Annotated in this window: 53 protein-coding genes (1 of these 53 cut by a window edge); 27 read left to right on the top strand and 26 right to left on the bottom strand. The window is 71.9% G+C overall.

The window, feature by feature from the left end:
• A protein-coding gene (locus ABD785_RS27470; RefSeq protein ID WP_344833837.1) for an ABC transporter permease subunit crosses the window boundary here: on the bottom strand, positions 1-1,949 show its 5' portion. The gene continues 772 nt to the left of window position 1, outside the view; only the first 1,949 of its 2,721 coding nucleotides appear in the window; its start codon is at positions 1,947-1,949; its stop codon lies beyond the left edge, outside the window.
• 1 nt (position 1,950) lies between these two features.
• Positions 1,951-3,147 carry an ABC transporter substrate-binding protein gene (locus ABD785_RS27465; RefSeq protein ID WP_344833834.1) on the bottom strand — a complete coding sequence of 399 codons (1,197 nt, stop codon included), beginning with the start codon at positions 3,145-3,147 and terminating at the stop codon, positions 1,951-1,953.
• Positions 3,148-3,495: 348 nt separating this feature from the next.
• Here ABD785_RS27465 and ABD785_RS27460 point away from each other — a divergent pair, with 348 nt between their 5' ends.
• The 5 genes from ABD785_RS27460 (at position 3,496) to ABD785_RS27440 (ending at position 8,123) form a co-directional block, all read left to right on the top strand.
• Positions 3,496-4,716, top strand: coding sequence for a CaiB/BaiF CoA transferase family protein (locus ABD785_RS27460; RefSeq protein ID WP_344833831.1), 1,221 nt, complete (start codon positions 3,496-3,498; stop codon positions 4,714-4,716).
• Between the two features lie 49 nt (positions 4,717-4,765).
• Positions 4,766-5,578, top strand: a complete 813-nt coding sequence (locus tag ABD785_RS27455; RefSeq protein WP_344833828.1) for an SDR family NAD(P)-dependent oxidoreductase — start codon at positions 4,766-4,768, stop codon at positions 5,576-5,578.
• 127 nt (positions 5,579-5,705) lie between these two features.
• Positions 5,706-6,977: an amidohydrolase family protein gene (locus ABD785_RS27450; protein ID WP_344833825.1), complete on the top strand. Its 1,272-nt coding sequence runs from the start codon at positions 5,706-5,708 to the stop codon at positions 6,975-6,977.
• Entirely contained in the window at positions 6,974-7,774 is an 801-nt protein-coding gene (locus tag ABD785_RS27445) for an SDR family oxidoreductase (protein ID WP_344833822.1), read from the top strand. The genes ABD785_RS27450 and ABD785_RS27445 overlap by 4 nt, the downstream gene beginning before the upstream one ends.
• A 25-nt stretch (positions 7,775-7,799) precedes the next feature.
• On the top strand, positions 7,800-8,123 hold the full coding sequence (locus tag ABD785_RS27440) for a Rieske (2Fe-2S) protein (protein ID WP_344833819.1): 324 nt from the start codon (positions 7,800-7,802) through the stop codon (positions 8,121-8,123).
• A 21-nt stretch (positions 8,124-8,144) separates the two neighbouring features.
• Here ABD785_RS27440 and ABD785_RS27435 read toward each other — a convergent pair whose 3' ends face one another.
• Both ABD785_RS27435 and ABD785_RS27430 read right to left on the bottom strand, forming a co-directional pair.
• Complete coding sequence (locus ABD785_RS27435) at positions 8,145-8,822, bottom strand: TetR/AcrR family transcriptional regulator (RefSeq protein ID WP_344833817.1); 678 nt, start codon at positions 8,820-8,822, stop codon at positions 8,145-8,147.
• Between the two features lie 118 nt (positions 8,823-8,940).
• Positions 8,941-9,132, bottom strand: coding sequence for a ferredoxin (locus tag ABD785_RS27430; RefSeq protein ID WP_344833814.1), 192 nt, complete (start codon positions 9,130-9,132; stop codon positions 8,941-8,943).
• A gap of 378 nt (positions 9,133-9,510) precedes the next feature.
• Here ABD785_RS27430 and ABD785_RS27425 point away from each other — a divergent pair, with 378 nt between their 5' ends.
• Positions 9,511-10,086 carry a TetR/AcrR family transcriptional regulator gene (locus ABD785_RS27425; RefSeq protein WP_344833811.1) on the top strand — a complete coding sequence of 192 codons (576 nt, stop codon included), beginning with the start codon at positions 9,511-9,513 and terminating at the stop codon, positions 10,084-10,086.
• Positions 10,087-10,170: 84 nt separating this feature from the next.
• Here ABD785_RS27425 and ABD785_RS27420 read toward each other — a convergent pair whose 3' ends face one another.
• From ABD785_RS27420 to ABD785_RS27355, 14 genes are all read right to left on the bottom strand, one after another.
• Complete coding sequence (locus tag ABD785_RS27420) at positions 10,171-11,088, bottom strand: potassium-transporting ATPase subunit C (RefSeq protein ID WP_344833808.1); 918 nt, start codon at positions 11,086-11,088, stop codon at positions 10,171-10,173.
• On the bottom strand, positions 11,085-13,232 hold the full coding sequence (gene kdpB / locus ABD785_RS27415; RefSeq protein ID WP_344833806.1) for a potassium-transporting ATPase subunit KdpB: 2,148 nt from the start codon (positions 13,230-13,232) through the stop codon (positions 11,085-11,087). The genes ABD785_RS27420 and kdpB overlap by 4 nt, the downstream gene beginning before the upstream one ends.
• Complete coding sequence (kdpA, locus tag ABD785_RS27410) at positions 13,232-14,893, bottom strand: potassium-transporting ATPase subunit KdpA (RefSeq protein ID WP_344833803.1); 1,662 nt, start codon at positions 14,891-14,893, stop codon at positions 13,232-13,234. The genes kdpB and kdpA overlap by 1 nt, the downstream gene beginning before the upstream one ends.
• Positions 14,893-14,982 (bottom strand): K(+)-transporting ATPase subunit F, encoded by a 90-nt coding sequence (gene kdpF, locus ABD785_RS27405; RefSeq protein ID WP_344833800.1) that lies wholly within the window; start codon positions 14,980-14,982, stop codon positions 14,893-14,895. The genes kdpA and kdpF overlap by 1 nt, the downstream gene beginning before the upstream one ends.
• Positions 14,979-15,110: a hypothetical protein gene (locus ABD785_RS27400; protein ID WP_344833798.1), complete on the bottom strand. Its 132-nt coding sequence runs from the start codon at positions 15,108-15,110 to the stop codon at positions 14,979-14,981. The genes kdpF and ABD785_RS27400 overlap by 4 nt, the downstream gene beginning before the upstream one ends.
• Before the next feature lie 189 nt (positions 15,111-15,299).
• Positions 15,300-15,677 (bottom strand): DUF742 domain-containing protein, encoded by a 378-nt coding sequence (locus ABD785_RS27395; protein ID WP_344833796.1) that lies wholly within the window; start codon positions 15,675-15,677, stop codon positions 15,300-15,302.
• A 19-nt stretch (positions 15,678-15,696) separates the two neighbouring features.
• Complete coding sequence (locus tag ABD785_RS27390) at positions 15,697-16,101, bottom strand: roadblock/LC7 domain-containing protein (RefSeq protein ID WP_344833794.1); 405 nt, start codon at positions 16,099-16,101, stop codon at positions 15,697-15,699.
• Positions 16,076-18,349 carry a sensor histidine kinase gene (locus ABD785_RS27385; protein WP_344833792.1) on the bottom strand — a complete coding sequence of 758 codons (2,274 nt, stop codon included), beginning with the start codon at positions 18,347-18,349 and terminating at the stop codon, positions 16,076-16,078. Before ABD785_RS27385 ends, ABD785_RS27390 begins: the two co-directional genes overlap by 26 nt.
• 150 nt (positions 18,350-18,499) lie before the next feature.
• Positions 18,500-18,706: a PEP-utilizing enzyme gene (locus ABD785_RS27380; RefSeq protein WP_344833789.1), complete on the bottom strand. Its 207-nt coding sequence runs from the start codon at positions 18,704-18,706 to the stop codon at positions 18,500-18,502.
• Complete coding sequence (gene rph / locus ABD785_RS27375) at positions 18,664-21,183, bottom strand: rifamycin-inactivating phosphotransferase (RefSeq protein WP_344833786.1); 2,520 nt, start codon at positions 21,181-21,183, stop codon at positions 18,664-18,666. The genes ABD785_RS27380 and rph overlap by 43 nt, the downstream gene beginning before the upstream one ends.
• A gap of 152 nt (positions 21,184-21,335) precedes the next feature.
• On the bottom strand, positions 21,336-21,707 hold the full coding sequence (locus ABD785_RS27370) for a PepSY domain-containing protein (protein ID WP_344833783.1): 372 nt from the start codon (positions 21,705-21,707) through the stop codon (positions 21,336-21,338).
• Between the two features lie 56 nt (positions 21,708-21,763).
• Complete coding sequence (locus ABD785_RS27365) at positions 21,764-23,755, bottom strand: WD40 repeat domain-containing serine/threonine protein kinase (RefSeq protein ID WP_344833780.1); 1,992 nt, start codon at positions 23,753-23,755, stop codon at positions 21,764-21,766.
• Positions 23,756-23,809: 54 nt separating this feature from the next.
• Positions 23,810-23,989 carry a hypothetical protein gene (locus ABD785_RS27360; protein WP_344833778.1) on the bottom strand — a complete coding sequence of 60 codons (180 nt, stop codon included), beginning with the start codon at positions 23,987-23,989 and terminating at the stop codon, positions 23,810-23,812.
• Between the two features lie 75 nt (positions 23,990-24,064).
• Entirely contained in the window at positions 24,065-24,880 is an 816-nt protein-coding gene (locus ABD785_RS27355; RefSeq protein ID WP_344833776.1) for an SAM-dependent methyltransferase, read from the bottom strand.
• 102 nt (positions 24,881-24,982) lie between these two features.
• On the opposite strand from ABD785_RS27355, the gene ABD785_RS27350 reads away from it, so the two are divergent.
• Both ABD785_RS27350 and ABD785_RS27345 read left to right on the top strand, forming a co-directional pair.
• Complete coding sequence (locus ABD785_RS27350; RefSeq protein WP_344833774.1) at positions 24,983-26,032, top strand: NAD(P)H-dependent amine dehydrogenase family protein; 1,050 nt, start codon at positions 24,983-24,985, stop codon at positions 26,030-26,032.
• 72 nt (positions 26,033-26,104) lie between these two features.
• Positions 26,105-28,312 carry a molybdopterin-dependent oxidoreductase gene (locus ABD785_RS27345; protein WP_344833771.1) on the top strand — a complete coding sequence of 736 codons (2,208 nt, stop codon included), beginning with the start codon at positions 26,105-26,107 and terminating at the stop codon, positions 28,310-28,312.
• Positions 28,313-28,332: 20 nt separating this feature from the next.
• Here the strand turns inward: ABD785_RS27345 and ABD785_RS27340 are convergent, their stop codons facing one another.
• Positions 28,333-28,989: a TetR/AcrR family transcriptional regulator gene (locus tag ABD785_RS27340; RefSeq protein WP_344833769.1), complete on the bottom strand. Its 657-nt coding sequence runs from the start codon at positions 28,987-28,989 to the stop codon at positions 28,333-28,335.
• 44 nt (positions 28,990-29,033) lie between these two features.
• Complete coding sequence (locus ABD785_RS27335; RefSeq protein ID WP_344833767.1) at positions 29,034-29,369, bottom strand: STAS domain-containing protein; 336 nt, start codon at positions 29,367-29,369, stop codon at positions 29,034-29,036.
• A gap of 233 nt (positions 29,370-29,602) precedes the next feature.
• On the opposite strand from ABD785_RS27335, the gene ABD785_RS27330 reads away from it, so the two are divergent.
• Positions 29,603-30,775, top strand: coding sequence for a PucR family transcriptional regulator (locus ABD785_RS27330; protein WP_344833766.1), 1,173 nt, complete (start codon positions 29,603-29,605; stop codon positions 30,773-30,775).
• On the opposite strand, the gene ABD785_RS27325 is transcribed toward ABD785_RS27330, so the two are convergent.
• Positions 30,745-31,455 carry a GntR family transcriptional regulator gene (locus ABD785_RS27325; protein ID WP_344833764.1) on the bottom strand — a complete coding sequence of 237 codons (711 nt, stop codon included), beginning with the start codon at positions 31,453-31,455 and terminating at the stop codon, positions 30,745-30,747. The genes ABD785_RS27330 and ABD785_RS27325 overlap by 31 nt on opposite strands.
• Positions 31,456-31,561: 106 nt before the next feature.
• Between ABD785_RS27325 and ABD785_RS27320 the strand changes: the two genes are divergently transcribed.
• The 6 genes from ABD785_RS27320 to ABD785_RS27295 are packed head-to-tail and all read left to right on the top strand — an operon-like array spanning position 31,562 to position 37,246.
• Positions 31,562-33,868, top strand: coding sequence for a transketolase-like TK C-terminal-containing protein (locus ABD785_RS27320; RefSeq protein WP_344833762.1), 2,307 nt, complete (start codon positions 31,562-31,564; stop codon positions 33,866-33,868).
• A 34-nt stretch (positions 33,869-33,902) separates the two neighbouring features.
• Positions 33,903-34,358, top strand: coding sequence for a hypothetical protein (locus ABD785_RS27315; protein WP_344833760.1), 456 nt, complete (start codon positions 33,903-33,905; stop codon positions 34,356-34,358).
• Between the two features lie 36 nt (positions 34,359-34,394).
• Positions 34,395-34,964, top strand: a complete 570-nt coding sequence (locus ABD785_RS27310) for a VOC family protein (RefSeq protein WP_344833758.1) — start codon at positions 34,395-34,397, stop codon at positions 34,962-34,964.
• Positions 34,965-35,000: 36 nt separating this feature from the next.
• Positions 35,001-35,846: a fumarylacetoacetate hydrolase family protein gene (locus tag ABD785_RS27305; protein ID WP_344833756.1), complete on the top strand. Its 846-nt coding sequence runs from the start codon at positions 35,001-35,003 to the stop codon at positions 35,844-35,846.
• A 24-nt stretch (positions 35,847-35,870) separates the two neighbouring features.
• Positions 35,871-36,620 carry a CoA transferase subunit A gene (locus ABD785_RS27300; RefSeq protein ID WP_344833754.1) on the top strand — a complete coding sequence of 250 codons (750 nt, stop codon included), beginning with the start codon at positions 35,871-35,873 and terminating at the stop codon, positions 36,618-36,620.
• A complete protein-coding gene (locus tag ABD785_RS27295; RefSeq protein ID WP_344833753.1) occupies positions 36,620-37,246 on the top strand; it encodes a CoA transferase subunit B in 627 nt (208 codons plus the stop codon). Before ABD785_RS27300 ends, ABD785_RS27295 begins: the two co-directional genes overlap by 1 nt.
• A gap of 91 nt (positions 37,247-37,337) precedes the next feature.
• Here the strand turns inward: ABD785_RS27295 and ABD785_RS27290 are convergent, their stop codons facing one another.
• Positions 37,338-38,222: an alpha/beta hydrolase gene (locus ABD785_RS27290; protein ID WP_344833750.1), complete on the bottom strand. Its 885-nt coding sequence runs from the start codon at positions 38,220-38,222 to the stop codon at positions 37,338-37,340.
• A gap of 103 nt (positions 38,223-38,325) precedes the next feature.
• Between ABD785_RS27290 and ABD785_RS27285 the strand changes: the two genes are divergently transcribed.
• The 3 genes from ABD785_RS27285 (at position 38,326) to ABD785_RS27275 (ending at position 42,875) form a co-directional block, all read left to right on the top strand.
• Positions 38,326-39,933, top strand: a complete 1,608-nt coding sequence (locus ABD785_RS27285) for an FAD-dependent monooxygenase (protein ID WP_344833748.1) — start codon at positions 38,326-38,328, stop codon at positions 39,931-39,933.
• A gap of 265 nt (positions 39,934-40,198) precedes the next feature.
• Positions 40,199-41,398: an amidohydrolase family protein gene (locus ABD785_RS27280; protein WP_344833746.1), complete on the top strand. Its 1,200-nt coding sequence runs from the start codon at positions 40,199-40,201 to the stop codon at positions 41,396-41,398.
• A 28-nt stretch (positions 41,399-41,426) separates the two neighbouring features.
• Positions 41,427-42,875, top strand: a complete 1,449-nt coding sequence (locus tag ABD785_RS27275) for an aldehyde dehydrogenase family protein (protein ID WP_344833744.1) — start codon at positions 41,427-41,429, stop codon at positions 42,873-42,875.
• A 21-nt stretch (positions 42,876-42,896) separates the two neighbouring features.
• Here the strand turns inward: ABD785_RS27275 and ABD785_RS27270 are convergent, their stop codons facing one another.
• The gene (locus ABD785_RS27270; protein WP_344833742.1) at positions 42,897-43,682 is read right to left on the bottom strand and encodes an IclR family transcriptional regulator; all 786 of its coding nucleotides are present in this window, start codon (positions 43,680-43,682) and stop codon (positions 42,897-42,899) included.
• Positions 43,683-43,770: 88 nt separating this feature from the next.
• On the opposite strand from ABD785_RS27270, the gene ABD785_RS27265 reads away from it, so the two are divergent.
• The 8 genes from ABD785_RS27265 to ABD785_RS27230 are packed head-to-tail and all read left to right on the top strand — an operon-like array spanning position 43,771 to position 50,853.
• On the top strand, positions 43,771-44,661 hold the full coding sequence (locus ABD785_RS27265) for a VOC family protein (RefSeq protein ID WP_344833739.1): 891 nt from the start codon (positions 43,771-43,773) through the stop codon (positions 44,659-44,661).
• A complete protein-coding gene (locus ABD785_RS27260) occupies positions 44,658-45,719 on the top strand; it encodes an ABC transporter substrate-binding protein (protein WP_344833737.1) in 1,062 nt (353 codons plus the stop codon). Before ABD785_RS27265 ends, ABD785_RS27260 begins: the two co-directional genes overlap by 4 nt.
• Before the next feature lies 1 nt (position 45,720).
• A complete protein-coding gene (locus ABD785_RS27255; RefSeq protein ID WP_344833734.1) occupies positions 45,721-46,551 on the top strand; it encodes an ABC transporter ATP-binding protein in 831 nt (276 codons plus the stop codon).
• Positions 46,548-47,312, top strand: a complete 765-nt coding sequence (locus ABD785_RS27250) for an ABC transporter permease (protein WP_344833732.1) — start codon at positions 46,548-46,550, stop codon at positions 47,310-47,312. The genes ABD785_RS27255 and ABD785_RS27250 overlap by 4 nt, the downstream gene beginning before the upstream one ends.
• Complete coding sequence (locus ABD785_RS27245) at positions 47,309-48,121, top strand: ABC transporter permease (protein ID WP_344833729.1); 813 nt, start codon at positions 47,309-47,311, stop codon at positions 48,119-48,121. The genes ABD785_RS27250 and ABD785_RS27245 overlap by 4 nt, the downstream gene beginning before the upstream one ends.
• Positions 48,118-49,104, top strand: coding sequence for an amidohydrolase family protein (locus ABD785_RS27240; protein WP_344833727.1), 987 nt, complete (start codon positions 48,118-48,120; stop codon positions 49,102-49,104). The genes ABD785_RS27245 and ABD785_RS27240 overlap by 4 nt, the downstream gene beginning before the upstream one ends.
• Before the next feature lie 25 nt (positions 49,105-49,129).
• Entirely contained in the window at positions 49,130-49,657 is a 528-nt protein-coding gene (locus tag ABD785_RS27235; RefSeq protein WP_344833724.1) for a flavin reductase family protein, read from the top strand.
• Between the two features lie 11 nt (positions 49,658-49,668).
• The gene (locus ABD785_RS27230; RefSeq protein ID WP_344833721.1) at positions 49,669-50,853 is read left to right on the top strand and encodes an acyl-CoA dehydrogenase family protein; all 1,185 of its coding nucleotides are present in this window, start codon (positions 49,669-49,671) and stop codon (positions 50,851-50,853) included.
• 24 nt (positions 50,854-50,877) lie between these two features.
• On the opposite strand, the gene ABD785_RS27225 is transcribed toward ABD785_RS27230, so the two are convergent.
• From ABD785_RS27225 to ABD785_RS27215, 3 genes are all read right to left on the bottom strand, one after another.
• Positions 50,878-52,044: an ROK family transcriptional regulator gene (locus ABD785_RS27225; protein WP_344833718.1), complete on the bottom strand. Its 1,167-nt coding sequence runs from the start codon at positions 52,042-52,044 to the stop codon at positions 50,878-50,880.
• Positions 52,045-52,090: 46 nt separating this feature from the next.
• Positions 52,091-53,584 carry a glycoside hydrolase family 36 protein gene (locus ABD785_RS27220; protein ID WP_344833715.1) on the bottom strand — a complete coding sequence of 498 codons (1,494 nt, stop codon included), beginning with the start codon at positions 53,582-53,584 and terminating at the stop codon, positions 52,091-52,093.
• Between the two features lie 79 nt (positions 53,585-53,663).
• Positions 53,664-55,022, bottom strand: a complete 1,359-nt coding sequence (locus ABD785_RS27215) for an ABC transporter substrate-binding protein (protein WP_344833713.1) — start codon at positions 55,020-55,022, stop codon at positions 53,664-53,666.
• 154 nt (positions 55,023-55,176) lie between these two features.
• On the opposite strand from ABD785_RS27215, the gene ABD785_RS27210 reads away from it, so the two are divergent.
• Positions 55,177-56,568 (top strand): hypothetical protein, encoded by a 1,392-nt coding sequence (locus ABD785_RS27210; protein ID WP_344833710.1) that lies wholly within the window; start codon positions 55,177-55,179, stop codon positions 56,566-56,568.
• The last annotated feature ends 139 nt before the right edge of the window (positions 56,569-56,707 follow it).

Genomic DNA, 56,707 nt, shown 5'->3' with positions numbered 1-56,707 from the left:
AGGACCAGCGGCGTCACCCGGTGGGCCTGGGCGGGGGCGACCTGGGAGGCCGCCCGCCCGGCCTCCGCCTCCTCGGCCGCGTCCGGCCGGGACGGGCGGGAGCGCAGGAACGCCGGCGGCCGCAGGGTCGTGATCCGGGCGGCCAGCCCGTTGGGGAACCCGATCAGCGTCGGGACGAGCAGCAGCGCCAGCACCAGGGTCACGTACTGGTTGACCGACCCGCTCGTGACGACCTTGCCGATGATCGCGGTGGCGAGGCCTCCGACGGAGCTGAGACCGGCGAGCGCCGCCCCGACCAGGAATCCGACACCGTTGATGACGGTGTTGATGACGACGGCGATCGAGTTGAAGACGCTGAACTTGCTGAAGTCGACGAACGTCGACTGGAAGACCAGCAGGACTCCGCCGAGCCCGGCGATCGCCGCCGACAGGGCGAAGGCGTACAGCTTGGCGCCGTAGACGCTGATGCCCAGCGAGGCGGCCGCCCGCTCGTTCCCGCGGACGGCGACCATGCGCCGTCCCGAGCGGCCGCGCCTGATGTTGGCGGCGGCCAGCGCGGCCAGGACGAGCGCGGCCAGGCAGACCAGGGCGTAGCGCTTGGGATGCAGCGCGGTGTCGATGTTCCACCCGAACAGCGAGGGCGAGTCGACGACCGTCCCCTCGGTCCCGCCGGTCAGGGGGACGCTCTGGAACAGCACGCTCTGGAAGGAGAAGGCCAGCCCGAACGTCGCGATCGCCAGATGGATGCCGCGCGTCCGCAGGGCCGCCAGGCCGATGACGATGCCGACGGGGACCGCGGCGGCGACGCCGATGAGCAGGACCAGGGGGAAGGGCAGCCCGTAGACGGCGGCCAGCCGCGCCGCCACGTACCCGCCCCAGCCCGCGAAGGCGTACTGGGCCAGGGACAGCTGCCCGGCGTATCCGGTGACGACCACCAGCGACACGCACAGGATCCCCGCGAGGATCGACACGGTGAACGGGTCGGTCCAGGAATCGGAGGTCCCGAGGACGAGCAGGACGACGGCGCCCGCGGCGAGGGCGATCGGGACCGGCCTCAGCACGCCGGTCCCGATCTCGGGCAGCCGCTCGTTGACATGGCTGCGCAGCGGCAGCGGCCTGCCCCGGACCACGAGCACGATGATGACGATCAGGAAGGGGACGGCGTTGTCCCAGCCCGAGGCGTCGACGTAGTAGGTGATCTCGGACTGGACGACGCCGATCGCCACGGCCGCCGCGAACGAGATCGTGAAGGAGTCGAAGCCCGCCACGGCCGCCGCGGCCAGCGCGGGCAGGACGAGCAGGACGAGCCCGTCGGTGTTCAGCCCGATGATCGGGATGATGAGGATGCCGGCGGCGCCCGCGAGCGTGCATCCGAGGATCCAGTTCACGGCCGCGATGACGTCCGGTGAGCGCCCGACCAGCTGCGCGGCCCGCTCGTTCTCGGCCACCGCCGAGGTGAGGGCGCCGAACCTGCTGAAGCGGTACACCAGCCAGAGGACGGCCGACACCACGGCGGCGATGGCCAGGAGGATGAGCCGGTCGGCGCTGACGACCGTCCCGGCGACGTGCACTCCGCCCGTGGGCAGGAAGGACGGCACCGTCCTGACCGAGGTCCCGAAGAGGATCGTCCCGGCCTGCTGGAGCGCCGACATCAGGCCCAGGGTGGCGATCACCCTGGTCAGCGGCGGCGCGTCCCGCAGGGGCCGCATCACGAGCAGGTGCATGAGCCCCCCGGCCGCCCCTGAGGCGGCCAGGGCCAGCACGATGACGACCGGGACGGGCAGTCCGGTGTGGACCCGCAGGTCGTAGTAGGCCAGCGCGCCCACGGCGGCGAAGGCCCCTTGCGCGAAGTTGAGGACCCCGGACCCGCGGTAGACGATCACCATGCCCTGGACGATCAGGGCGTAGATCGCTCCGGTGCCCAGGCCCAGCAGGGCGAAGCGGATCACGTCATTTCCTGCCGAAGACGGGGACGTAGCCGTCCGAGGTCTGGACGATCTTTCCGTCCTTGACGACGCCCTCGATCGTCGACTGGTTGAACAGCCGGGAGAAGCCGGGGACGCTGGAGCCCTTGGTGGTCGTGAAGCCGGGGGGCAGCAGGCCGAAGACGTTGAAGTCGGTCAGGTTGCCGAAGGCCGCCATCACCGTCTCCCGTGTGATGTCGCCCTTCATGGTCCGGGCGACCTGGGCGAAGGCCCACGTGCTCAGCCAGGCGTTCAGGCTGATCGAGTCGACGGACTTGCCCGGCGCGTACCTGGCCATCTCGTCGCGGAAGCGGACGACGCCCTCGGAGTCGCCGGTGACGAACGGGAGCCCGCTCGCGACGAGCAGGCCGTCGGCCTTGCTGCCGAGCGCCTCCAGCTCCTTGGGCAGGAGGGACGTGGAGCTCGCCACCAGCTTCTGCGGGAAGTCGCCCCCCTTGGAGACCGTGAGCCACGAGGACAGCTGCGCCGGGATCATGGCCAGGACCACGCCGTCCCCGCTGGAGGCCTTGGTCACCGCGGGGGTGAGGTCGGAGGTGCTGATCTGGACGGGGATGCCGCTGAGGACCGAGGCGTCGGGCCTGGACATCGCGAGCACGGACTTGGTGAAGGGCAGCACGGCCGCCGCCTGCGGGGAGTCGACGTAGGCGACGTGGATCTTCTTCGCGCCGGCGTCCGCCAGCGTGATGCCGAGGGCCGCGCCCTCGGACCCGGCGAGGGGGAAGGAGTTCGGCGAGCTGAGGACCGACTGGCCGGTCGGCGGCGGACCGATGTTGGGGACCTTCGCCGCCGCGAGAATGGTGTTGACCTGGTCCTGGGCGATCTCGAAGTCACCGACCTCGGCCACGATGCTCTTGTCGGCGACGAGCTTCCTCGCGCAGGTGACGGCCTGCGTCACGCTCGCTCCGTTGCCCGCGTCGCAGACGGTCACCTTGAGCGGATGGCCGTTGACGCCGCCGGAGGCGTTCACCGCGGCCGCGGCCGCCTGCGCCCCGTCGAACGCCTCGGAACTGGGGTTCGCGCTGGTCAGGTGGGCGATCACCTGCAGGTTGATGGGGCTGGCGCTGAGCCCGCCGTCATCGGTCTTGTCGTTGCCGCACGCCGACAGCGCGGTGGCGGCGATGACCGCGGCCACGCACAGGGGCAGCGTCGAGTTCTTCTTCACTGGGGTGGGGTCCTTCCGAGAGATCCTGGCCCGACGGTTTCGGGGGGAGCGGCCCGCGCCGGCACGGTGGGGACCGCGTGCGGAAACGGGCCGCGAGTCGATCGGCCTAGTCTCGAATCGGCCTCAGACGAGGACGACGGTGTGAGGGATCGCTGCAGCTCACAACGCCGGTTTCCGCCCTGGTGGGGCTCCGCCGGCAGACCTCACTTATTTAGACTGAGTACTACTTCCATGTGTAACAGGTCACGTCGGGGCGCACAAGACGAGCGCCGCCGATCGGTCTTGTTTTTTGTACTGAGCCTAACTATCGTCGGCGGAGCCAGACGACGAGCAGAAGGGCGCCCACTCATGCACCAGCCGCTGACCGGCATCAAGATGGTCGAGGTCGCCCAGTTCACCTTCACTCCCGCGGCGGGCGGCGTCCTCACCGAGTGGGGCGCCGAGGTGATCAAGGTCGAGCACGCGGTGCGCGGCGACGCGCAGCGCGGGATGGTCAACCATCCGAGGAAGGGCACCTTCCACCCGATCATGGAGCACCCCAACCGCGGCAAGCGCAGCATCGGCCTCGACCTGGAGACCGCCGAGGGCCGCGCGATCCTGGACGACCTGCTGCGGGACGCCGACGTCTTCCTCACCAACTTCCTGCCGTCGGCGCGCCGCCGGCTGCACCTGGAGGTCGAGGACATCCGCAAGGCCAACGCCGACATCATCTACGTGCGCGGCAGCGCCCACGGCCAGCGCGGCGAGTGGGCGGAGAAGGGCGGCTTCGACGGCTCGTCCTTCTGGTGCCGGATGGGGGCGGCGTGGGGCGTGACCCCGGCCGACAGCCCCCGCGTCCTCACCATGCCGGGCGGCGCCTACGGCGACTCCATGGGCGGGATGACCATCGCGGGCGGCATCGCCGCCGCGCTCTACGGCCGCGCCACGACCGGGGAGCCCTCGGTCGTGGACGTCTCGCTGATGAGCGTCGGCGCCTGGGCCTTCGCCCTCGACCTGAGCAACGCCGACCTCACCCGCGGCGAGCGCGAGCCCGTCTCCATCAACCAGATGATGGCCAGCGCCCCGACCAACCCGACGGTCGGCCACTTCAAGACCTCCGACGGCCGCTGGATCAACCTCACCATGATCCAGGGCTTCCGCTTCTTCGCCGATCTCTGCCGCCACCTGGGCCTCGACGAGCTCATCACCGACGAGCGCTTCGACACCGCGGAGGCCCTCATGGCGAACGCCCAGGCGGCGGGCGCGCTCATCTCCGAAGCCATCGCCGGACGTCCCTTCGCCTACTGGCGCGAGCACCTGGAAACCCTCGAAGGTCCGTGGGCCCCGGTCCAGGGCCCGCTGGAGATCCTCGACGATCCCCAGATGGCCGCCAACGGCTACATCCGCGCGTTCGAGGACAGCGAGGGCGTCCAGCGCAGGCTGATCGCCAACCCCGTCCAGTTCGACGAGGAGCCGGCGCCGACGCGGCGGGGCCCCCAGTTCGCCGAGCACACCGACGACCTGCTGCGCGAGGCCGGGCGCTCGGAGGAGCAGATCCTCCAGCTGAAGATCGACGGCGTCGTCACCTGAGCGCGCCGCTCCCCCGGCCGCAAGTCCCCTCACGAAAGGCGGAACACCCTTGAGTTTCGAGATCGAGCTGGACGAACGCACCGCGCTCGTCACGGGGGCGGGCCAGGGCGTCGGCAAGGCCGTCTGCATGTACCTGGCCGCCGCCGGAGCGAAGGTGCTGGTCAACGACGTCTCGGCCGACCGGGCCGAAGCGGTGGCGAACAAGATCCGGTCGGCCGGGGGGAAGGCCGAGGCGCTCCCGTTCGACGTCTCCGACTTCGCGGCCGCCTCGGCGGCGATCGGCGCCGAGCCCGCCCTCCACATCCTGGTCAACAACGCCGGGAACGCGGGCCCGCCCCAGGACCTCACCGACCCGGCGTCCCGCGGGCCGGCGATCAGCGTCGGCGAGTTCATGGCCACCGACCCCGCCGACTGGGACCGCTACTTCGCGGTCAACCTGTTCGGGGTCATGAACTGCACCCACGCAGCGCTCCCCAAGATGCGGGAGGCGGGCGAGGGCCGCATCATCACGATCATCTCGGACGCCGGGCGGATCGGCGAGCCGAACATGGCGCCCTACGCGGCGGCGAAGGCCGGAGCCGCCGGGTTCAGCCGGGCGCTGGCCAGGGAGGTCGGCGGCAGCGGGATCACGGTCAACAACGTCGCCCTCGCCACCGTGGACACGGTCGGGCTCGACGAGATGGCCCGTTCGTCGCCGCAGCTCGCCGAGCGCTTCCAGCGCCAGCTCAAGCGCTACATCGTCCCCCGGTTCGGCCGGCCGGCCGACGTCGCCGGGCTCGTCCTGTTCCTCGCCAGCTCACACGCCTCGTGGATCAGCGGCCAGACCTACCCCGTGAACGGCGGCTACTCGGTCAGCACGTGAAGCCCCGCCGACCTGCGGCACCAGGGCATTCATCGCGGCCCGGTCTGGATTTACCCGACGGGCGATAGTTATACTCAGTCTAAATACCGACCCTCTTCGATCAACGGGAGCGTGGTCCGCAATGCAGATGGACGACATGATTCTGGTGAGCATCGACGATCACTCGATCGAGCCGCCGACCATGTACGAAGGGCACGTCCCGGCCAAGTACCGGGACAAGGCGCCGAAGGTCGTCCGCACCCCCGAGGGCATCGACCAGTGGGTGTTCCAGGGCACGGCGACCTCGACGCCGTTCGGCATGGCCGCCACGGTCGGCTGGCCCGCCGAGGAGTGGGGCCGCGACGCCGGCACCTACAGCGAGCTGCGTCCCGGCTGCTTCGACCTCAAGGCCCGGCTCAGCGACATGGACGCCAACGGCGTCCTCGCCTCGATGTGCTTCCCCAGCATGGCCGGCTACAACGCCAGGACCTTCGCCGAGGCCCCCGACAAGAACCTCTCCCTGATGATGCTCCAGGCCTACAACGACTGGCACATCGACGAGTGGTGCGCCGGATCGGACGGCCGCCTCATCCCCCTCGGCATGCTCCCCATGTGGGACGCCGATCTCGCGGCCGCCGAGGTGCGGCGGCTGGCGAAGAAGGGCTGCCGCGCGGTCAGCTTCCTCGAGGCCCCGCACGCCCAGGGCTACCCGAGCCTGCTGTCGGGCTACTGGGACCCGATGCTCCAGGCCGTCGTCGACGAGGGCACCGTCCTGTGCCTGCACATCGGCGGCGGGATGAGCCTGATCAAGCTGGCGCCCGAGGCCCCCGCCGACCACTCCGTCATCGTCCCGACCCAGGTGATGACTCTCGTCGCGCAGGATCTGCTGTTCGGCCCCGCCTTCGTCAAATTCCCCACCCTGAAGGTCGCCTTCTCCGAGGCGGGGATCGGATGGCTGCCCTTCTACCTGGAGCGGGTCGACCGGCACGTCCAGAACCAGAAGTGGCTCCCCAACCACTTCGGCGGCAAGCTGCCGTCCGAGGTGTTCCGCGAGCACGTGCTGGCCTGCTTCATCACCGATCCGATCGGCCTCAAGAACCGGCACGAGATCGGCATCGACATCATCGCCTGGGAGTGCGACTACCCGCACACCGACACGACCTGGCCCGAGTCCCCCGAGGTGGTCTGGGGCGAACTGACCGAGGCGCAGGCCGGCGAGGAGGACATCCACAAGATCACCTGGCAGAACGCGTGCCGGTTCTTCGGCTTCGACCCCTTCACCCGGATCGCCAAGCCGGACGCCACGGTCGGCGCGCTGCGCCGCCGGGCCGCCGCGGCGGGCATCGACACCACGCGCATGTCCAAGCACGAGTGGCGCCGGCAGAACGAGGCGGCCGGGATCGGCGTGGTCGCGAGATGAACCTGACCGGTACCCAGGAGAGCCTGGCGGAGGGGAAGCTCCTCGCGGGGAAGGTCGCCGCGATCACGGGCGCGACCAGCGGATCCGGCCTGGCCATCGCCAAGGCCTTCGTCCGTCAGGGCGCCTCGGTGGTGCTGCTGGCCCGCGGCGAGGAGCGCCTCGCCGCGCTCTGCGAGACACTCGGCTCCGCCGCGACGGGCATCGCCACCGACGTCGGCGACCCCGCCGGCGTCCGTGAGGCCTTCGCCCGGATCGGCGAGCGGTTCGGAAAGCTCGACATCCTGATCAACAACGCCGGGGTGCAGCGCCCGTGCTCGTTCGAGGCCCTCGCCGACCAGGAGGTGGCGATCCAGGTCAACACCAACCTGCTGGGCCCGATCTACACCTGCCGGGAGGCGATCCCGCTGCTCCGGGCGGCCGGCGGCGGCGACATCGTCAACACCTCCTCCGAGGTGACCATCGACGTCTTCCCCTTCCAGGCGATCTACGCCGTCACCAAGTCCGGCCTGGAGGCGCTGGGCGAGGCGCTGAACCGCGAGTACGAGAAGGAGGAGATCCGCACGACCACCCTCATCCAGGGCGTGGCCCTCGGGGAGGGCACCGGGTCGACCGGCTGGGACCACAACCCCGAGTACAGCGGCGTCATGTGGCCGCGGCTCCAGGCCGAGGGCACCGTCCAGCGGGTGATGGGCAAGCACGGCGGGCAGAGCGTCGAGAGCGTCGCGGAGGTCCACCTGTTCATCGTGACGCGGCCGCGCGGGCAGAAGCTCGACGTCGTCCGCGCCCGAAGCTACTAACGATCTCCGCGACCAGGGAGCGCCAGTGCCCGAGTTCTATGACGCGATCCCCGTCGACTGGATCGGCCCGGGGAAGACGGCGATCGTCGAGGTGGACGGATTCCCCGTCGCGGTCGCCAACGTCGACGGCGACTTCTACGCCTTCCAGAGCCTCTGCCCCCACCAGGGCAGCCAGCTGGGCGGACGGCCGCTGGAGGAAGGCGTCTACATCACCTGCCCCTCGCACGCCAGCAGGTACGACGTGCGGTCGGGGACGTGCGTGCGGCCGTCCTCCTCGGACGGGTTCGACCAGGACCTGATGGTCTTCCCCGTGCGCGTGCAGGACGAGGTGGTCCAGATCCAGATCTGACGGAGCCTGAAAGCGGAGTCCCTAGAAGGCGGCGCCGGGCCGCAGGCCGGCGAGGACGACGGCCGTGCGCCGCTGGAGGGACGGCTTGAGGTGCTTCAGCCTTCCCTTCGACCACTCCATGATCGAGTCGACGTAGAGGGCCTCGATGATCTGCGCCATCTCGCCCGGCTCGACCGCGTCCGTCACCTCGCCCACCTCGACGGCGCGCGCGAAGAGGATCTCCAGTGCCTGGCCGAAGGACGGGAAGCTGGCCGGGGGCTCGTCGCCGGGCTTGCGGGGCCGCAGGAACTCCGACATCGCCCGTCCCACGGCCGCGGGCGGCGCCGCCTGCACGCTCGCGACGAGGGAACCGACCAGGCGCCGCAGCGACTCCTCGAGGGTGCGCTGGGCGTTGACGCAGCGCGTCGCCTCCTCGTAGAGGACGGTGGCGGTCTGGTAGCCGAGCTCCAGAAGGATCTCTTCCTTGTGGGCGAAGTGGAAGTAGAAGGTGCCCTTGGTGACGCCGGCCTTCTCCACGATCTCGTCGATCGTGGTCTCTTCGATGCCGGTCTCGAACCCGCGTTCGGTCCACAGCCGCATCGCGGTCTGCACCAGCCTGCGCCGGGTGTCCCTCGACCGAGCCTGGGACAGGCCGGCCCGCCGTCGCGGACGGGTCGACGCGGCCGGCGCTTCGGTGTCGTCCGAGAGCTGCTTTGCCACTGAGCGATCCTCACATTGTCGGCGACGGCGTCGCGGTGTGCGAGCGGCGCGGGCCTTACACGGCAAGGGTAGCGGAATGGGGGAAGAGGCCCGTTCCCGATGTTCATTCCAGCAAGGTTCAGTCCAGCAAGCTGATCGCCCTCTTGGGGCAGGCGCGGACGGCGTCGCCCACTTCGGCGCGCAGTTCCTCTCCCGGCGTCTCCTGAAGGACCAGAAGCGTGTCGTCATCCTGGACCTCGAAGACCTCCGGCGCCGCGGCCATGCAGAGGGCGTTGCTCTCACACACGTTCCAGTCGACGACAACCCGCATGTCAGACCACCTTTCTTCCTTCACCGGCGAGGTGGCACGGAGACCATATTTAGGCTTAGTATAACTTTGCGGGCGTCGGAAGCCAACCCGTGCGGCGGCGCCGTGCCGTACGGACCGGATCCGGCGCCCGCATCCCCGGAACCGTTCGGAGCGCCTTCCGGACCCTTTCCTGTCCCTTTCGGACCCGTAAGTCCGAAAGGGTCCGATCAGCACCTGCATGAACGTGACGGTCGTCACTTCTCACCAAATCAACCGAGTTCCCGACCGCCGCGAACAGCGATTTCAAACGGACCATTGGGTCCGTTCCAATCGCCATTCCGCGGAAAACCGCCGCCCTCCGCAGGCCGGAGCGGGCGGCCGACCCTGCACACTGGAGCCATGTCGTCACAGCACCCGCCCGAGACGGCCGCCGGCTCGTCCGGTCGCCGCGCGGAGGCGCGCCTCAACCACGAGCGCGTGATCGCCGCCGCCATCGCGGTCTTCGCCGAGAAGGGCCTCAGCGCCACGGTGCCCGAGATCGCCGCCAGGGCGGGCGTCGGCAAGGCGACCGTCTACCGCCGCTACCCCACCAAGGCCGACCTCATCGACGCCGTCGCCCGCCACCGCTACGCGTGGCTGACCGAACGCATCACCGCGGCCGCCGAGAACCAGGAGCCCGACGCCTTCTCCGCCCTCCGCGACCTCCTCATCGACATCTCCGAGCAGATCCCCGCCGACCGGATCCTCGCCGACCTCCTGCCCGCCAGCGGCCTCTACGAGGACACCGTCTTCTCCCGCTTCTCCACCCTGCTCGAAGCCGCCAAGGCCCAGAACGCCGTCCGCGCCGACATCACCGTCGACGACATCCGCGTCCTGCTCGGCGGCTACTCCCAGGTCCTCCTCACCCGCGAGGTCCGCGACCCCTCCCCCTGGCGCCGCTACGCCATCCTCACCCTCAACGCCCTCCGCCCCTGACCGGCGCGTGCCGGTCGGGGGCGGGAACGATCGCGCCGCCGCGGCCGGTCCCCGGGGAGCGGTCAGGCCACTCCACCTGGCGGGTCAGCCGGTCCTGTAGGGGGCCGTCCGGTCGAGGGCGATGTTGAGGCGGAGGACGTTGACCGCGGGCTCGCCCATGAAGCCGAGGGCTCGGCCCGTGGTGCTGGCGGCGACCAGTTCGAGGACCTGGGGCCTGGTCAGGCCGCGGGTCTTCGCGACGCGGCCGGCCTGGAGGTTCGCCCAGGCCACCGAGATGTGCGGGTCGAGGCCGGAGCCCGAACCCGTCACGGCGTCCGCGGGGACGGCCGGGGTGGCGGGGGCGTCGCCCCTGATCGGGACGATCCGGGCGGTGGAGAGGTCCGTGCCGTAGGGGTTGCACTCGACCTTGACGCCCTTGTACTCCGTCAGGAACGGGGTGGCGGGGCACTGCTCGTTGGCCGAGACGACCCTGGTGGGGTGCTGGACGACGCCCCGGGCGTCGCGCGGGCCGAGGACCGACAGGACCGCGCCCCGTCCCTCCTTCGTGCAGAACGGGCGGGAGCCGTCCGCGCCCTCCAGCCTCCCGGCCTCGGCGCTCGCCGTGCAGACGCGGGTCAGGAGGCTGTCGGAGGCGTTCTCGTCCTCCTTTCCCGCGGCGGTGAGCGCCGGGTCCGGGAGGGTGTCGACGATGTCCTCGGGGCCGAGGTTCGAGGCCGAGGTGGCGGTCGGGTCGTAGCCGTCTCCCGCGTTGGAGATGCGCGACTGGAAGTACTGCTTCAGCGGGTTCCCGTCCTCGTCGAGGAAGGACTGGCCGATCAGGGAGCTGCCGACCACCTTTCCGTCGAGCGTGATGAGGGAGCCGTCCGCCCTGTCCCTCAGACCGGGAAGCTGGGCGACGGCCGCCACGGCGAGGGGGTAGGCCAGGCCGAGGACCAGGGTGAGGACGAGCAGCGCGCGGACGGCTGCGAGGTGCTGGCGGACCCAGCGGGGCAGAGTGCTCATGAGGAGATCCCCGGGACGGACTGGAGGAGGAGGTCGATGGCCTTGATGCCGAGGAAGGGCGCGATCACGCCGCCGATGCCGTAGACGCAGAGGTTGCGGCTCAGCAGCTCGGAGGCGCCGCCGGGCCGGTACCGGACGCCGCGCAGGGCGAGCGGGATCAGCGCGACGATGACGAGCGCGTTGAAGATGACCGCGGACAGGATCGCGGTCTGCGGCGAGTGCAGCCGCATGATGTTGAGAGCGTCCAGGCCGGGGAACAGGGCCACGAACATCGCGGGGATGATCGCGAAGTACTTGGCGATGTCGTTGGCGATCGAGAACGTGGTGAGGGCGCCCCTTGTGATGAGGAGCTGCTTGCCGATCTCGACGATCTCGATGAGCTTGGTCGGGTCGCTGTCGAGGTCGACCATGTTCCCGGCCTCCTTCGCGGCCGAGGTGCCGGTGTTCATCGCGACGCCGACGTCGGCCTGGGCGAGGGCGGGGGCGTCGTTGGTGCCGTCGCCCGTCATCGCCACCAGGCGGCCGCCGTCCTGTTCGGCCTTGATGAAGGCCATCTTGTCCTCGGGCCTGGCCTCGGCGATGAAGTCGTCGACACCGGCCTCCTCGGCGATGGCCTTGGCCGTCAGCGGGTTGTCGCCCGTGACCATGACGGTCCTGATCCCCATGGCGCGCATCTGGGCGAAGCGCTCGCGCATGCCCGGCTTGACGACGTCCTTGAGATGGACGACGCCCAGCACCCGGGCCTGTCCGCCGATGACCTCGCCGACGACCAGCGGGGTGCCGCCGCTCGCGGCGATGCCGTCGACGACGTCGCCGAGCGCGGGCGGGACGACTCCGCCGTTGCCGCGGATCCAATCGGCCACCGCCGAGGCCGCGCCCTTGCGGAGGCTCCGGCCGCCGAGGTCGACGCCGGACATGCGGGTCTGGGCGGTGAACGGGATCCACTCGGCGCCCGCGAGCGTGCCTGGCCGGCGTTCGCTCAGGCCGTGGACCTTCGCCGCGTGGACGACGATCGAGCGTCCCTCGGGGGTCTCGTCGGCGAGCGAGGCGAGGCGGGCCGCTTCGGCCAGCCGGTCGGCGGTGGTACCGCCGACCGGGACGAAGTCCGAGGCCTGACGGTCGCCCAGGGTGATGGTGCCGGTCTTGTCCAGCAGCAGCGTGCCGACGTCGCCCGCGGCCTCGACCGCGCGTCCCGACATCGCGAGGACGTTGCGCTGGACGAGGCGGTCCATTCCGGCGATGCCGATCGCGGACAGGAGCGCCCCGATGGTCGTCGGGATCAGGCAGACCAGCAGCGAGACCAGGACGATGCCCGTCACGCCGTCGCCGTCCAGGGCCGAGGTGTCAGGGACGCCCGGGTTGTTCGCCTTGGCGAAGACGGCCGGCGGCTGCATGGTCGCGACGGCCACCAGGAAGATGATCGTCATCGCGGCGAGCAGGATGTTGAGCGCGATCTCGTTCGGGGTCTTCTGCCGTGCGGCGCCCTCGACCAGGGCGATCATCCGGTCGATGAACGACTCCCCCGGCCTCTGGGTGATCCGCACGATGATCCGGTCGGACAGCACCCTGGTGCCGCCGGTGACCGCGGAGCGATCGCCGCCCGACTCGCGGATGACGGGCGCCGACTCGCCGGTGATCGCCGACTCGTCGACCGAGGCGATGCCCTCGACGACGTCGCCGTCGCCCGGGACGATCTGACCGGCCTCGACGACCACGACGTCGCCCTGCCGGAGCCGGGCCGCGGGAACGGCCTCCTCCAGCGAGGAGGCCGAGCCGGGCGTCCAGGATCCGAGGCGGCGGGCCGTGGTGTCCTGCCTGGCCCTGCGCAGCGTGTCGGCCTGCGCCTTGCCGCGCCCCTCGGCGACGGCTTCGGCCAGGTTGGCGAACAGCACGGTCAACCAGAGCCAGACGGCGATCAGTATCGAGAACGCCGACAGGTCGCGGACGGCCAGCACGGTCGTCCACAGGGCGCCGATCTCGACGATCAGCATGACGGGGTTGCGCCACATCAGGCGCGGGTCGAGCTTGCGCGCCGCCGTCGGCAGCGAGGTCAGCAGCGTCTTCGGTTCGAGCGTTCCGCTCCGGACCCGGGCCGGTGCCCCGGGACGCGGCGGCCGCGGGGGCGTCTTGAGGATGGTGGACATCAGTGGATCCCCTCCGCCAGCGGGCCGAGGGCCATCGCCGGGAAGAACGTGAGTGCGACGAGGACGAGGGTGACGCCGGCGAGCATGCCGACGAACTGCGGACGATGGGTCGGGAGCGTGCCTTCGGACTCCGGCACCGCTCCCTGCCTCGCCAGCGAGCCCGCCAGCGCCAGAACGAAGATCATCGGCAGGAAGCGTCCGAGGACCATCGCGAGGCCGAGGGCGACGTCGTAGAACCAGGTGTTGACGGTGATGCCCGCGAACGCCGAGCCGTTGTTGTTCGCCGCGCTGGTGAAGGCGTACAGGACCTCGGAGAAGCCGTGCGGGCCGGTGTTCAGCATCGACGACCTGGGCGTGCCGAAGGCCATCGCGACGCCGGTGCCGATGAGGACGATCATCGGGGTGATGAGGAAGTACATCGACGCGAACTTGATCTCACGGGCGGAGATCTTCTTGCCGAGGTACTCGGGGATCCTGCCGACCATGAGGCCCGCGACGAACACCGTGATGATCGCGAGGATCAGCATCCCGTACAGGCCCGAACCTGTGCCGCCGGGAGCGACCTCGCCGAGCATCATGTTCAGCAGCAGGGTCGCGCCGCCGAGGCTGGTGTAGGAGTCGTGGAAGGAGTTCACCGCACCCGTCGAGGTCAGGGTCGTGGTGGTGGCGAAGACGGCCGAGCCGACGATGCCGAACCGCTGCTCGGTGCCCTCGGACGCGGCTCCGACGGCCGTCGGTACCGTGCCGTGGTGGGCCACCTGGGCGCCGATGTTCGCGCCGACGCTGATGATCGCGAGCAGCGCCATGACGGCGACGATCGCGTAGCCCTGCCTCTTCTGGCCGACCATCCGGCCGAAGGTGCGCGGCAGCGAGAACGAGATCACGGTGAGCATGAAGATCTCGATCCAGTTCGTCCAGGACGCCGGGTTCTCGAACGGGTGCGCCGAGTTGGCGTTGTAGAAGCCGCCGCCGTTGGTGCCCAGCAGCTTGATGGCCTCCTGCGAGGCCACCGGGCCGCCGGTGATCTTCTGCGAGCCGCCCGTCAGGGTGCCGACCGTGTGCGGATCGGCGAAGTTCTGGATCACGCCCCCGGCCACCAGGACGACCGCTCCTGCGAAGGCCATCGGCAGCAGGATCCTGAAGACGGCGCGGGTCAGGTCGACCCAGAAGTTGCCCAGCTCGTCGGTCCTGCGGCGGACGAAGCCGCGCACGAACGCGATCGCCACGGCGATGCCGACGGCCGCGGACACGAAGTTCTGCACCGCGAGCCCGGCCATCTGGACCAGGTGGCCCATCATCGACTCACCGGAGTAGCCCTGCCAGTTCGTGTTGGTCACGAAGCTGATCGCGGTGTTCCACGCCTGGTGGTCGGGGACCGCCTTCATGCCGATCGCCAGCCACAGCCGGTCCTGCACCCGCTGGAGGGCGTACAGGAAGAGGATCGACACGACCGAGAAGGCGAGCACGCTCCTCACGTAGGCCGACCAGGTCTGCTCGGTGCCGGGATCGACGCCGATGATCCGGTAGAGGCGCTTCTCGACCCGGCTGTGCTTCGCGGAGCCGAGCACCCGGTACATGTGGTCGCCGAGCGGCACGTGGGCCACGGCCAGCGCGACGACCAGGGAGACGAGGAAGAGGATCCCCGCCGTCGTGGAGCTCATCAGAACCTCTCCGGAAGCAGGAGCGCCACCACCAGGAACACGACCAGGCCCACCGCCAGGAGCAGCCCGATCACGTTGTCGGGACTCACAGCCGTCCCACCGCCTTGACCACCAGGCCGAACACCGTGAAGATCACGGCGGTCAGCACGACCAGGACCAGGTCTGCCATTTCCCCTCCAGAACAAGCCCGCCCCGCGAACGGGACGAGGATGAACACCCATCGAGGAGAAGAAAACACCCGATAAAGCCCGTATCGACGCCCCTTGACGCCTTCCCTACGCCCCCGCCCCATTCCTTGACGAAACCCATACGCCCGAGGACAGATCAGGCCGGGCCCGGGTAGCGGGCCGGCGGCCGTGGCGGGGTCCGAAGGGGCGGGGGCGGGGGCGGTGCCGATGCCGGGAGGTCAGAGGTCCTGGAGGCCTTCCAGGACGCGGGTCAGGAGGGCGGCGTCGGGGCGGGCGGGGCGACCGCGGGCGGGGGTGGCCTCCTGGAGGAGGCCCTTCTCGCAGAGGTCGGCCAGGAGGATGTGGACGACCTTGAGGGGCAGGTCCATGTCGGACGTCAGGTCGGCGACGGTCGCCGGGGTGCGGCACAGCTCGAACAGGCGGCGGTGCTCGTTCGACAGCCAGGTCGGCGAGGTCCGCCGGTCACCCGCCGCGACGAGGATCGTCACCAGGTCGAAGCGGATGCCGTTCAGCCGGGTGCGGCCGCGCGTCAGCGTGTAGGGGCGGACGAGCGCGCCCGCGTCCTGGCCGATCCAGCGTTCCTTCGGTCCTTCCACGCTCTGCTCTCCCGCCCCCTCAGCCTCTCTCGGACCTGACCGCCACCCCGAAGTGCTGCCGGACGCGCTTGATGAGCAGCGCCATCTCGAACGCGACGACACTGGTCTTCGGGCCGTTGGCGGCCAGCACCGACAGGCAGGTCCCATCCCCCGCGGGGAGGATGAAGAACAGTTTGTCACCCAGCTCGACCAGCGTCTGCTTGACCGGCCGGGTCCGGTAGTGGTCGCGGGCGGCGTTGGCGAGGCTGCTGATGCCCGACGACAGCGCGGCCAGGAACTCCGCCTCGGCCCGGTCGAGATCCTGCGACGTCGCGATGACCAGGCCGTCCTGTGAGAGCAGAACCGCCTGCTGGATCTGCTCGACCCGGCGGACCAGGTCGGCGAGCAGCCAGCTCAGCTCACTCGAGGCGGTCGGGTTTCCCATGCTTTCCCTCCGATTCGCCGGCGGGATCGGCCGTGTTCTGGCCGAGCTCCCAGCCGGACTGCAGTGCGGACATCAGATCGCGGCTCGCCTCGGGGTCCGGATCGGCGAACGGCTCGGGCTCCGGCCCCCTGGCGACGCCCTCGCGCAGCTGGGCGGCCATGTTCTGGCGCGGCACCCGGCGCGGCAGGCCGTCATCCGGACCCGGTGCCGGGCCCGGTCCCGGAGCCGGGGCCGAGGTGGGGAGCCGGGGCGGCGGAGCCGAGGGCGCGGTGACGCGTCCCGCGGCGTTCCTCGCCCTGGTCCTGGGCTCCACCGGAGTGACCACGAAGGCGGGCGGCACGAGCACGACCGCGCTCGTCCCGCCGTAGGGGGACTGCTGGAGGACGACGCGGATCCCGTGCCGCGCGGCCAGCCGGGCGACGACGAACACACCGAGCCGGTCGGTGTCGGCGAGATCGAACTCCGGGGCCTCGGCGAGGCTGTGGTTGAGGATGGCGAGCTGGTCGGGGTGCACGCCGATGCCGCGGTCGATCACCTCGATGACCAGCCCGTTGGCGGCGATCCCGCCCTTCACCGTGACCTCGGTGCCGGGCGGCGAGAACGCGGTGGCGTTCTCGATCAGCTCGGCCAGCAGATGGATGATGTCCGCGACGGTCTCCCCCGTGAAAGCCACCGCCGGCATCGCGGAGATCTCGACGCGCTGGTAGTCCTCCACCTCGCCGATCGCCGCCCGGACGACGTCCTCCGCCGAGACCGGGAGGTCCCAGGCGCGGACCGTGGGCGCGCCCGAGAGGATCACCAGGCCCTCGGCGTGGCGCCGCATCCGGGTCGTCAGATGGTCCAGGCGGAACAGCCGGTCGAGCTCGTCGGAGCCGGTGGCCTCCCGCTCCATCGTCTCCAGCAGGTGGAGCTGGCGCTGGAGGAGGGTCTGGCTGCGCCACGACAGGTTGACGAAGATCTTGCCGATGTTGCGGCGCATGTACGCCTCGCCGACCGCGAGGTCGATGGCGGTGTGCTGGACTCGCCCGAAGGCGTCCGCGAGCGAGCTGATCTCCTTGGTGCGCCCTCCGGCCAGCGGCGGGGCCTCCGCCGCGACGTCGACCTCCTCGCCCCGGCGCAACCTGCCGACGACGCCGGGGAGCTTCCGCTTGGCCAGGTCCTGCGCCGAGCGGTGCAGCGCCGAGAGCTCACCGGACAGCCGCCGGGCGAAGCGGACCGACAGCGCGATGGAGGCGAGCACGGCCAGCAGCCCGACCCCGGCGGTGAGGATCAGCCGGTGCCGCGTCTCGTCGCCGATCCGCTGGACGTCCGCGTCGACCAGGGCGCCCGTGCGGAGGTTCTCCTGGAGCCAGAGCGGGCCGATCTCGGTGCTGGCCGCCCGCCACTGCTGGAGGGTGGGAGCCTGCCGGAGGTTCACCCCGCGGCCGACCACGTCGCGCTCGGCGTCCAGGTAGGTCTGGAACGACGGCTGGGCGACCAGGGCGAGCAGGACGGCCCTGGGCTCGCCCGACAGGCTTCCGACCGCCCGGTCGAGGTAGCGGTCCCGGTTCTCCGCCCAGCGGGAGAAAGCGATCCGGTCGCCGACGGTCATCCGGCCGTCGCCGGGCAGGGTCGTCAGGAGGTCCCGCTCGCGCAGCATGTAGTCCTGCGCCCAGTGCGTGTCGATGACGCCCTCGGTCTGCCGGAAGGTCGGGACGTCGTCGGCGGTGGCGATCGTCATCGACCGCACGAGCTCAAGGGAGTCGTCGCACAGGCCGCCGTAGGTGTCGATCGCGGTGACCGGATCGATCTCCCTGGCGTTGATCTGGCCCCGCAGCGCGGCGAGGCCCTCGAACGCCCGGTAGAGGTTCTCCAGCCGCTCGACCGAGGGCGCGTCCATGGCGTCGCGCATCTTCTCGGTCGAGGTCGACGCCCGGAAGGCCGCCACGGTGGCGTCGGTCGCCTTCGCCTTCTCGGTGAACGCGGCGATGGTGCCGGGCTGCGCGCTGAGCACGCCGACCGCGGCCGCCCGCTCATCCTTGATGGCCTGGATCGCGACCGCGACGGGCAGCGCGAGCCGGTCGTAGCTCGTGGTGAACCGCGACTTGCTGACCACCGCGTTCACCGCGTTCGTCGCGGTGTACCCGAAGAGCACGACCAGGGTCAGCAGGGGCAGCACCAGCAGGAGCGTGATCTGCCGGAGGATCGGCGTCCCGCGCCCCGACGCCGCTCGCGCCCTCCCCGGCCGCCGTTCCGCGCCCACCGCCATGCCACTCTCCCACCAGCCCGATCACGCCGACGCCGGGCCGGTCGCCGGAGCCTGTGTCATGAGTCACACCATCATCGGGGCGATGATCTGCCCTTTCAATGTCCCTTCCATCCGAAAACAACACGATTGAGCCGCTGTCCGCAAGTCAACTCACGTGTCAATCCCGTCCGCTCTTTCCGGCGTCGGGAGGAGCTCGATGTGGCCGTCGGTGCCGTGGACGCGGATGTGGTGGCCGTCGGGGATGAGGCGGGTGGCCCCGGGGACGCCGACGACCGCCGGGAGACCGTACTCGCGAGCGATCACCGCGCCGTGGGTCATGAGCCCGCCGACCTCGGTGACCAGACCCGCGATGCCCACGAAGAGCGGGGACCAGCTCGGATCGGTGAAGGTCGTGACCAGGATGTCGCCCGCCTCCAGGTCGGCCTCGGCGAGGTCGAGGACGACCCGGGCGCGTCCCTCGACGATCCCGGGTCGGCCTCGGCGAGGTCGAGGACGACCCGGGCGCGTCCCTCGACGATCCCGGCGGAGACCGGGAGGCCGACGAGGGCTCCCGCCGGCGCGTCGTCGCGGCGGTAGGCGCCGGTGAGGGCCTCGCCGTCGGAGGTGAGGACCCGGGGCGGGGTGAGGGAGGCGTAGGTGCGGAACGCCTCCTCGCGCTCACGGAGGAGGCCGGCGTCGAGGCGGCGGGTGCGCGCCAGCTCGTGGAACTCCTGGAACGTGAGGTGGAAGACGTCCTCCGGGTCGGTGAGGACGCCCACCGCGGCCAGGCGTCCGGCCTCGGCCAGCAGGGCCTTCTTGTAGACGGCGTAGCGGGAGATGATGCCGTACTTCGGGTACTCGCGGTAGCCGATGAAGGTCCGCACGCGCTCGATCATCCGCCGGGTCTCGGCGGCCTTCTCCTCGCCGCCGGGCAGGGCCCGCAGGCGCGACAGGACGTCCCGCTCCTTCCGCTCCGCCTTCTCCCGGCCCTCCGCGAAGCGCCGGGCGGCGGCGCCCGCGGTGAAATTCCTGACGTTGTCCAGGATCGCGGGGACGAGCGTCGCGGGGCGCTCGCTCCAGCGCGGCCTCGTGATGTCGATCTCGCCGGCGCAGCGCATGCCGTACCGGCCGAGGTAGCCCTCGATGGCGTCGCGCGCCTCGGCGCCGCCCGGGACCTTGAGAAGGGCGTCCAGGAAGGCCTCGTCGTCTCCGGCGCTCCGCAGGAACTCCACCACCTCCGGGTGCGGGCGGATCACGTCGGCGACGTCGAGGAGGTCGAGCCCCATCTCCGAGGTGATGTTGCCGGGGGCCGACAGGGTGAGGGTGTCGGCCGCGTTCTTCTCCCCCAGCCACTCCAGCAGCCGGTCGTTGAGCCACCAGGTGGCCTCCATCCCGGCCATGATCACCTGCATGCTCAGGGGATCGCTGACCGCCCGCTTGTGCTCTTGGAAGGCCTCCAGCAGGAAGTCGAACAGCTCCGGGCCGGTCTTCTCCCGGATGTCGCGCTCCAGTGCGGCGACGGACGCCTCGCTGCGCGCGACCAGCCCGGTGACGACGGCCGGATCGGTCTCGATGGTGACGGGCGGCCCGCCGGGCGGCGGGCCGGCGGGGGCGGCGCCGGGGACCAGCGGGATGAAGTCGTCGCGGTCCAGGACGGTCTCCAGGGCGTCCCTGGTCAGCGGGTCGCCCTTGCCGATGAGGTCCAGGAGGGCCGCCCGGCCGGCGGGCGAGGCGACGCGGGGCGCGACGTCGACGAACAGCCGTCCGGCCGCCTCGTACATCGGCGGCAGGGCCGTCAGCTTCCACACCGACAGGCCCAGCGGCTTCATCGGGTCGGTCATCATCTGCTGGTGGCCGACGGAGACGTAGAGGTGGTTCTCGCCGTCGGACCGCTCGGGAACGGGGAACAGCGTCGTGATCGGGCGGCTCTGCACGATGTGGAACGTCTCGCCGGACAGGCACCACTCGATGTCCTGCGGACGGCCGAAGTGCGCCTCGATCCGGCGTCCGAGCTCCACCAGCCTCAGGACCTGGGCGTCGGTCAGCGCCGGGAGCTCCTGCCGGTCCGCCCCGATCGTCACCTCCCGGGTGCCGCCACCCGGCAGGGCCCTGACGGCGCGCTGCTTCGCGGCGATGGTCCCGGCCACGATCTCGCCGTCGCGCACCTTGAAGACGTCGGGGTTCACCAGGCCGGAGACCAGCGCCTCGCCGAGGCCGAAGCCCGCGTCCACGGTGGCGGTCCGCCGGTCACCGGTGACGGGATCGGCGGTGAACAGGATGCCGGACGCCTCGGGGAGGACCATCTCCTGCACGACGACGGCCATCGCGACCGTGCGGTCGTCGATGCCGTTGCGGCGGCGGTAGGTGACGGCCCGCTCGGTGAACAGCGAGGCCCAGCACCGGCCGACGTGCCGGAGGATCTCCTCGGGGCCCACGATGTTCAGGTAGGTGTCCTGCTGGCCGGCGAAGGAGGCCGTCGGCAGGTCCTCGGCCGTCGCGCTGGAGCGGACGGCGCAGGCGGTGCGCTCGCCGAGCCCGGCGAGCGCACCGGTGATCGCCTCAGCGAGGTCACCGGGGAGGGCGATCCCTTCGACGGCCCCGCGGAGCCGTGCGCTGAGCCCCGCGATCCCCGCCCGGTCGTCAGCGCCGGTGCGCGAAAGCTCGTCGAGCAGGGCGGTGACGGACGGCGCCGCCGCGACGACCCGCCGGAAGGCATCGGTCGTCACGCAGAATCCGCGCGGCACCCGGACGCCCTCGATCCTCGACAGCGCGCCCAGATGCCCGCCCTTGCCGCCGACGACGGCGATCCCCTTCTCGTCGACCTCTTCAAGACCCAGTACGAACCGCGCGGTCATCACGCCGTGCCCCCGTTTCCGCAGGTTGTGACATCGGCCGCGATTCTCCACCGTCCCCCGGGCCTTGCGGCAAGCCCCCCGGCCCGCTATACGTTGAGAGTGGCAGGGAGAGGTCTCTCCTTGCCTTTCCCTTTCCGCCCCCGTTCCGCTGCTCAGTCGCGACCGTGGTCGTCCCCCGCGTCGTGGCCTGTGACGAGCCTCGCGCCCCGGGCGGCGATGTGGACGCCGCGGACGGCCCCCGAGGCCCTGCGGATGACGACCTTCCAGACGGGACGGTCGGCGGCGCCATCGTCGAGCTCGATCGAGCGGACGGTTCCCGGGACCTTCTTCAGCGCCCTGGCCGCGGCCGTGGCGGCGACGGGCCTGGCCGAGCGGAGGATCCGGGCGTCGTCGGAGTCCCCGTGGTCGGCCCGGTCGCGCAGGAGGCGCCCGGTCGTGGCGTCGAGGCGGAGGTCGCGCCAGCGGTTCCCGGTGGTGAGGAGGTCGATGTCCCGGACGAGCCTGCCGTGCTCGCCGTCGCCCACCCGGGCCCTCCGGCGCCCTCTTCGTCCTCACCCTTCCCACCGCCCGACGGCCGGAGTCAGGGGAGCTTCCACAGGAGGATGGTCTTGTCCTGGTCGCCGGTGGCCAGGCGGGTGCCGTCGGGGGTGACGGCCATGGTGGTGACGCGGCCGGAGTGGCCGACCAGGGTGGCGCGGACGCGCTGGGAGGCGATGTCCCAGAGGTGGACGGCCCGCCCGTGGCCTATCGTGAGCAGGGACCTTCCGTCGGGGGTGTGCAGGACCGAGGCGACCAGGTCCTCCTCCAGGCGGGGGAAGGCCGCGGTCTCCTTGCCCGAGGCCACGTCGAACAGGCGGAGGCCGCGGGTTCCGTCGGAGTCGGGGATCGCCAGGGTCCGGCTGTCGGGGCTGAAGGAGATGCCGTCGCCGGTGACGTCGCCGATGGTGTGGACGGTCTTCCACGTGGCGACGTCGTAGATCTTCACGTCGGAGCCGCCGCCGCCCGAGGCCAGGTGGCGGCCGTCGGGGCTGAAGACGACGTTGCGGAAGCCCTGGTTGCCGGGGAGGCCGATGCGGACCTTGCGGGTGGCGGCCGTCCAGATCGTGAAGACGCCGGTGTGGGTGACGCCCGCGATGAACCTGCCGTCGGGGCTGTAGGCCAGCGACTTCATGATGGAGCGGCTCTCGTCCAGGGCGCCGAGCAGCTTGCGGTCGCTCAGCCGCCACACACGGGTGCTGTCGCCGAGGTAGCTGCCGCCGCTGACGAGATGGACGCCGTCGGGGCTGAAGGCCACCGCGTCGGCGGAGGCGCCGCCGACCCCCGGCGGACCGGCCAGCGTCACCACCGCCGCGCCCGTGGCGGCGTTCCACAGCCGGGTCTTGGCGCCGCCGTCGCTCAGGTCGTTGTCACAGCTGGCGAGGAGCCTGCCGTCGGGGCTGAAGGCCACGGACACGATCGGATGCTCGTGCCCGGTGATCCGCCGCTCCTCGGTGATCTCCGTGGGGGTCGCGGGCCCGGACTCCTGGGCCGGCAGGTCCTCAACGGCCGGCGGCACCGAACCGGACGTCCCGCCCCCCGGCTTCCTCCGGGGCGTGCCGTCCGAGCCGAAGAGCTGGACGGCGACCGGGACCCCGATCGCCACCGCGGCCAGCCCGGCGCCGCCGAGCAGCAGGGCGCGCCGCCCGACCCTGCCGGTGGCGGGCACCGTCGGATGCGGCCCGGGCTCCCGGACCGGCACCGGGGTGGGCCATCGCGGCGCGGAGGCCGGGGCCGAGAGCAGCTCCGACGCCTGCGCGGCCGTGGGACGCCGCGCCGGGTCCTTGCTCAGCAGCACCTCCAGCAGCGGGGCCAGCGGCCCGGCGTGCAGCGGCGGCGGGGGCTCGCGGGTCAGCAGAGCCGAGAGCACCGCGACGAGGTCCTCGCCGTCGAACGGGGGACGGCCCTCGACGGCCGCGTAGAGCGTGGCGCCGAGCGACCACAGGTCGGAGGCGGGCGTCGCGCGCTCCCTGTGGGCCTGCTCGGGCGACATGAACGCGGGCGTCCCGATGATGACGCCCGACCTCGTGATCTGGGCGTCGCCGGTCAGGCTGGCGATCCCGAAGTCGGTGATGACCACGCGGTCCCCCGCGAGCAGGACGTTCGCGGGCTTCAGGTCGCGGTGCACGATCCCCGCCTCGTGCGCGACCCGCAGCGCCCCGAGCATCGCCGCGGCGATCCCGGTGACCCGCTCGGCCGGCAGCCGTCCCTCGGCACGGATCGCGTCGGCCAGCGATCCGCCGGGAACGTACTCCATGACGATCGCCGGGGCGCCCCGGTACTCGACGACGGCGTGGACGGTGACGATGCCCGGATGGTTCAGCCGTCCCGCCGAACGCGCCTCGCGCATCGCCCGCTGGGCCAGGTTCGCCCGCTGCTCCGGCCCGAGATCGGGGGGAAGCAGCACCTCCTTGACGGCCACCTCGCGCCCGATGAGCTCGTCGTGCCCCCGCCAGACCCGTCCCATGCCACCGGAGCCGATCACCGCGACGAGCCGGTACCGCCCGGAGATCAGCGTGCCTTCGGAATCAGCCACCAGCCGGACTATAGAGACGCCCGCCGCCGGACTCTTATCACCCGATGATGATTTTCAGCCGGAGAGGCCGTCGCCGTACCAGTGGTCGAGCGCGCGGTCGAGGGCGGCGAGATCCGGATGGGCCATGAGATCGCGCCAGACCACCTCGCGCTCCTCGAGCTGGCGCATCCGCGCCCGCACCACGCTCACCACGTCCCCGGTCGCCCGGTGCCACCGGCCGACCAGGTTCTTCATGCGTGCCTCGTCGTTTTCGCCCACACCGGACATCTACCCCGTATCGCGGGCACCATGTCGCCCCGGCAGACCCGATCAGCGCTTGCGGGCGATGGCCCCGACGGCCCAGAAGGTGCCGGGATCGACGTCGGGGCCGTTGCTCGGCGGGTGCCAGGCGGGCAGCGGGACGAGGCCCGGCTCGACGAGATCGAGACCGTCCAGGAAGCGGGAGACCTCGGCGAGGGTCCGGACGTTCTTCCGTGTGTTCTCCAGGACCTTCTCGTCAGTGAACAGGCGGACCAGCCGCTCGGTGACCTCGGGCGCGGGATCGCAGATGGCGTGGGAGAACAGCAGGAAGCTCCCCGGAGCCAGCGCCTCGACGACCCGGTCGACGACCGCGGCGGCCTCCTGGTCCACGGAGATGACCGTGACGATCGCGTGCAGGATGATCGCCGTGGGCCGGGAGAGGTCGATCACCGCGGTCAGGTCCGGATGGGTCAGGATCGTCCCGGGGTCGCGGGCGTCGGCCTGGATGCACGTGATGGTCTTGTGCTCGCTGACGATCGCCCGGCTGTGCGCGATCACGACCGGATCGTGGTCGACGTAGACGACGATCGAGCCGGGGGCGATCGGCTCCAGCACCTCGTGGACGCTGCCGCGGGTCGGCAGGCCGCAGCCGATGTCGACGAACTGCCGGACGCCCTGCTCCGCGAGATACCGGACGGCGCGGCCGAGGAACGCCCGCCCCTCGCGGATCATCATCGGGAGTTCGGGCGCGACGGTCCGGACGGCGTCGGCGGCCTCGCGGTCCGCCGCGAAGTTGTCCTTGCCGCCCATCAGGTAGTCGAGCATCCGTGCCTCGTTGGGCATCGAAGGGTCGAACTCCTGCCGCTTCTCACCGCCGTCGCTCATCGCGCCACCACCTTAAGGCAAAGGACCATGCTACCCCCGGACGCCTTGACGCCCGCGGCAGGACCCGCCAGGGTCGAGATTCGCCGAGGACGGGAGTGCGCAGTGCCGATCCGAGTGATCCAGTGGGCGACGGGCGGCGTCGGCCGGGCCGCCGTCGAGGGCGTCCTGAACCATCCCGATCTGGAGCTCGTCGGCTGCCGCGTGTACAGCCCGGACAAGGACGGCGTGGACGTCGGCGTGCTCCTGGGACGCGAGCCGATCGGCGTCCCGGCCACCAGCGACCCGCAGCGGATCCTCGACCTGGACGCCGACTGCGTCGTCTACGCGCCGCTCGTGCCGGACGAGTCCGAGGTCGCCGCGCTGCTGCGGTCGGGCAAGGACGTCGTCACTCCGGTCGGCTGGGTCTACCCCGCCGAGGCGGGGAAGCTGGCGGAGGCGTGCGCGGCGGGCGGTTCCACCCTGCACGGCACCGGCATCCACCCGGGCGGCATCACCGAGCGGTTCCCGCTCATGGCGTCCGCGCTCAGCTCGGCGGTGACCCATGTGCGGGCCGAGGAGTTCTCCGACATCCGCACCTACAACGCCCCCGACGTCATCCGGCACATCATGGGGTTCGGCGGGACGCCCGAGCAGGCCCTCGAGAGCCCGATGCTGCAATTGCTGACCGGCGGGTTCGAGCAGAGCGTCCGGATGGTCGTCGACACGCTCGGCTTCCGGATCGATCCCGAGATCCGGACCGTCCAGCGGGTGGGCCTGGCCACCGCGCCCGTCGACTCCCCGATCGGCGCGATCGAGCCCGGGCTGGTGGCCGCGCGGCACTTCAGCTGGGAGGCGAACGTGGACGGCGTGCCCGTCGTCACGGCCGCGGTGAACTGGCTCATGGGCGAGGAGGACCTCGAGGAGGGGTGGGGGTTCGGGCCCGAGGGCGAGCGCTTCGAGGTCGACGTCACCGGGGACCCGCCGGTCAGGCTCACCTTCAAGGGCCTGCACCCGGAGAGCGTCGCGGCGGGCCTGGCCCGCAATCCGGGCATCGTCGCCACCGCCAACCACTGCGTCAACGCGATCCCGCACGTCCACCGTGCCGGTCCCGGCATCAAGACCTACCTCGACCTGCCCCTGATCGCAGGACGCGCGGCGCCCGGTCTCTCCTGACCCCGGATCCGCCCGTATCGACGGCACGGCGGGCTATTCCATCACGTGATGGAATTGGGTTATCGTCCGTCCATGACGACGGTTCACCGGCGGACGTGCCCGCTGTGCGAGGCGATGTGCGGCCTGCTCGTCCACGTGCGGGACGAGCAGGTGGTCAGGATCGAGGCCGACCGCGACGATGTCTGGTCGCGGGGGCACATCTGTCCCAAGGGCACCGCCCTGGGGCATCTGCACCACGACCCCGACCGGATCCGGACGCCCATGATCCGCCAGGCCGACGGGACCTTCACCGAGGCGACCTGGGACGAGGCCTTCGCCCGGATCGACGAGCTGCTCGCGCCGGTCGTGGCCGGGCACGGCATCTCCGCCGTGACGTCCTACGTCGGCAATCCGCTGGCCCACGCCATGGACCTCAGCCGCTACGTCGGGGTCCTCATCGGCCTGTCCGGGATGCCGATGATCTACTCCCCCGGCGTGGTCGACCAGTGGCCGAAGAACGTCTCCTCCCATCTGATGTACGGCGGCATGTGGTCGATCCCCGTCCCCGACGTGCGGCGGACCGAGCTGTTCGTCCTCATGGGCGCCAACCCGCAGGCGTCCCAGGGCTCCCTGCTGGCCTGCCCCGACCTGATGGGCGAGATCGCCGCGGTCCGCGAGCGCGGCGGCAGGGTCGTCGTCATCGATCCGCGCCGCACCGGAACGGCCGCCAAGGCCGACGAGTGGATCCCCATCACGCCCGGCACCGACGCGGCCCTGCTCATGGCCGTGGCCCACACCCTGTTCGCCGAGGACCTCGTCGATCTCGGTGCGCTCGACGGCCTGGTGAACGGCGTCGAGGAGGTGCGCGAGGCGGCGCGGGACTGGCCGCCCGAACGGGTCTCCGCCGTCACCGGGATCCCCGCCGCGCGCATCCGCGACCTGGCCCGCGAGCTCGCCCACGCTCCCGCCGCCGCGCTCTACGGGCGGATCGGCACCTGCAACCAGGAGTTCGGGACGCTCAGCAGCTGGCTGATCGACGTCATCGCGGTCCTGACCGGCAACCTCGACCGCGAGGGCGGATCGATGTTCGCCCGCGGCTCCGCCTGGTCGGTCAACACCCTTCCGATGGAGGGGCTCGAGGGCGGCGCCGCCAACTTCGGCCGGTGGCGGAGCCGGGTCCGCGGCATCCCCGAGGTGCTCGGCCACGTCCCGGTGTCGTGCCTGCACGAGGAGATCAGCACGCCGGGCGAGGGCAGGATCCGCGCGCTGATCACCGTCGCGGGCAATCCGGTGCTGTCCACCCCCGAGGGTGACCGCCTCGACGCCGCTCTGCCGGGGCTCGACTGCATGGTCAGCGTGGACAACTGGATCAACGAGACGACCCGGCACGCCCATGTCGTCCTGCCGGGGCTCTCGGCGCTCGAGCAGTCCCACCACGACGACCTGATCTGGATGTTCGCGGTCGGCAGCGCCGCCAAGTACTCCGAGCCGGTCTTCCCCGTCGACCCGGACCGTCCCCGGGAGTGGGAGATCATGATCCGGCTGGCCGGCGCCTGCCTGGGCATGCCCATGGCCGAGGTCGACGTCGCCGGCATCGACGACGGCTTCTTCGACGTCCTCGCGATGACGCGCGGCCTGGACGGCCCCTCGCTGCGCGAACGCTACGACGGGGGCGGCCCCGACCGGCTCCTCGACCTCCAGCTGCGCACCGGCCCGTTCGGCGACCGGTACGGCGAGCGGGAGGGCATCTCGCTGGACGCCGTCCGCGCCGCTCCCGACGGCATCGACCTCGGGCCCAACGTGCCGCGGCTGGCCGAGGTCCTCACCACCGCGAGCGGAAAGGTCGAGCTTGCTCCGCCCTACGTCCTCGCCGACCTGCCCCGCCTGGCCGAGCGGCTCGAACGGCCGCCCGGCGGGCTCGTCCTCACCAGCCGCCGGCATCTGCGGAGCAACAACTCCTGGATGCACAACGTGCCCTCGCTGGTGAAGGGACGCGACCTCTGCACCCTGCTCGTCCACCCCGACGACGCCCGGCGCTGCGGCCTGTCCCCCGGCGGCCTCGCCCGGGTGACCTCCACGGCCGGGACGGTCGAGGTGCCCGTCGAGATCACCGCCGACATCGCCCCCGGCGTGGTGTCGCTCCCGCACGGCTGGGGCCACGGCCGTCCCGGCACCCGGATCGAGGTGGCCAACGCCCATCCGGGGATCAGCTTCAACGCCCTGGCCCCGGGCGACCTGTACGACGTGCCGTCCGGCAACGCCGCGGTCAACGGCATCCCCGTGACCGTCGCGCCCGCCTAGGACTCCCGGGACGGGCCCGCCTAGGACTCCCGGGACGGGCCCGCCAGGACGGCCTCGACGGCGTCGAGGAGGTCGTCGACCACGGCGCGGGCGGGGACGGGGCCCGAGCGGTGGGCGACGTTCGCGCGGACGAACTCCAGGTCGCCGAGGACCCTGATCGACAGCGAGGTCGCCTCGGCGAGCCGGAACCGCACCGTGGACGGGCCCAGGGCGGGCCGGATCCGCCGCAGCAGGAGGCCCAGCCGGACGGCCTGCGGCTCGAAGGTCTCGCTGAGGATGCGCCAGCCGGGTTCGCGGCGGGTGGTGACGATCGTGTTCAGCAGCCGGACCCAGGTGTCGTCGCCGCTCAGGGCCAGCGCCGCGACCGGTTCGACCAGGGTGGCGGCCAGCCCCCGCGCCGTGGGCTCCGGGCTCGCCTCCAGCGCGGTGAGCAGGTCCTCGCGGGCCCTGCCCACCTCCTCGCTGCGGGTCCGGATCAGCGCGGCGAGCAGATCGTCCTTGGAGCCGAAGTGGTACCGGACCGCGGCGACGTTCGTTCCCGCCTCGGCCATCACCGCGCGCAGGGACGTCGCGTCGACGCCCTGCTCGGCGAACAGGCGCTCGGCGGCCGCGAGGAGCGCGTCGCGCTGGGTGCGCCGGCCCGGCGCCGCGGTTCCCCTGACCGGAACGTTTCCCATGGAGGGGACGCTAGTGCCCGGCGGGACCTCCTCGCGCCCGCCGGTCATCGCTCCGGGACCAGGGTCACGTGCGGGAGCTGCCCGCAGATGTCCATGACCCGGTGGACGATGCCGCCCCTGGCGACCAGGACGCGCAGCTCGGTACCGCCGGCCCGGGCGTGCTTGCGGACGCGGACGAGGGCGCCGACACCGGCGGCGGTGCACAGGCGGGTCCCCGTCATGTCGAGCGTCAGGCGGTCCGGACGGTCGTCGAGGAACGCGCACAGCGCTTCACAGAGGTCGTCGGCGTTGTCGATGTCCAGCTCAGCGGGCATCCTCAGGCTGAGGCAGCCGCGAGGCGCGCCGGGCTCCAGGCCGTCGAACCAGGGCGGGAAGGGCATGACCGGCACCCCTTCCGTCGAAGGTCTTCCCGTGCGGCCTCGCTGCTGGACCGCCTGCCCTCCAGCCTAGGGAGCGGCGGCGCTCGCCGTAGCGAAACGAACACATACAGATGTCACATTCCGGCCACTCTCGGTACCCATCGCCTGTTCGGACGATTTTTCGGTGGCATGTTGCATGTGACCAGGGTTACATCTAGTTTCTGAGGATGCGGTACCGGTTGATTGAGCATGGAATGTCCGACGCTGAGGTAGCAGAGGTCATCACCGTCATGCGAGATCTGGTGCCCGACGTGTCGGCCGAGGCCGTCGCGGCGATCGAGGAACGGCTCCCGGAGATGGTCCGGCCGCACGATCCGCGGTACGCGCACATGCTCGGCAAGTCGGTGCGGTGGATGATCGCGCAGTTCGTCGACCTCATCGAGGACGACGAGGTATCGCTGGAGCCCATCACCGAGTTCTTCCACGAGTTCGGGGTCTGGACCGCCGAGGAGGGGCTCAGCCCGGAGGCGTGGCACGCGGCCTTCCGGCTCGGCTCCGGCATCACGATCGGCCGGCTCGCCGAGGCGGTGCAGGACCAGCCGGGCGTGACCCCCGCGATGATCGGGCAGGTCGCGCAGAAGGTCTCGGTCTACCTGGACCGGATGGCCGCCGCGATGGCCGCCGGGCACGAGGACGCGGACGCCAGGACCGCGGGCGACCAGCTCATGCGGCGGCAGAAGCTGATCGAGGTGCTGGTCAGCTCGTCACCGAACGCCGACGAGATCTGGGATCTGGCCCTGCAGGCCCGATGGAAGCTGCCGCAGACCGCGGCGGCCGTCGCGCTGCGGCGGCGCGATCCCGGTGGCGAGCGCAGGGCCGAGATCCCGGCGAACGCCCTGGCGGCGCTGCACCTGTCCGAGCCCTGCCTGATCGTCCCCGACCCGGACGGCCCCGGACAGCGGGAGGCCCTCGCCGCCGGGCTCGGCGACTGGATCGCCGCGATCGGGCCCACGACCGGCACCAACGACCTGGCCCGCTCGCTGTCCTGGGCGCGCCGCGCCCTCGCCCTGGCCGAGGAGGGGTTCGTCCCCTGCGAGGTCCCGGTCATCGCGGCGGATCACATCCCGCTCATGCAGGCCGTCCGTGACCGGGACATGACCGAGCACCTGGTCGCGCTCCGGCTCGCCCCGCTGATGACCGTCCGGGCGCAGCACCGGCGGCGCCTCGCCGAGACGCTGCTGATCTGCCTGGAGTGCGGGTTCAACGCCTCCGACGTCGCCAAGCGCCTCTATCTGCACGCCCAGACGGTCCGCTACCGGCTCCGCCAGCTCGAGGAGCTCTTCGGCGAGCCCCTTCAGGACCCCGCCCACCACCTCGAGCTCAACATCGCGCTGCGCTACTGGCTGGCGGTCGATCCGGCGCCCTGAGCCGGACCGGCGAGGGCGCCGAGGGCGATCCGCTCGTTGCGGGCCAGGTGCTCCTCGATCGCGGCCGCGACCCGCTCGGGGTCGCGGGTGCGGAAGGCCGCCACGAGGTCGAGGTGGGCCTGTCCGCGCCGCTGGTGCTCGGCCGGGTCGGGGTCGAGACGGCCGAAGCCGATGCGGATGTAGCGTTCACCGGCCCGCCACAGCGTGGTGAGGACGCGGATGTCCCAGGCGCTCGCGGCGGGGGCCAGCAGCGACAGGTGGAAGCCGTGGTGGTCCTCGTAGATGTCGGCCATGCCGTGGGCCTCGTCGCCGAAGGCGGCGGCGTCGGCCTCCGCGGCGTCGAGCGCCTCGTCGGAGATCACCGCGCAGGAGCGCCGGGCGATCTCGGGCTCGATGGCGCGGCGCAGCCGGTAGATGCCCTGGAGGTCGTCCAGGTCGAGGGGCGTGACCATCGCGCTGCGACCCGGCCTGTTGTGCACCAGGCCCTCGCTCTCGAGGCTCCGCAGCGCCTCGCGCACCGGAATGAAGCTGACCTCCAGCATCCCGGCCAGCTCGCGCAGGGAGTACTCCTGGCCCGGTTCCAGGGCCCCGGAGAGGATCGAGCGCCGCAGTTCCTCGGTGACCTGCTCCACCACCGACCGCGCGGCGATCGGACGGACAGCCGCTCGGGATGACGCCACGTTGTTGCCCTCGCTCTTCCGCTGCCCGGTGGAGATATCAACTATAGCGGCTGTCCTTGCCCGACTCCTTCTGATATATGTGATAACACTCAGAAGGGAGGCTCGGATGACCGAGATGATGACCTCGCCGGTGGACGCCGCCGGCCCGCCCGACGTGCTCCACGAGGTGGAACAGCGGATCCTGTGGCTGTCCGCGGCGATCGTCGACCACGCCAACCGGGTGCGCCCCAACCCCACCGGACTCAAGGTCGGCGGGCATCAGGCGTCGTCGGCCTCCATGGTCACGATCATGACGGCCCTGTGGTTCGAGCACCTCACGGCCGCCGACCGGGTGTCGGTCAAGCCGCACGCCTCACCGGTGCTGCACGCGATCAACTACCTGCTCGGCGAGCTCGACGAGGACTACCTCACGACCCTGCGGTCGCTCGGCGGGCTGCAGAGCTATCCGAGCCGGTCCAAGGACCCCGACCCGGTGGACTACTCGACCGGCTCGGTCGGCATCGGCGCGACGGCCCCCATCTGGGGGGCGCTGTCCCGCCGCTACGTCGACGCCATGACCGGCACCGCGGGCACGGGCCGGCAGTACTCCCTGGTGGGCGACGCCGAGCTCGACGAGGGCGCGTGCTGGGAGGCGATCCTCGACCCGATGGTCGCCGAGCTCGGCGAGGTCTGCTGGATCGTGGACCTCAACCGCCAGTCGCTCGACCGGATCGTGCCCGAGATCGGGGCCAACCGGCTGCGGGCGATGTTCGAGGCCGCGGGCTGGCAGGTCCTCACCGCCAAGTACGGCCGGCTGCTGCACGGGCTGTTCGGGCGTTCGGGCGGCGAGGCCCTGCGCGACCGCCTGGACACCATGCCGAACCCGGAGTTCCAGCGGCTGCTGCGCTGCGCCCCCGGGGAACTGCGCGACCGGCTCCCCGGCTCCGGCCCGCACGCGGCGGCGCTGCGGGAGCTGCTCTCCTCCCTGGACGACGCCACGCTGCACGCCGCGATCCGCGATCTCGGCGGCCACGACCTCGGCACGCTGCGGGCGACCCTGCACGAGATCGACGACACCCGTCCCACGGTGATCTTCGCCTACACGGTGAAGGGCTACGGGCTGGCCAGCGAGGGGCATCCGCAGAACCACTCCTCCCTGCTGACCGCCGGCCAGCTCGGCGAGCTGGCGGAGCGGGTCGGCGTCTCGGCGGAACGCCCCTGGGCCAGGTTCGAGCCCGGCTCACCCGCCGGGCTGCTGTGCGCCCGCACCGCCGCCCGCCTGCGCCGCACCCCGCCCGGCACGGCGGGCACCGGGCCGATCCCGCAGGACATCGGCCGCACCCCCACCGGCAGGTCGACCACCCAGGCGGCCCTCGGCCGCACCCTGCTCGACCTGAGCCGTGCCGCGCCCGAGGCGGCCCGCCGGGTCGTCACGCTCGCCCCCGACGTGAGCTCCTCCACCAACCTCGGCGGCTGGGTGAACAAGGTCGGCGTCTGGTCGCCGGTCGAGCGCCACGACTGGTTCTCCGACGACCCCGAGACGATCCTGCACTGGCGGGAGAAGCCGACCGGCCAGCACGTGGAGCTCGGGATCGCGGAGACGAACCTGGTCGGGCTGCTCGGTGAGCTCGGCGCCACCTGGAGCCGGTGGGGAGAGCCCCTGCTGCCCATCGGGGTGGTGTACGACCCGTTCGTCGAGCGGGCGCTGGAGCCGTGGTCGTTCGGGATCTACGCCGGAGGCCAGTCGATCCTCGTCGGCACCCCCTCCGGGGTGACGCTGGCCCCCGAGGGCGGCGCCCACCAGTCGATCTCCACCCCCTCCGTCGGCCTGGAGCAGCCCGGCTGCGTCACCTACGAGCCCGCCTTCGCCATCGACGTCGAGTGGACCCTGCTCGCCTCGCTCGCCCGGCTGGGACGCCCCGACGGCACCTCGGCCTACCTGCGGCTGAGCACCCGTCCGGTCGACCAGTCCCTGGCCGGGGTCCCCGAGGATCCGGCCGCGCGGGAGCACCGCAGGCGCCAGGTCGTCGCGGGCGCCTACCCGCTGCGCCGCTGCGCGGGCGCCCCCGCCGTGACGATCGCGGCCATGGGCGCCGTCATGACCGAGGCCCTGGAGGCGGCCGACCGGCTGACCGCCCTGGGCATGCCCGCCGACGTCGTGTGCGTCACCAGCCCGGGGCTGCTGTTCGAGGCCGTCCAGGAGCGGACGGGCGGCGTCCTGGAGACGGCCTTCCCCGCCCACCGGGCGGCGCCGATGGTGACCGTCCTGGACGGTCATCCGCACACCCTGGCCTTCCTGGCCGGGATCCACCGGGTGCGCGCCCGCCATCTGGGCGTCACCCGCTTCGGCCAGTCCGGCGACCTCGACGAGGTCTACCGCTACCACGGCCTCGACACCGGCAGCATCGTCGCCGCCGCGCTCGACCTGCGCTGAACCGAGAGAAGGACCCCATGAACAGAGACCCCCGATGACCGCCTCCTGCCTCATGTGCTCGCTGGAGGAGGCGCCCGACGACACCCGCGTGTTCCAGGACCCCCTGTGGGCAGCGGAGATCGTCCCCGGCTACGACGTGCCCGGCTGGTACGTCCTGCGGGCCCGGCGGCACGCCGAGCGCATCACCGGGCTCGACGACGCCGAGCTCGCCACCTTCGCGGGACGGGCGAAGAACCTGGTCGCGGCCGTCACCGAGGTGACCGGCGCACCCGCCGCCTATCTCATGGTGTTCGGCGAGAACCACTCCCACTTCCACGCGCTGATCACGGCCAGGGGCGAGGACGTCCCGGCCGAGATGCGCGGCGGCGACATCCTCAGGCTCCGTGGCTCCCACAGCGACCCGGTGGCCGCCGCCGCGCTGCTCCCCGACGTGCGGCGCGCCTACGAGCGGCTTGCTGTTATCAAATATAGCTACTACCGTGTGCATTAGGTCACACCACAGATCGGCCCACCCAGGAGGATTCCGATGGCCACCCCGAAGTTCGCCCACGTCGTACTCCAGACCAGCCAGCCCACCGCGATGCGCGACTGGTACTGCACCGTCCTCGACGGCCACGTCGTCTACGAGGACGCGGCGCTGACCTTCATCACCTTCGACGAGGAGCACCACCGCATCGCGCTGCTCAACCCGCCCGTCCCGCTCGAGCGCAAGTCCCCGACCACGGCCTGCATGCACCACGTCGCCTACACCTTCGACGGCATCGACGACCTCCTGGACCGGTACGTCCTGCTCCGCGGGAAGGGCATCGAGCCCGCGGTCTGCATCGCCCACGGCGTCACGACGTCCATGTACTACCGGGACCCGGACGGCAACTTCGTGGAGATGCAGATCGACAACTTCGCCGAGCCCGACGACGCCACCGGCTACATGCACGGCGGCGAGTACGCCGCCGACTCGGTCGGCCCCGCCTTCGATCCCGAGCTGATGCTCCAGGCCCGCAAGGACGGCGCCACGGCCGAGGAGCTCACCGCGCGTTCCTGGTCCCTGCGGTCCGACCTGCCCGACCCCATGGGCGTCCTGCTCGGCTCCGGCTGAGCACCCTTACCACCACCCCTCCAAGGAGTCATTTCCATGCGCATTGCCAACGTGTCCGGGCGCCTCGCCCTGATCGACGCCCAGGGCCACGCCGTCGACGTCGAGCGGGCGAGCGGCGGCCTCTTCGCCTCCGCGCCGCAGGAGGTCTACGCCGAGTGGGCGCGCTTCCTGGCCTGGGCCGAGACCGCCGAGCTGCCCGCCGGTGAGCCGTTCGCCCGGGACGACCTCGGCTCCCCCGCACCCGCGCCGCGTCAGGTGCTGGCGGCCGGGCTCAACTACCGCGACCACGTGGGCGAGTCGGGTTTCGGCACGCCGGAGGGCCTGCCGCCGGTCTTCACCAAGTTCCCCAGCAGCATCACGGGCCCGGTGACCAGGGTGGCGCTCCCCGAGGGCGGCCACACCGACTGGGAGGTCGAGCTGGTCGTGATCATCGGCGAGAAGGCGCACAACGTCACCGAGGACGAGGCGTGGTCGCACGTCGCCGGGCTGACGGCCGGCCAGGACCTGTCCGAGCGGGTCACGCAGCTCGCCGGTCCCGCGCCGCAGTTCGGTCTCGGCAAGTCCTTCCCCGGCTTCGCGCCGCTCGGCCCCTGGCTGGTCACCCCGGACGAGTTCGCCGACCGTGACGACCTCGAGCTGTCCTGCTCGATCAACGGCGAGGAGGTGCAGAAGAGCCGCACCGCCAACCTGATCTTCTCGGTCCCCTCCCTCATCGCGAAGCTGTCGGCGATCCTGCCGCTGCTGCCGGGCGACGTCCTGTTCACCGGGACCCCCGGGGGCGTCGGCCTCGGCCGCGACCCCCAGCGCTGGCTGACCGACGGCGACGAGCTCGTCAGCACGATCGAGGGCATCGGCGAGCTCCGTCAGACCTTCGTGGCCTGACCTGTGGCGCGGAGGACGGATTCGATGAACAAGCTGAGCGACGGCGCCGCCGAGGCGGTGGCCGACATCGGCGACGGAGCGTCGCTGGCGGTCGGCGGCTTCGGGCTGTGCGGCGTCCCGGAGACCCTGATCAGGGCGGTGCTCGACCAGGGCGCCACCGGGCTGCGCCTGACGTCCAACAACTGCGGCGTCGACGGCCGCGGCCTGGGCCTGCTGCTCGAGGCGGGCCGGGCGGCCCGGGTCACGGCGTCCTACGTCGGTGAGAACAAGGAGTTCGCCCGCCAGTACCTGGCGGGCGAGCTGGAGGTCGAGCTGATCCCGCAGGGGACGCTCGCCGAGCGGCTGCGGGCGGGCGGCACGGGCATCCCGGCCTTCTACACCCCGGCCGGGGTCGGCACCCAGATCGGCGACGGCGGCCTGCCGTGGCGCTACGACGGCTCCGGCGGCGTCGCCGTGCAGTCGCCGCCGCGGCGGACCGATGTCTTCGACGGCAGGACCTACGTGCTGGAGCACGCCATCACCTGCGACTTCGCCCTGGTCCACGCGGCCCGCGGCGACCGGCACGGCAACCTCGTCTTCCGCCGGTCGGCCGCCAACTTCAACCCCGTCGCCGCCATGGCCGGGCGGGTGACGATCGCCGAGGTCGAGGAGCTCGTCGACGACCTCGACCCGGACGCCGTCCATCTGCCCGGCGTCTTCGTGCAGCGGATGGTCGTGCTCACCCCCGAGCAGGCCGCCGACAAGCCGATCGAGAAGCGGACGGTGCGCGCCTGATGTCCTGGACCCGCACCGAGATGGCGGCGCGCGCCGCCGCCGAACTCACCGACGGCAGTTACGTGAACCTCGGCATCGGCCTGCCGACCCTCATCCCCAACCACGTCCCGGCCGGTGTCCACGTCGTCCTGCACTCCGAGAACGGCATCCTGGGCACCGGCCCCTATCCGGCGGAGGACGCCGTCGACCCCGATCTGATCAACGCGGGCAAGGAGACGGTGACCACGCTGGCCGGGGCGGCGTTCTTCGACTCCGCGCTGTCGTTCGGCATGATCCGCGGCGGCCACATCGACACCGCCGTCCTGGGCGCCATGCAGGTCTCCGCAGGCGGCGACCTGGCGAACTGGACCGTGCCCGGAAAGATGATCAAGGGCATGGGCGGGGCGATGGACCTGGTCCACGGCGCCCGCCGCGTCCTGGCCCTCACCGAGCACACCGCCCGCGACGGCAGCCCGAAGATCGTCGAGGAGTGCACGCTGCCCCTCACCGGCCGCGCCTGCGTCCACCGGATCATCACGGACCTGTGCGTCCTGGACGTGACCCCGGACGGGCTGCGGCTGGTCGAGACCGCCCCCGGCGTCAGCCGTGACGACGTCCGGGCCGCCACCGCGGCTCCGGTCGCCTAAACGATCCTCTCGGAGAAGGACCCTCCGGTGGGAACACGGAACGGCCGTGACGGGGAATCCCCCGCCACGGCCGTTCTCGTGCGGGCCCGGCTCAGTGGGCCTTGATCCCCCGGGACGTCCGGCAGGTGTGGGCGAAGGCCAGCTGGCGGAGGTGGAGGGCCGCCCCCAGCAGGTGGTGGTCGAGCGAGTGCCCGACCGAGGGGGCGATCGCCGCGGTGGCGCCGGGACCGTCGGCGAAGTACTCGACGAAGTCGGCCAGCGCGGCCGGCGAGGTGTCCCACAGCGCGTCGTGCTCGGCCAGCTCGTTGTGGACCGGCACCTCCACCTGCGAGGCGACCTTCGACAGCCGCTCGCGCGCCCACAGCGGGGCCCGCTTCAGCTCGATCATCGGGGTCGGCGCGTACGAGCCGTGGGCGGCCTCCCGGGCGGCCTCGGTGAAGGTGCCCTCGGGACCGAACATGACGGCGTCGCGCTCGGGGACCGGAAGGTCGATGATCCCGCTGACGGGGATGGCCGCGAGCTGCTCCGAGGCTCCCCCCGCGGGGATCCGGGCGCCCATGCCGGTCACGCTCACGCCGTCCAGCGGCCACAGCGGGCGCCGGGCGGCGACCTCCAGGGCGATCATCCCGCCGATGGAGTGGCCGACCAGGATCACGCTCTCGGCCCCGAGCTCGGCGACCCGGCGCCCGATGACGGCGTCGAGGATCTCGGCCTGGCGGTGGAAGTGGTTGTCCTCCTCGGCCAGTTCCCCGCTGCCCCCGTATCCGGGACGGTCGACGGCGAGGAACGCGAACCCGTTCCTGGCCGCGATGTCGGCGAACGAGCCGAGCGGACCGCCCGGAACGTCGAAATACGCGCTGGTATAGGTGCCGCCGTGCAGACCCACGAGAAGCGGTGTCCCCTCGGCCTCGAAAGCGGGCTGACGATAATGCGTCGCGACGGGAACGCCGTCTGCGGTGACGATTCGCTCTTCCATGGAGATCTCCTGACTTCGCGGACCGGGGTGGGTATTGGTGACCCGCGTCTCCCTGCTATAAGCTAACAGATATATGTGATAACAGCTAGAGATTGAGGTGCTCATGCCGCTAGTCGCCGATCTTCCGGAGCGCCTTCCGGTCGTGATCGCGGGCGGCGGGCCCGTCGGGCTCGCCCTCGCCATGGAACTGGAACACCACGGTGTCTCCAGTGTCGTCATCGAGCCCCGTGAGGAGGTGTCGTGGCTGCGCCCGCGGGCCAAGACCACCTCCACCAGGTCGATGGAGCACTTCCGCCGCTGGGGCCTGGCCGGGACGCTGCGCGAACGCGCTCCCCTGCCCGTCTCCTGGTCGGACGAGGCCGTCTTCTGCACGGGACTCTCCGGCCGGGAGATCACCCGGTTCTCCGGCTGTCTCGGACTCGATCTCACCGGCTCCGACCTGGCCGCCGAACCGGGGCAGCAGGTACCCCAGCCCCTGGTGGAGGAGGTGCTCAGGGAGGCCGTCGGGCCGCGGCTCGTCCTCGGCGGGCGGGTCGTGGCCGTCGAACCGGCGGACGAGGGCGTCGTGGTCGAGATCGCCGACCAGGCCGGGGCGCTGAAGCGCGTCCACGCGGCCTACGTGGTGGGCTGCGAAGGCGGCCGGAGCGTGGTCCGCAACGCCATGGGCGGCCGCTACGTGGGAGTGGACACCAGCCGTCCCAATCTCAGCATCGTCTTCCGCTCGCCCGAGCTGGCCGGGCTGGTGCCCTTCGGGCCCGCCGTCCACTACTGGGTGCTCAACCCCGACCAGCCGGGGCTCGTGGGCCGGCTCGACCTCGACGACACCTGGTGGTGCATCGCCCAGGGCGTCGACGCCGCGGTCACCCCGCTCAGCCCGACGCAGCTCGTGCACAACATCATCGGCACGGAGGTCCCGGTGGAGATCCTCTCCACCGACGCGTGGCGGGCGCGGATGCTGCTGGCCGACCGCTACGGCCGGGGCCGGATGTTCATCGCCGGGGACTCGGCGCACCAGAACCCGCCATGGGGCGGCCACGGCTTCAACACCGGCATCGGTGACGCGGTCAACCTCGGCTGGAAGCTCGCCGCCGTGATCAACGGCTGGGCGCCGGAGTCCCTGCTGGACAGCTACGAGGCCGAACGCAGGCCGGTGGCCGCGCAGACCATCGAGGAGGCCGCACGCAACATGAGCACGCTGGCCCCCGAGCTGTCGGATCCGCGGCTGACCGGCACGGACGAGCAGTTCGAGCTGGCGCTGCCCGGTGTCGCGGCGGCCGTCCAGGCGAGCAAGCACCGCGAGTTCCACAGCCTGCCGCTGACCCTCGGCTACCACTACGCGGATTCCCCCATCGTCGTGACCGACGACGGCGAGAAGGCCGCCGACGGCCCGCAGGACGATCTCTACCGGCCGAGTGCGGCGCCCGGGCACCGGCTGCCGCACCGCTGGCTCGCCCCCGGCGAGTCGCTGTACGACCGTCTCGGCCGGGAGTTCACCCTGGCCGGAGATCTGTCCGCGCCCGCGGCCGCGGCGATCGTGCGGGCCGCCGAGGCGGAGGGCGTGCCGCTGACGACGCTGGACCTGCGCGGCGACGACTGGACGGAGCTGCTGGGCGGGGCCCTGGTGCTCGTCCGGCCCGACCAGCACGTGGCCTGGCGCGGAGACCGCGCCGACGACCCGGTGGCGGTCGTCCGCAGGGCCGTCGGCTTCTGAGACCGCCGCCCACCGGAAGGACGGACGGATCGACCATTGCTGTTATCAAATATAGCTGATAACGTCGATCGCGTCGTCTTGGACACCCGGCCCCGCTCGACGGGGCGTGACACGACCCATTTCCCGGCCCCGCACGAGAGGCCACGGAACGGCCGCCACGGCGGCCGCCCTTCCCCGCGAAACCCTTTTCCCCTCCGTTCCGGAGTCCCCACCGGAACGGCGATCGTCACCTGCCCCACCACCCCCCGAGAAAGGCGCAATGGCGATGTGCATCAACGAATCGACCCGACGTGAGTTCTTCAAGAACGCCGCGGTGATAGGAGCCGCGGCAGCCGGAGTCCAGGCCGTCGCGGCGTCCGGCGCCGCCCACGCCGCCCCCCGTTCCGCGGCGGCCGCGGGCTCCGGCGAGAAGGTGGCCCTGACGAACGTCCGGGTGTTCGACGGCCGGGTGCTGAGCGCGCCGCGCACCGTGGTCATCGACAACGGCCTCATCGGGATCAGCGCCTTCGGCGCCCGGACGGTCGACTGCGGCGGCGCGGCCCTGCTGCCCGGTCTGATCGACTCCCACATCCACGTCCAGAACGAGGGCACCCTGGAGCAGCTCGCGTCCTTCGGCGTCACGACCGGCCTCGACATGGCCTGCTTCCCGCCCTCGGTCTTCCAGGGGCTGCGCGGCCTGCCCGGGCTGACCGACATCCGCAGCGCGGGCACCCCGGCCGTCGCGCCCGGCAGCCCGCAGAGCAGGATCCCCACGTTCCCGCCCTCGGGCGTCGTGACCGGTCCCGAGCAGGCCCACCAGTTCGTGACCGACCGGATCGCCGAGGGCTCGGACTACATCAAGCTGATCGTGGACTCCCCCGGGCTCGACCAGGCCACCCTCACCGCGATCACCCGGAAGGCGCACGCCTTCGGCCGGCTCGTCATGGCCCACGCCGTCACGAACGCCACCATCGGAACGGCGCTGACCGCGAACGTCGACATGATCCACCACGTGCCGCTCGACGCGGCCGTCACCGCCGCCATCGCGGGGCGCTACGCCGGCAGCGGCACGATCGCGGTGCCGACGCTGACCATGATGGAGGGTTTCGCCGGGCTCGGGATCCCGGGCTACAGCTACGCCAACGCCAGGGACGGCGTCGCCACGCTGCGGCAGGCCGGTGTCCGCATCCTGGCCGGGACCGACTCCAACCACACGCCGGGCATCCCCGTGCAGCCCGCGTTCGGCTCCAGCCTGCACCACGAACTGGAGCTCCTCGTCGGGGCCGGGCTCAGCACCGCCGAGGCCCTGCGGTCGGCGACCTGCCTGCCCGCCCGGTCGTTCGGGCTGCGCGACCGCGGCGCGATCCGTCCCGGCTACCGGGCCGACCTCGTCCTCGTGGACGGCGACCCGCTCGCCGACATCCGCGCCACCCGCGCGATCCAGCGCGTGTGGGTCGGCGGAGCCGAATACCCCCCTGCCTCCTGACCACCTCTCCAACGGAGGAGACACCACCATGACCGACAAGCCACGAATCCTGCACCTGATCGACGGCGAGCGCGTCGCCTCCCTGCCGGAGCGCACCAGCGTGAACCCGGCGACCGGCGAGGCGATCGGCACCTACTGCGACGGCGACGCCGCCACCGCGGACGCCGCGATCGGCGCCGCGACGCGCTGCTTCGCCGAGAGCACCTGGCGGCACGACGCCATGGGGCGCGCGGCGGCCCTCAGCCATCTGGCCGACGCGTTCGAGGCCCGCCTCGGCGAGCTGATCGAGAGCCTCGGCCGGGAGAACGGCAAGCTCGCCCACGAGGCGGGCTACGAGGTCCACTTCATCGTCCGCGCCCTGCGGTTCGCCTCGGGGCTCGCCCTGCTGAACCAGGGCCGGGTCGCCGACACCAAGCCGGGCGTGCAGTCGCTGTCGCTGCGCCAGCCGGTCGGGGTCGCGGGGATCATCGTGCCCTGGAACTCCCCCGCCTACCTCAGCATCCGGGCGATCGCCCCCGCACTGGCGGCGGGCTGCACGGTGGCGGTCAAGATGCCCGCCCAGGCCGCGCAGACCGGCTCCATCGTCGCCGACATCATCGCGAGCGTCGAGGACATCCCGCGCGGCGCGGTGAACGTCTTCACCGAGTCCGGTGACGCCGGGGCGCGCCGGCTGGTCGAGTCGCCGCTCGTCCCGGTCATCAGCTTCACCGGCAGCACCCACACGGGACGGCTGATCGCCCGCGCCGCCGCCGACGGCCTCAAGCGCGTCAGCCTGGAGCTCGGCGGCAAGACCCCCCACCTGGTCTTCGACGACGCCGACCTCGCGGCCGTGGTCCCGACGATCGTGGCCTCCACGACCGTGTTCGCCGGGCAGTTCTGCATGACCGGCAGCCGGGTGCTGGTGCACTCCTCGATCGCCGACGAGCTCATCGAGGCGGTCGCCGCCCGGCTGGCGGCCGTCCGGCCGGGACCTGCGGCCCAGGAGACGAGCGAGATCGGGCCGATGATCGACCTCGCGGCCGTGGCCCGGGTGAACGCCGCCGTCGAGGAGGCCATCGCCGCGGGCGCCCGGCCGATCGTGCGGGGCGGCCCCTCGACGCTGCCGGAGCTGGCGGGCGGGGCGTTCTACCACCCGACCCTGCTGGAGGTGACGGGCACCGACCTGCCGATCGTCCAGGCGGAGACGTTCGGCCCCGTGCAGACCGTCCAGCGGTTCGACACCGAGGAGGAGGCGATCGAGCTCGCCAACGCCACCGACTACGGGCTCAGCGCCTGCGTGTGGAGCCGCGACAGCGACCGCCCCCTGCGCGTGGCCCGCGCCCTGGACGCCGGCCTGATCTCGATCAACAGCTGGGCCAATCTGGCCGTCGAGTTCGAGGAGGGCGGGTTCAAGGCCAGCGGGATCGGCCGCCTGGGCGGTCTCGCCGGCCTCGACGACTTCCTCGAGTACAAGCAGATCAGCCAGGCCTACGCCTGACGCCGGCCCTCGGCGGACGGGTCAGGCCGGATCCAGGTCCTGCTCCCGTCCGCCGAGGTCACGGGTGATGAGCCTGCTCGCCGCGAGCAGCTCCTCGCTCAGCCGCCGGGTGACGGGGGCCGTGAGCTCCCGGCTCGGCAGCGCCAGGCCGAGGACGAGCGCCAGCCCGTTGCCCGGCCCGAACACCGGGGCGGCGATCACCGCGAGACCCGGGATGATAGCGCCCGTGGTCACCGAGATCCGGGTACGCCGGACGTCCTCGACGATCTCCGCGAGCTCGTCGTCGCCATAGGCGCGCGCCTCGCCGCGCCGCTCCTGCGCGCGCAGCACCGGCTTGGTGATCGCCTGCGGGAGATAGGCGACGCACACCCGGCCGACCGAGGAGTCGACCAGCGGCAGCACCGAGCCGACGCGCACCGCGATCGGGAGCGGATAGGCGCCGTAGTCCCACCGGATCAGCGTGGGCCCCGCGTCGCTCCAGGTCGACAGCGACACCGTGTGCTGGGTGCGATCCCGCAGCTCGACGGCATGCTCCGAGGCGATGCCCGCCTCGTCGACGCGCCGCAGCGCCTCGATGCCCAGCCGCCGCAGCGCCGTGCCGAGCGTGTAGAGCCCGGACGCCTTCTCCTGCGCCGCCAGACCCGAGCGCACGAGGCTCACGAGATACCGGTGCACCTTGCTCGGCTGCATGCCCGCGAGCTTGGCGAGGGCCGAGAGCGACACCGGCCTGCGTGCCTCTTCCAGTGCCTTGAGGACCTCCATCGCGACCTCGACGGACTGGATCCCCTGACGTTCATCGCTGACCATGCGCCCAATATACCGTTCATCATTATGCATTGCATTCACTAATGATGGATTGTACGGTGTGGGCACATCGACTGAGAGGAGGCCTCCCGTGGGTGCCCATCACGTCATCTCCCTGACCCGCCGCGTCCCCGACCTCGAACCGGCGCGCGCCTTCTACCGGCAGTTCGGCCTCGAGGAGACCGCGCCCGGCACCTTCGCCACCGAGATCGGCGGCGAGCAGCTCCACCTCCTGGCCGGGCCCGCCGCCGAGGTCGTCGAGATCCACATCGGGGTCGACTCGGCCTTCGACCTCGAGGAGATCGCGGCCCGGCTCGAGGGCCTCGGCGTCGCGGTGACCCGCACCGCCGTCGCGATCGCGGCCGTGGAGCCGGTGAGCGGGGTCTCGGTCCGGCTGTCGGTGGCCGCCCGGCTGCCCAAGGACCCCCCGCGCGTCCCGGACACCGGCGACCGCACCGACCTCATGCGGCGCGACCCCGTGGTGCCGCTGCGGCTCGGCCATGTCGTCGTCGGATGCACCGACGTCGAGCGCGCCAAGGTCTTCTTCCTCGACGGCATCGGGATGCGGCTGAGCGACTACGTCATCGGCGGCCCGTTCATGCGGTTCGAGACCGACCACCACAACATCGTCCTGCTGCCCGCGCCGCTGACCCTGCTGCACCACACGGCGTGGAAGGTCCGCTCCGTCGACGAGGTCGGCTACGGCGGATCCCGCATGATCGAGAACCACCCCGAGCGGCACGCCTGGGGCCTCGGCCGGCACGGCGCCTCGGCCAACTACTTCTGGTACCTCAAGGACCCCGCCGGGGCGTTCGCCGAGTACTACCACTCGGACATGGACGACCTCGCCGACGGCCCGTACTTCTGGGACCCCGTCCCCGGCACCGGCGAGCTGCCCGTCGCCGTCTGGGCGTCTCCCGCGCTCACCGAGCAGCCGCTCGTCCCCGAGGCGATGCGCGCACCGATCCTCACCGAAGGGTGACGGCGGCTCGCCCCGTCCCCTGGCATCCCTCCACCACCCCCTCACCCCTGGAGAGCCGGATCATGATCCCCACCACCTTCCGACCGCACCGATCGACCCGGCTGACCGCGCTCGCCGCCGCCGCCGCGCTCGCCCTGACCGCGACGGCCGGCTGCTCCGGCGACGGCGGCACGAAGGACGACGGCCCCGTGCGGATCGCGCTCATCCCCGCCGCCCCGCCGAGCCTGCCGCTGATCGCCGAGAAGAACGGCGGCTTCACCGCCCAGGGCCTCAAGGTGAAGATCTCGGCGCTGCCGAGCACGAGCATCACGACCTTCGCCCCGGGCCTCGGCCGCCAGTACGACATCGCCTGGGGCACCCCAGCCGACGTCATCGCGGCCTCCGCCCAGGGCCACGACATCACGGTGATCGCCGGGGCCTACCTCGACAGCACCGAGCACTCCCAGGCCCAGATCTTCGCCGCCAAGGCGGGCAGGATCGCCTCGCTCGCCGGGCTGAAGGGCAAGCGCATCGCGACCCCGTCCCTGTCGGGCACGCTCTACCTCTCGGTGCTGACCTCGCTGAAGAAGGCCGGCGTCGACGCCAAGGACGTGACGCTCGTCGAGGTCCCCTTCCCCACCATGCTCGACCAGCTCAACGCCGGCCGGGTCGACGCCGTCGCGACCATCCAGCCGTTCATCGGCGCGCTCAAGGGCGCCGGCCACACCGCGCTCGGCGACCCGTTCCTGTCGGTCGCCTCGCCGGCCGTCGCCGGGATGTGGATCGCCGGACGCTCCTGGGCGGAGAAGAACCCGAAGAAGGTCGCCTCCTTCGTCGCCGCGCTCGACGCCGCCGACACCTGGGTCGCCGCCCACGACCAGGAGGCCCGAACGTTCCTGACCACCGCGCTGAAGTTGCCGCCGCAGGTGATGGCCGTGGCCCCGCTGCCGGACTGGGACAGCTCCATCTCCCCCGAGGCCCTGACCCCGTGGATCGACGCGGTGTCGGCCTCCGGCCAGGTCAACGGCACCCTGCCGAAGCCCTCCGATCTCGTCGGCACGGCCGGGAAGAACGGCTGAGATGGGCGCACGATCATCGAGGGCCCCCGGCCTGTCCCTGCCGGACGACGCCGCCGCGGACCCCGCCCCCCGCCTCCGGATCGAGGACGTGTCGGTCGCCTTCACCGTGAAGGGCCGCGAGCGCACCGTCCTGGCCGGGGTCTCCGCCGAGATCGGCCGCGGTGAGATCGTCGGCGTGGTCGGCCGGTCGGGAACCGGCAAGTCCACCCTGCTGAACGTCCTCGGCGGCGTCCTGCGGCCCGGCTCCGGCCGGGTCCTGCTGGACGGAACGCCCTTCGACCGTCCCGTCGAACGGGTGATCACCGTCTTCCAGGACTACGGCCAGGCGCTGCTGCCGTGGCGGACCGTCCGGCGGAACGTCTCGCTCGGCATCGAGCGCAGGCTCGGCCGGGCGGAGATCGCCGAACGGGTCTCCCGCGCGCTGGCCATGACCCATCTGGAGGCCAACGCCGACGACCTGCCGTGGCAGCTCTCGGGCGGCATGCAGCAGCGGGTGCAGATCGCCCGCGCCCTCGTGATGGAGCCCGACGTGCTGCTGCTGGACGAGCCGTTCGGGGCGCTGGACGCGATGACCCGCGCCACCCTCCAGGACGATCTGCTGAAGCTCCAGCGCGAGACGGGCTTCACCGTCGTGTTCATCACCCACGACGTCGACGAGGCCGTCTACGTCGCCGACCGGGTGCTCGTCCTCGGCGGATCACCGGCGAACGTCGTGCGGGAGGTGGTGTCGGGCCTCCCCCGCGAGCGCGACCGGCTCGACACCCGCGAGTCGCCGCTGTTCAACGCCGCCCGCCGGGCCCTCGCCGACGAGCTCTGGGGAGACCGGCCATGAGGCTCAGGGCCGGCCTGCCCGGGCTCCTCACCCCGCTGCTGATCCTGGCCGCCTGGGAGGGGCTGATCCGCGGGGGCGTCCTGGACTTCGACTACCTCCCCGCGCCCAGCTCCATCGGCTCGGCCGCGGCCGGGCTCGCCGCCGGCGGCGAACTGGCGGAGCGGCTGCTGCACACCACGGGCGTCACGCTGCTGGCCTGGGTGCTCGCCCTGGCCGTCGCGCTCGCCGCCGGGACCCTGCTGGGCCTCTCGCACACGGCGTGGCGGTGGTCGATGGCCTCGGTCGAGGTGCTGAGGACCCTGCCCGCGGTCGCGCTGGTGCCCGTCGCGCTGCTGGTGCTGGGGCCGACCACCGCCGCCGAGATCGTCGTGGCGGTCTACGCGGCGAGCTGGCCGCTGCTGATCAGCGTCGTCGCCGGGCTGCAGGACACCCCGCAGCGGCTGATCGACGTGGCCCGGCAGATGCGGCTGCCGCGCTCGCGGGTCGTGGTGTCGCTCATGCTCCCCGCGGCGGCGCCGCTGATCCTCTCCGGAGCGCGGCTCGCGCTCGGGATCAGCCTGATCGTCGTCGTGCTCGCCGAGATGGTCGGCAACCCCGCCGGTCTCGGCGCCGCCATCTCCGAGACGCAGATGGCGCTCCAGCCCGAGGACATGTGGGTCTACGTGCTGAGCGTCGCGGTCCTCGGCACCGTGCTCAACGCGGTCCTGCTCGCCGTCTCCCGGCGGGCGCTGCCCGCCGTGCTCGCGAGGGAGGCCTCATGACCGGGACCGGGACGATGACGCTCTTCCGCCGGGGGCAGGGAGCGGCGCTGTTCCCGCCGCTCACCGGGCTGGCCCCGCTGGCCCTCGTGCTCGTGGTGTGGCAGCTCCTCGGCGACCCGGACTCGGCGAACTTCCCGCCGCCGTCGTCGTGGTTCGAGGCGGCCGAGGCCGTCCAGCGGCGCGGCCTGCTGGTGCCCTCGCTGGAACGGACCCTGCTGGTCTTCGCCGCGGCGCTGGCGATCGCGGCCGTCCTCGGCGCCGCGGCCGGGACGGTCCTGGGCGCCTCGCCCCTGGCCCGCCGGGTGTTCGGGCCGCTCACGGAGTTCCTGCGGACCTTCCCGCCGCCGGCCGCCGTGCCCGTCGCCGTCCTGCTGCTGGGGACGACCACGACCATGAGCCTGATCGTCATCGTGGCCACCGCGATGTGGCCGATCGTCCTCAACGCCCAGGAGGCCGTCCGCACCATCCCCCGGGTGAGGATCGACGCGGGACGGGCGCTGGGCCTGTCGCGCGGCCACCGGCTCGTGTCGGTCATCGCGCCCGGGGTGCTGCCCGCGGTGATGGTGGGCGTCCGGGTCGCGACCCCGATCTGCCTCATCGTCGTGCTGCTCGCCGAGATGCTCGCCGGAACCGGCGGCGTCGGCCATCTGATCCTCGAGCGGCAGCGGCTCTACGACTCCGCGGGCGTCTTCGCCTGCCTGGCCATCGTCGGCGTTCTCGGGCTGCTCACGTCCGCGGTGATGGGCGTGCTCGAACGCGTCCTGCTCCGCAACCGGCCGCCCGTCCCCCACGGAAGGAAGACCTCATGACCGCCCGTCGCATCGACGTGCACTCCCACTATCTCGGCCCGGCCGTGGCGGAGATGTTCGCCTCCGGCTTCTCCCTCGCCGGCGGCTACAAGATCCCGGCGCGGTGGAGCACCGAGGCCGCGCTCGCCTTCATGGACCGGCACGGCATCGCGACCCAGATCCTGTCCGCCCCCTGGTCCTTCCGCGGGACCCCGGAGGACCCCGCCCTGGCGACCCGGTTCTGCCGCGCCGTCAACGAGGAGTACGCGGAGCTCGCCGAGAAGCACCCCGGCCGGTTCGGCGCCTTCGCCTCGCTCCCCGCCGACGACTCCGCGAGCGCGCTGGCCGAGCTCCGCCACGCCCTCGACGTCCTCCACCTCGACGGCGTCCTGCTCACCTCCAACGCCGAGGGCGGCCACTACCTGGGCGGCGACCACTACGAGCCGATCCTCGCCGAGATCCACGAACGCGGCGTGCCCGCCTTCGTGCATCCCCGCAATCCGCCCTGCCTGGACGCCGTCGGCTTCGGCCGGTCCCCGTCGGTCGTCGAGTTCACCTTCGACACCGCCCGCACCGTCACCAACGCGATCTACACCGGGGTGTTCCAGCGGTACCCCGGGCTGAAACTGATCCTGGCCCACTGCGGCGGGCCGCTGCCCTCGCTCGGCTGGCGGATCGCCGAGCACACCGTGATGGGGATGGGGCCCGGCGACGCGGACATCGACCCCGCCCACGTCACGGGCGTCCTGCGCGGCCTGTACTACGAGACGGCGCTGGCGGGCGGACCCCACTCGCTGCGGCCCGCGCTCGAGGTCACGAGCCCCGGCCATCTGCTGTTCGGCACCGACTGGCCGCTCGCACCGGAGGCCACGGTGACGCGCAACAACGACAACCTGGCCGCCTTCGACGGCCTCACCGCCGACGAGCTCGCGGCGGTCGGGGGCGCCAACGCCGTCCCGCTCTTCCCCCGCTTCTCCCGCCTCACCTGCTTCCCCGAGACCTGACCCGAATCCCGAAGGAGGGGCAGACATGCCGTCATCCGACACCAGCGACCTCACCGGCGTCTTCCGCACGGTCATGCGGAGGGTCGCCTCGACCGTCACGGTCATCACCGCGGCCGACGCCAAGGAGGGCCTCGGCCGCGAGCACGGCATGACCGCCACCGCGGTCTCCTCGCTGTCGATGGACCCGCCCGCGCTCCTGGTCTGCGTCAACCAGCGGACCCTTCTGCACGATCTGATGCTGCGCGGCCCCGGCTTCTGCGTGAACGTCCTGGCCCATGACCAGTCGCGGGTCTCGGCCGCCTTCAGCGGATCCGTCTCGCCCGAGGCGCGGTTCGCCGTCGGCGACTGGCGGACCGCCGAGAACGGGCTGCGCTTCCTCGCCGACGGGATGGCCAGCCTGTTCTGCCGCAACACCGCGACCGTCCCCTACGGCACCCACACGATCTTCGTGGGCGAGGTCGTGGAGGCTCGCCAGCACGACGCCGAACGGCCGCTGCTCTATCAGGACACCCGGTACTGCCGCTGCGAGCCCATCGACGCGGTGCCCGCATGAGAGGAACCACGATGAACGACCCCCACGAACTGGACGAACTGATCGCCGCGATCGCCGTGAACGCCCGCGAGCGCGCGGGACGGACCGAGCGCGACCGCCGGGTCCCGGCGGAGACCGTCGCGGAGCTCCGCGACGCCGGCTTCTTCGGCCTGCTGCGGCCGCGCGCCCACGGCGGCCGGGAGGCCGACTTCGGTGAGCTCGTCCGGCACGTCCTCACCCTGTCGGCCGCCTGCCCGTCCACCGGCTGGGTCTGCGGCCTGTTCGCCGCGCACCAGTGGCTGCTCGCCGGGTTCGGCCGGCAGGCGCAGGACGAGGTGTGGAAGGACGATCCCGACGCCCTGATCTGCGGCTCCTACGCGCCCACGGGCATCGCGCGGAGCGACGACGACGGCGGCTACCGCATCAGCGGCGGCTGGTCGTTCTCCAGCGGGAGCGACCACGCGACCTGGGCGGTGTGCGCGTCCTTCCTGCCGACCGAGCAGGGCGTCCGCGGGGCACCGGCGTTCTTCCTCGTCCCGGCGTCCGACTTCACCGTCCGGGACGACTGGCATGTCGCGGGGCTCGCCGGGACCGGCAGCAAGACCCTGGAGCTGGAGGACGTCCATGTCCCCGCCCACCGGACCCTGCTCCTGTCCGACATCACCGCGGGCACGACGCCCGGCGCCGCCCTGTACCCGGCGAACCCCGGCTACGGGGTGCCGATGCTCTGCCACATCCCGTCCTGCCTTGCGGCGGTCGCGGTGGGCGCCGCGGCCGGGGCGCTGGAGGACTTCCAGCTCATGGCGGGCACCCGGCGGACCCGCGGGGCGCTGGCCGGTGCGGGCAGCCGGATCGCCGGGTTCGCGACCGTCCAGCTTCGGGTCGCCGAGGCGGCCGCGAGCGTCGACGCCGCCCGTGACCTCCTGCTCCGCGATCTCGGGCTGCGGCTCGCGACCGTCCGGGGCGGGACGGCGGTCTCGGTGGAGGAGCGCCTGCTCAGCAGGCGCGGGCAGGCGTTCGCGGTGGCGCTGGCCGTCCGGGCGGTGGAGGCCGTCAACGGCGCGACCGGCGGGCAGGGCCTGTCGCTGGACAACCCGATCCAGCGGGCCTGGCGCGACACCAGCGCGGTCAGCCGCCACATCAGCCTGAACTGGGACGCCGTCGGCACCATGATCGGCCAGTCCGCGCTCGGCCTGGACCCCCAGGGCCAGTACTGATCTCACCGCCGAGGCGGCGTGCTCTCACCGGCCGTCGGATGCGGCGGTGAGCGGGGCGGGCATCCCGTCGGTGAACAGCCGGGCGTCGATCTCGTCCAGGGCGACGCGCAGCGCGCCGAGGGCGACGCTGTCGGCGCCGAGGTCGGACGCCCGGATCTCCGGCACCCGCAGGCACAGGCGGCCCAGTTCCTGCGCGAGCGGATCGATGATGAGGTCGGCCGAGCGGGAGTAGCCGCCGCCGAGGATGACGACCTGCGGATCGAGGGTCAGGACGAGGGCCGCGGCCCCGACCGCGAGATCCTTGACGTAGCGGCGCAGCGCGGTCCTGGCGTCGCGGTCGCCCTGGCGGGCCTGCTCGAAGACCCAGGCCGCCTTGTCGTCGGGATGGACGTCCGCGGGCATTCCCGGGCAGTTCTCGATGTGCGAGGGAGCGGAGAGCCAGCGGACCGCCTTGAGCGCCCCGATCTCACCGGCGGCTCCGCCGTAGCCGCGCCGCAGGGTGCCGTCGAGGATGAGACCGGCGCCGGTCCGCATGCCGGCGAGCAGGTAGACGATGTCGTCGGCGTCCTGCGCGGCGCCCTGCCAGCGCTCGGCGACGGCGGCGAGCTTGCAGTCGTTCTCGACCGAAATCGGGCAGGAGAAGCGGGCCGCGAGATGCTCGGCCGGCGCGACGCTCGCCCAGCCCGGCAGCGAGTTGAACAGGGTGGTGCGCCCGGTCGCGTCGACGGGTCCCGTCACCCCGACCGTGACGGCCCAGATCTGGTCGGGCCGGATCCCGGCGGCGTCCAGGCACTGGGCGATGGCGGTGTCGACGGCCTCGAGGCGCTCGGCCGGATCCAAGTCGGGCTCGACGGGCAGCCGGTGCCGGTGGAGGACCGTCCCGTCGAGGTCGGCGAGCAGCACGAGGATCTTGTGGCCGCCGACGTCGACGCCGAGCACGTGCCCGGCGCCGGCGTTGAAGCGGTAGCGGCGGGCAGGGCGTCCGACACTGCTGCCGTCTGGTTCGACGACCTTCACCCAACCGTCGGTGACCAGCCCGCGGACCACGACGTCGGTGCCCGGCCGGGACAGGCCGGTCCGGGTGGCGAGTTCGGTGACCGTCGCGGGCGCCTGGCCCCGCATCGCCCGCACGATGCTGAGCGAGTTGAGTTCGCGGAGCTTGCTGACGTCGGCTCCGGCAGAGTCGGTCACCCTTACCCCCAATTATGCTTAACCAAAGTGAAATTCTAGCCGCACGTCAAGAGATCGGATACTGCTGGCCCGGGTTCAGTGCGTCGGTGAAGTCGACGCGACGGCCGTCAAGAAGGAAACGGTAGCGGCCTTCCTGGACGATCTCCGGCCGTTCGGCGAGGTAGACCGTCATCCGCTCGAACTCTCCCGGGCTCAGCCAGGAGGGCGGGTCGGAGATCGCCTTGAACCCGCAGATCGACGCCAGGTCGTGCAGCCAGCCCATCTGCGTCTCGGTCAGCAGGTTGAGGCGGCTGCGGAAGTAGACGACGTCGGGATCGACCTGGGCCAGGGGGGTCTGCCAGATCCGGTGCAGGGTGTTCACGACGGCGTTGTAGGCCATCGCGTCCGAGGGGTCCTCGCTGGCGTAGTTGGTCCACAGCGGGGCGACGTCGGGGCCGCTGCGCAGCCCGTCGACCAGGCCCAGGGAGGGCAGCAGCAGCCCTCCGCTGCCGAGCAGGTAGGCGTCCGGGCCCGCGACCTCCCGGATCAGCGCGAGGGCGTCCCGGTAGGCCTGCTCGCGGGGCGTTCCCGACGCGCGGACGCCGGGTGCGGCGCCCGCGTTGATGAAGTCCAGCTTCAGATAGGTGAAGCCCCAGTCGTGGACCACCCGGTGGATCAGCTCGGTGAGGTGCTCCCGGACGCCGGGGTGCGTCACGTCGAGCGCCCAGTAGGCGGTGCCCCAGTTGTGGCCGGCCACGACCGGCTCCCCGGCGGCGTCGCGCAGCAGGAACTCGGGGTGCTCGCGGGCCGTCCGCGAGGAGGGCAGCACGATGAAGGGGGCGAGCCACAGCCCCGGCCGCATGCCCGCGGCGGAGATCCGCTCGGCCATGGCGCGCATGCCCGAGGGGAACTTGGCGTTGGGCCGCCAGTCGCCGACGGCCTCCTCCCAGCCGTCGTCGATCTGGACGACGTCGAAGGGCAGGTCGGCGAGCTCGGCGACGTCCTTGTTCAGCACCTGCTCGGTGATGCCCTCGTAGTAGGCGTACCAGGTGCACCACACGTTGCCCGCGCGGCGGTCGCTGCTGCCCAGCCGGCCGGCCAGATGGCCGGCGTAGTCCGCGAACACCTCCTGCTCGGGCCCGTAGGCGAGGAACCACGGGGCGCCGTCGTCCTCGCACCAGCCGGCGAGGGTGTCGTGGTCGGCGGAGAGCCGCGGGGTGCCGAGCCCGAGCGAGCCGAGCAGCAGCACCCGGCCGTCCGGACCCTGGAGCGCGGCGACGGCCGAGGAATGGTGGCGGGCCGGGTCGTCCCAGACGGTGTCGTCGGCGGTGAGCCGCCGCCGGGGGTCGGCGATCCGCAGCGGGGCCTCGCTGAGGCGCCGCCAGCCGCACGGGCTCCAGGAGTTCTGGCCGTGGCGGTAGAAGAGGGCGTCGGCGAGCCCGTGCAGGACCGCGACCCGGCCGGGAGGCAGCAGCAGGCCTCCGGTCACGGGCTCGGGGGGCTCGGAACCCGTCGGTTCGACCGCGAAGGTGCGGCCGTCCAGGTCGACGAGCAGGGGCATGGCTCTCCTTAGAAGCAGCGGTGACCGCCCGGCGGGGCTCCGGGATAGAGCCCCGCCGGGCGGGACAGAGGTGGAACGATCAGCCGAACAGGCCGTTGACCTGGGTGTTGGCCTTCTTCAGCGCCTCGGCGGGCTCGGCCTTGCCGAGGATGACCGACTGCAGGGCGTCCTGGACGATCTGGCTGACCTCGGTGCCGTGGTCGGTGATCGGGAGCAGGAACGTGCCGCCGGGGGTCTTGGTGTAGTCGACGTAGACCTGCACGTCACGGCCCTTGGCCTTGTGCGCGGCCAGTGCCTTGTCCGTCGCGGTCTTGATCGCGGGGAACACCACGGCGTTGTCGCCGACGACGTTCTGGCAGTCGGCCGACCCGAGGTACTTGACCCACTTCCAGGCGGCGTCCTTGTTCTTGGTGCCCGCCCAGATGGCGTCCGACAGGCCGTTGATGGCGCTCTTGCGGACGCCCGACGGGCCGACGGGCAGCGGGGCGAGCGCGAACTTCTGCTTGGCGTCGGCGCCGAGGTAGGTGTTGATCGTCCAGGAACCGGCGATGGTCAGGGCGGCCTTGCCCGAGTTCATCACCGCGTCGATGCCGAGGGTCGACTGCTTGTCGAAGCGGGGCGCGAAGCCCTTGTCGGTCAGCGCCTTGTACCAGCCGATGGTCTCGGCCAGCTTGGGGTCGTCGTACTTGAACTCGCTGCCCCAGGGGTTCTTGTCCAGGTAGGTGAAGCCGTTGGCCGCCGCCAGCTCGCCCCAGCCGTTCTGGCCCTGGGAGCCGTCGTTCCACTCGGGCAGGTAGCCGTAGACCTTGACGTGGCTCTTGTCGAAGGCCGGGTCGAGGCCGTTGCGGCCCTTGTCGTCGACGGTGAGCTTGGCGATGGTCTGCTCGAAGGTGCCGCCGTCGGCCGGGTTCCAGGTGAGGTCGGCCAGTTCCTCGGGCTTGACGCCCTGCTCGGCGAGCATGTCGCTGTTGTAGACGACCGCCTCGGTGTCCCAGTCCTTGGGCAGGCCGTAGCGCTTGCCGTCCTTGGTCCACAGGTCGGCCAGGCCGTCCTGGTACTGGCTCAGGTCGACCTTGTCGGCGTCCACGAAGGGCTGGATGTCGAGGATCTGCTGGCTGGACACGAACTGCGGGTAGTAGGAGACCTGGTCGGTCCAGACGTCGGGGGCGTCGCCCGCGGCGAGCTGGGTGGTCAGGTTCTGCCAGTACTGCGCCCACGCCGTCTGGGTGATCTGGACGGTGATGTCGGGGTTCGCGGCGTGGAAGGCGTCGGCGCAGGACTGGTACGAGGCCTGCTGCTTGTCGTCCCACAGCCAGTACTTCAGCGTGACGGGGCCGCCGGGCTTGCCGCCGTCGTCCGAGCCGCTGCACGCCGTGAGGGTCGTGCTCGCGAGCAGGCCGCACAGCAGCGCCATGCCGATCCGCTTCTTATTGATCATCGAGGTGCCTCTTCCTGGGGGGACGGGGTGGGGCCGAGAGCGGCTCCAAGTTGCCTCTTGCCTTGTCGGCGCTCTCGAATAATGATGTGGCTCATCGGAAATTTGTCAAGGGCAACTCATAAGCGCCCGGGCAATTCTCATCTGGAGGACCTCGATGTCCCATCTCCCGATCTCCCGGCGCGCCCGGATCGCGGCCGTCGCCGTGCTCACCGCGGCGGCGGCGCTCTCGACGGCGGTACCGGCCTCAGGGCACCCCTCCGGGGGCTGGCGGACGCTGGCCCCCGCGGCCGCCCCGGACGCCAACCCGCTGGAGGGGTTCATCCCCTACGCGGGCTCGTACTCGACGTTCCCGCACTCCATGGAGTGGTTCTACCTGCCGGTCAACGCGGTGATGACCGGCCCGGACAGCTTCGACTGGACGGCTCTGGAGGAGCAGCTCGACGCCATCGCGGGCCGCGGCCACCAGGCGGCGTTCCGCTTCTACCTGGACTATCCGGGCAAGCCGAGCGGCGTCCCCGGGTACCTGCTCGACCAGGGGCTGGTGACCCATCCCTACGACGACTTCGGCAACGACGGGCGGAGCGTGTCGCCCGACTACGACGACCCGCGGCTGGCCGCCGCCCTCGACCGGTTCATCGCCGCGCTGGGCGCCCGCTACGACGGTGATCCGCGGGCGGGCTTCGTCCAGCTCGGCCTGCTGGGCTTCTGGGGTGAGTGGCACACCTGGCCGCACAACGGCGACCCCGGGACGGAGAACTGGTTCGCCTCCCAGGCCGCGCAGGTCAGGGTCCTGAAGGCCTTCGACGACGCCTTCGACGCGACCCGCCTCATGGTCCGCTACCCGAGCACCGACAACAAGGCGCTCGACATCGGCTACCACGACGACTCCTTCGCCTATTCCACCCTGCCGGGGCCCGGCTGGCACTTCATGGACCTCATGGAGCAGGCCGGCACGACCGGCAAGTGGCTGGACGCCCCCGTCGGCGGCGAGCTCCGTCCCGAGCTGCAGGGATGCCTCTTCAACGCACCGTCCGACTGCGTGACCGACGGCGACGGCGACTTCGCGGGGAGCGTCGCCCGGACGCACGCCTCGTGGCTGCTCGACCACTACGCCTTCGCCCCGGGGCACACCGGCGCCGCCTACGCCGAAGCCCTGACGGCCGCGAAGTCGCTCGGTTACCGGCTGCGCGTCACCGCGGTCAGGACCGGCCACCGGGGCGGCGATCTCGACGTCGCGATCCGGATCCAGGACGACGGTGTGGCGCCCTTCTACTACGACTGGCCGCTCCAGGTGGCCGCCGTCGGCCGCGACGGCCGGATCGCCAGGACCTGGACGACGTCCTGGAAGCTGACCGGCGTCAAGCCCGGCGTCCCCGCCGAGCTCACCGCGCGTCTGCCCGCCCGGGGCCTGCGGCACGGCGAGCACACGCTCGTGTTCCGCGCGGCCAACCCCCTGCGGGGCGGCATGCCGCTCCGCTTCGCCAACGCCGGACAGGACGCGACCGTCCCCGGCTGGCTCACGCTCGGCCGGATCCGGATCTCCTGATCCGGGCCGACCCGACCCATCCACCCCCCATCGGAGGTCATCCGCCCGTGCACTCCCCCCTGAGACGGACCCTGAGCGCCGTCGTCTCCCTCGCCCTCGGGGCGCTGCTGACGATGCCCGCGGCGGCGCCCGCCGAGGT

Origin of the sequence: Actinocorallia longicatena, assembly GCF_039534125.1 — a bacterium.
Classification (GTDB): domain Bacteria; phylum Actinomycetota; class Actinomycetes; order Streptosporangiales; family Streptosporangiaceae; genus Actinocorallia; species Actinocorallia longicatena.
Note: the sequence above shows the minus strand (reverse complement) of the source record. Positions and strands in the feature narration are given on the sequence as shown.

Coding starts and splice junctions, on each gene's coding strand:
- ABD785_RS27460 (WP_344833831.1), top strand. CDS start 3,496: ATGCACCAGCCGCTGACCGGCATCAAGATGGTCGAGGTCGCCCAGTTC.
- ABD785_RS27450 (WP_344833825.1), top strand. CDS start 5,706: ATGGACGACATGATTCTGGTGAGCATCGACGATCACTCGATCGAGCCG.
- ABD785_RS27445 (WP_344833822.1), top strand. CDS start 6,974: ATGAACCTGACCGGTACCCAGGAGAGCCTGGCGGAGGGGAAGCTCCTC.
- ABD785_RS27430 (WP_344833814.1), bottom strand. CDS start 9,132: ATGCGGGTTGTCGTCGACTGGAACGTGTGTGAGAGCAACGCCCTCTGC.
- ABD785_RS27425 (WP_344833811.1), top strand. CDS start 9,511: ATGTCGTCACAGCACCCGCCCGAGACGGCCGCCGGCTCGTCCGGTCGC.
- ABD785_RS27420 (WP_344833808.1), bottom strand. CDS start 11,088: ATGAGCACTCTGCCCCGCTGGGTCCGCCAGCACCTCGCAGCCGTCCGC.
- kdpB (WP_344833806.1), bottom strand. CDS start 13,232: ATGTCCACCATCCTCAAGACGCCCCCGCGGCCGCCGCGTCCCGGGGCA.
- kdpA (WP_344833803.1), bottom strand. CDS start 14,893: ATGAGCTCCACGACGGCGGGGATCCTCTTCCTCGTCTCCCTGGTCGTC.
- ABD785_RS27390 (WP_344833794.1), bottom strand. CDS start 16,101: ATGGGAAACCCGACCGCCTCGAGTGAGCTGAGCTGGCTGCTCGCCGAC.
- ABD785_RS27385 (WP_344833792.1), bottom strand. CDS start 18,349: ATGGCGGTGGGCGCGGAACGGCGGCCGGGGAGGGCGCGAGCGGCGTCG.
- rph (WP_344833786.1), bottom strand. CDS start 21,183: ATGACCGCGCGGTTCGTACTGGGTCTTGAAGAGGTCGACGAGAAGGGG.
- ABD785_RS27360 (WP_344833778.1), bottom strand. CDS start 23,989: ATGAAGAACCTGGTCGGCCGGTGGCACCGGGCGACCGGGGACGTGGTG.
- ABD785_RS27355 (WP_344833776.1), bottom strand. CDS start 24,880: ATGAGCGACGGCGGTGAGAAGCGGCAGGAGTTCGACCCTTCGATGCCC.
- ABD785_RS27345 (WP_344833771.1), top strand. CDS start 26,105: ATGACGACGGTTCACCGGCGGACGTGCCCGCTGTGCGAGGCGATGTGC.
- ABD785_RS27340 (WP_344833769.1), bottom strand. CDS start 28,989: ATGGGAAACGTTCCGGTCAGGGGAACCGCGGCGCCGGGCCGGCGCACC.
- ABD785_RS27335 (WP_344833767.1), bottom strand. CDS start 29,369: ATGCCCTTCCCGCCCTGGTTCGACGGCCTGGAGCCCGGCGCGCCTCGC.
- ABD785_RS27330 (WP_344833766.1), top strand. CDS start 29,603: ATGTCCGACGCTGAGGTAGCAGAGGTCATCACCGTCATGCGAGATCTG.
- ABD785_RS27320 (WP_344833762.1), top strand. CDS start 31,562: ATGACCGAGATGATGACCTCGCCGGTGGACGCCGCCGGCCCGCCCGAC.
- ABD785_RS27315 (WP_344833760.1), top strand. CDS start 33,903: ATGACCGCCTCCTGCCTCATGTGCTCGCTGGAGGAGGCGCCCGACGAC.
- ABD785_RS27310 (WP_344833758.1), top strand. CDS start 34,395: ATGGCCACCCCGAAGTTCGCCCACGTCGTACTCCAGACCAGCCAGCCC.
- ABD785_RS27305 (WP_344833756.1), top strand. CDS start 35,001: ATGCGCATTGCCAACGTGTCCGGGCGCCTCGCCCTGATCGACGCCCAG.
- ABD785_RS27300 (WP_344833754.1), top strand. CDS start 35,871: ATGAACAAGCTGAGCGACGGCGCCGCCGAGGCGGTGGCCGACATCGGC.
- ABD785_RS27295 (WP_344833753.1), top strand. CDS start 36,620: ATGTCCTGGACCCGCACCGAGATGGCGGCGCGCGCCGCCGCCGAACTC.
- ABD785_RS27290 (WP_344833750.1), bottom strand. CDS start 38,222: ATGGAAGAGCGAATCGTCACCGCAGACGGCGTTCCCGTCGCGACGCAT.
- ABD785_RS27285 (WP_344833748.1), top strand. CDS start 38,326: ATGCCGCTAGTCGCCGATCTTCCGGAGCGCCTTCCGGTCGTGATCGCG.
- ABD785_RS27280 (WP_344833746.1), top strand. CDS start 40,199: ATGTGCATCAACGAATCGACCCGACGTGAGTTCTTCAAGAACGCCGCG.
- ABD785_RS27275 (WP_344833744.1), top strand. CDS start 41,427: ATGACCGACAAGCCACGAATCCTGCACCTGATCGACGGCGAGCGCGTC.
- ABD785_RS27270 (WP_344833742.1), bottom strand. CDS start 43,682: ATGGTCAGCGATGAACGTCAGGGGATCCAGTCCGTCGAGGTCGCGATG.
- ABD785_RS27255 (WP_344833734.1), top strand. CDS start 45,721: ATGGGCGCACGATCATCGAGGGCCCCCGGCCTGTCCCTGCCGGACGAC.
- ABD785_RS27250 (WP_344833732.1), top strand. CDS start 46,548: ATGAGGCTCAGGGCCGGCCTGCCCGGGCTCCTCACCCCGCTGCTGATC.
- ABD785_RS27245 (WP_344833729.1), top strand. CDS start 47,309: ATGACCGGGACCGGGACGATGACGCTCTTCCGCCGGGGGCAGGGAGCG.
- ABD785_RS27240 (WP_344833727.1), top strand. CDS start 48,118: ATGACCGCCCGTCGCATCGACGTGCACTCCCACTATCTCGGCCCGGCC.
- ABD785_RS27235 (WP_344833724.1), top strand. CDS start 49,130: ATGCCGTCATCCGACACCAGCGACCTCACCGGCGTCTTCCGCACGGTC.
- ABD785_RS27230 (WP_344833721.1), top strand. CDS start 49,669: ATGAACGACCCCCACGAACTGGACGAACTGATCGCCGCGATCGCCGTG.
- ABD785_RS27220 (WP_344833715.1), bottom strand. CDS start 53,584: ATGCCCCTGCTCGTCGACCTGGACGGCCGCACCTTCGCGGTCGAACCG.
- ABD785_RS27215 (WP_344833713.1), bottom strand. CDS start 55,022: ATGATCAATAAGAAGCGGATCGGCATGGCGCTGCTGTGCGGCCTGCTC.
- ABD785_RS27210 (WP_344833710.1), top strand. CDS start 55,177: ATGTCCCATCTCCCGATCTCCCGGCGCGCCCGGATCGCGGCCGTCGCC.